Below are 57,671 nucleotides of genomic sequence, written 5' to 3'. Positions count from 1 at the left end.
CGTATCCGGCTCATTCGGGCGAATCTGCAAGCGAAAATTTTGCAAACAGCTTAACATATACCTACTATGCGGCAATATGCAGGATCGCCTCGCAGGCGCTGCATGTTGCCGCATTTTCATGACAGCGATATCCGATCACCGTACAGCTTCCTTGTCTATAGGAACGACCCGGTCCTGGCGCCTCCCCACTTTGAGCGGCATTAAGAAAGCGTGTATGATTCTGTCTGCATCGCAAGTCATTCCAATGCGTGCGAATCCCAGGCGCGTTTCGGCGCTGCGCGGGATCGGCCGAACTCACGCCTCGCTCCCATTCTTCCAGGAGTACGTGCTGCGCATGATCACTTTCTCAGCATTCCCCGGCATGTAGGTGCGAATCACGCTCATTCTTTTCCCGCCTTTATAGTTGTACCGGCTGCCGGCTCATGGCCGCCGCCCTTCAATTCGTCGATTTATGTCGAATAATAGTAGAAAAACCTCATTTCTTTACGCCAAATTCACACGATTCATCATATAATGTAAAGTGACCGCATTTTTTGTCGAATGGACGTGATCAGTGATGTATTACTGCCTCTGTTGCGAAAGGGTGCATAAACCGACCTATCTGAAAAGCGAAGTCATCTTCACTTCGGGCTTCCGCTTCTTCAACGAATCCGTATATAACGTCGGGATATGCCAAAGCAGCGACCGACTCACTCCCATCACCCCTATAAAAAAAACGTAAAGCAAGCTTTCGCTCCGCTTGATCCGCTTCTTTCTTACGCTACGGTGCGAGAGCATATGGAAAAACCCGCCATCGCTTCAGATGACGGGTTCATTCGCATTGCGCTTTGATGATTGCTCATTTCGGCTTCGGCCTGTTGCAAAACGGGAGCTGAGCTCACGTTTGCCGCCCGGCAGCCTTTGTTCCGCCTGCGCCATGAACTACCGTGCCGGACCGCTTCCCGCAGCGCGCTGCCCTGCGGCCTCCATCTCCCGGTCCCACGCCCCGAGCAGCTCCCGAATCCGGCCTCCGGCTGCCGGAATGAAAGCGTCGACCATCGGCTGCGTAATATAGTGCGGCTCCACCTCCGGTTCTTCCCCTAACAGATCGAACCAGTGAACAGTGCGAAGCCGCCAATAATGAATTTCGCGGGCTGTCAGCAGCGGCTCCATGTCAAACGAACGGGCACCGATCAGCCCGCTCCATACGTCCCGAACCCACGGCTTCGTCCGGTAATAATGAAAGTCAATCTGATCCGTATCCCGGTAATATACGGACTTCGCTTCCTCTTTCGCCAACCCGTCAAGCGCGGTCTTGGCTTTGAAGACCGCATACACATCAAGCAGCCACAAGTAATCCGTCAGCAAGTGCGCAAAATATCCTTGCACGAACCATTTCCATTGTTCGTCCCCGCGCTGCACAATGTAATGCTCATAACGGCTGCGCATATACGCCTGCAGGTCCGGTTGGGATTCCGCGGTCAGGTGCGTCTGCCGCTTATGCTCCCTGTTCGTGCCTTTCCGCATATGAATCGCGTCCGGCGCAATACTGCCCAGCAGGAAAGCAGGCGGGACGACCCCATGCTCGAAATATTCCACCGCGACATTCAAATGGACCATAGGCAGCGGCATTGGCAACACCTCCATGCAACCATTGTTCCTTACTTTACCAGCGGATGCAATGAATTAGAACTGACGGGTTACTGATAGACGCCTAGACGCCTAAGTTTTCTTTACTTCACAATCCACTCGTTGACCGCGTACGCGATGCCGTCTTCCATCATCGGCTTCGTAACGAAGCGCGCCTTCTCCTTCAGCTCATCGCCGGCGTTGCCCATCGCGATCCCGTAGCCAACCGACTCGATCATCTCATAATCGTTCAGCCCGTCGCCGAAAGCTGCCACTTCTTCGGAGGAAATGCCCAGATGATCGAGCAGCCGCTGCAAGCCGACCGCTTTATTCATGCCGCCGGGGTTAATGTCGATCGCCCACGGCCGCCAGCGGTGCAAATAATACAAGTCCTTCCCGCCGGCCGTATAAGCCGCTTCCTCATGCTCGCCGCAAAACACAATCGCCTGATAAATATCCGGCACTTCGTCCATCGATTGAAGCAGCACCGGCTCCATGAAGCCGATCTCCTGCTGCGCCTGTGCAAAATAAGGGTTGTCCCTCCGGTTCGTATACATCAGCTCGGCGCCGTACAAGATCAGCCCGTGCCCGGAGCGCTCCGCCTCCCGCAGCCAGCCCCGCACCGTCTCCGCCGGAAACGTGCTGCCGAATACTGTCTCTCCCCGGTAGCCGACATGGCTGCCATTGCACGTGATCGCCCAGTCGATCCCGAGCTCCTCGCGCAGCGACTTCACCTCGAATTCGCTTCGTCCCGTACACAAGGCGAGGGCAACGCCGTTTTCTTTCAATTTTTGCAAAGCCGTGCGCGTGGAATCGGGCAAATAGTCCCGTTCGCGCAGCGTGCCGTCTACATCGAATGCCGCCAGTTTGATCATCTCTACACCCCATTATATGTTCTGCCCTCATTATAACAGAGGACAGCGCATTTGTGGGCACATGGCGGCATCCTTTACCGTTTCTTCCAACAACATCGCAAACCGCTGCCGGGCCGATCCAGTCCGCCGCTATCCTTCGCAGATCATGACCAGATGGCCGTCCGGGTCTTTTACTGTAAAAAACGCAAACTCACCGTGCCGTTCGATCGAACCGAAAACTTCGATCCCGTTCGCCTCCACGAAGGCGTACGCCTCATCGACGCTGCGGCAATCGAACATGAACGGAATGGTGAACGAATCGTTGTGACGATGCCGGTTATGATCGAGCAGCAGCCCAGGCCCCCGTGTAACCGGAATCGGGTAAATGGCCTCTTCCGACGTGTTCTCGTCCAAAGGCAGCGCCAGCAAGTCGGCGTACCAGGCGGCCATCGCCTTCATCTCCTTCACATCGATGAACACGCCTTTGATCCGCGCCGCCACCGGGCTTTCCGTCGCCGGAAGCTGCGGCTCTTCGCCTGCGTTCCCGTCCCAACACGCCATATGCGCATTGCCTTCCGGGTCGCGGAACGTAATGTACGCCATATGCGCGTGCCGCTCCGGCGCATGGAATACTTCGGCCTTCTCGCGCAAATAAGCGTAAGCCGCGTCAATATCGCCGGTCGGGAACATGAAGCGCGGCTTCATCTCCTCCCGCCAGTCCGGGTCCTTGCGATTGTTGACGTTCGAATCGAGGATCAAGCCCGCTCCCGGCAAATCGAACCAATACACCGGCCCGCCGTTCAGCCGGTTCTCCATGAGCGGCAAACCCAGCAGCCGGCTGTACCATTCGGCCGATCTGCGGAGATCGGCGACGTGGACGAAGACGCTGGCGACCCGGTTCTCGATCGGCGCCGGCCGTTTACTCCGGATAGGGAACCACAGCTCCATCACCGATTCGGCGTCATCGTTGCCCCTATACCGCTCGTCGTAATATTCAAACTCGGCGCCGGCGGCACGGTCGTAATCCGACCCTGGAAGCCACTTCTCCCAAAAATAATGGAAAGCCTGGGGCAGCTCGTCGATCGGTCCTTTGCGTGTAACGACGCAGTACAGTCCTCCGGGATACGATTCCGCCACCATTCCTTCCGGGACGGTGCTCGTCGCTGAGACGCCGCAGCCCGCTACATAATCGAACGGATCGCCCGGCTTCATGCCCGGCGGCATCGTCATGAGTCCGTACACGCCTCCCGTTCTGCCCGTAATTTCGCAGTAGCGCGGATTGAAGCGCTGCCACAAGCGCGTTATTTCATTTTCAGAAGGCTTGGCGTTCGAAGGCTGATAACGTATTTTCATACCAATAATGTGAAAACGGTCCTTCCACACCACTTTTGTATCCAGGATCATCTCAATGCACCTCGGTTTCCCTTATATTTCCTACAACGATAAATATACGAATATATATTCGTATTTATTTTAAAAAGTCCTTCTTTATCCGCCGCATTTTTTCTGAGAACGTCACCTCCGCCATCGCGTGATAAAACCATCGCGATCCACCTTTACATCGTAGATGCAGACCGACGGTTGAAGGCTCGGCTCTAGACAGCAGCCGACTCTCCCCCGTTCTACAGATTACAGATGATTCCCACACTCCGCTTAGCTTCGTCTCCCTGTGATATAATGAATCCAGTGACTTAGCGCAAAGGAGGAAGCCGCTTGTACACGATGAACGAATCGTTTTATGCCGATTACTTGCGCATCAAAGTTCGCTGGATTCGTGAAATGCGCAAGCCTCCTTCGTATGCCTTTGAACGGATGAATATCCCGTACACACTGTTTTGGATCGTTATGGACGGTGCGCTGACAGTGCACATTGACGGGCAGCCGTTCCACGCCGTCAAAGGCGATCTGATCATTTTCCCTCCGAACGTCACCTTCTGGCTGCCTCCGCGAGAGGGCGGGAAGGACATCCATTATTTATCGTTATGCACGGAGCTGACCATCGCTGGGCTCGATGTCGTTCATTTGTACAAGCTGCCTGTCATCTCAAGCCATCTTGCGTCGCCGTCGCTTCCGGCGCTGCTGACGGTTTGGGAACGCGCGGTAACGGTCTTCGAGCAGCTGGGCGAGCTTGTCGCCTCAAGGGCCCCTTCGCCGTCGCAACCCGGCGGACCGTCTGCGCCTACGGTGATCAGCGACACCGACGTGTCCGTACAGTTTTTCGGACTGCACGCCGAGCTGTTCCAGTGGCTTCATCGCTTTTTAATGCTGATGAGACCATATTTGCCCGCCGAGCCGCTCCAATTCGACCCCCGCGTCATGAATGCTTGCGACTACATACGGCAGCATCTCGGCCGCCCGATCGGCCTGGAGGAGCTTGCGAGGCATGTTCATTTAAGCCAAAGCCATTTCAGCCATTTATTTTACAAATCGCTAGGGCTCTCCCCCATCGACTATGTTCAAAAATCGCGCATTCAGCTGGCCAAAGAGCTGCTGATGAATTCATCCCATACCATTAAGGAGATTGCCGAGAGGACGGGTTATGCGGAGCAAAGCCAGCTGAGCCGGGCGTTCCGCAAGCAAGAAGGCATCAGTCCGCTCCGTTACCGCGAAGCTTGCCGCTCGATGCCAAAGTAGGCCGCCGGCTGCGAGCAGCACAAAGCCCCCTGCTGCCACGTTCAAACTCGGGATAGCGGGAGGCTTTCGATGCTTGCATTCGGTTTATTGCTTGACTTTCTCGGCGGCGATCGCCTGATTGAGCTGTTCTTCGGCATTTCTCAGCGCCGTGTTCACGTCGACCCCTTTTTTGACCATACTGGAAAATGCAGCGTCGACGTACGGCCCCGCAGCGACGTTCACCAGTCCCGGCGCGCGGGGCGGCGGCGGGGAAGCCAGCGCATTGTAGAAAAATGCGGACACGTTCTTCCCTTTCAGCAAAGGCTGCTCGCTGCCGAACTGCTGCTCGATCTGCTTGTTTTTCAGCGCGGGGATCCGCCCTTGCTTCGCCCATTTCAACTGGACCTCTTCCGACAGCAAATAAGACATGACCTGGAACGCCGCATCCTTATGCTTGCTCGTCTTCGCAATCGTCATATAAAACGGATTCGGCTGCGCGCCGACGCCGGGGCGGTCCGCGAAGACGGGAAACGATACCATGTCCCAATGAAGCGTGTTATTCGTCGAAGGATACTGCGTATACTTTTCGCTCGTGTGCGGGGATAACGCTACGAAGCCTTTGTCGAACGACGCCGGCTCTCCCGTGTCGGCCATCTCATTGCCCGCAATGGCATAAAACCGGCCCAGGCTGCTGAACAGCTTCTTGAAGCCGTCCGTGTTGACCGACGCCTTGTTTTCCTTCAGATCGAGGGGCGACAGAGACAGCTGGTTATTCGTCAGCAGCACGCCCATATAATACGAGCTCAGCCCGCGGTACGCCGTCCCCCCGTCGGTTCGGGTCATTTTTTGCGCGAGATCATACACTTCGTCCCAGGTCATGCCGTTCTTCGGATACGGCATACCGAACTTGTCCAATAGATCCCGATTGTAGAACATGACGAGCACATTCACTTGAAACGGGAGCCCCCATACGCCCTGCTGCGACAAGCTGTTCTTCGCCATATCGATCAGCACCGGGTCGACGGTTTGCAGCGGAAAGGCATGCTTCTTCACCAGGTCCGACAGATCATACTGTAAGTCGTACGGCTCCAGCAAATTGCGCATGGAACCGGAGCCGGTCAAAATCATATCCGGCACGTCCCCGGCGGCGACCAAATCCTGAATTTCTTTGCCCTTCTCGACCTTCAACAGCTCCAGCCGGATATGCGGAAATTTCGCTTTGACGTCGTTCCCGATCTCCGCGTTGAATTTGTTCTCGTCATTGTAGTTGCTGAGCGCAGGATACACTTTTAACGTGACGGGCTCCGGTTCGGCTGCCTGCGGTACTCCCTTAGGCGCAGCGTCGCTGCCCGGAGCGGTGCAGCCCGGAAGAACAGCCGATAAGACGAGCAGCGTAACAGCGGCAAGCGGCATGTGACTTATATTCATACTATAGCTCCTTCACTCGGTAATGGTCATGCGCCGGGGCGAGGCATTCGGTAAATCGCAAATCCGCCCCAACATTAAAGCGCTTTCAATTAGACCGATACGGCCGACCTCCGCGCCGTGCTCTCAACGCGCGCTCACACATGCGCGCGTTGAAGGCGCTGCTCTTCAGCCGTTCTCCCTTCCCATCCACGCCAGCCCCTGCTCCCAATCGGCGCCGCCTGCATTGGACTGGCGGGCTCCCGGCGTACTGCGGCCATCGCGAACATAGGCGGCCAGCAGCGCCAGCAGTTCCTCCACCACATCGGAACGGGCCGCCTGCTGATTGCTCCGCTCTCCGATGTCGTCATCCAGGTCGTAGAGCTGGATCGACGGCGCTCCCGGCGGCTCCTGCCCCGGTCGCGGATCGCTCCAGCCGCCCGAACCGGGACACAGCTCCAGCTTCCAGCTTCCTTTGCGGATCGAGAATGATCCGTTAATCGAGTGATGCACAACCGCTTCCCTCAGCGGACCGTCTAACGGATGGCCGAGCCAGAGCGGCAGATTGCTGACACTGTCCTCTCCTGCGTCATCCGGCAGACGTTCGCCGACAATGTCGGCAGCCGTCGCCAGCAGATCGGACAAGCATACGGTCTCGTGCGATACCGAGCCCGCCTGAATCCGCTCCGGCCATTGAACAAGCAGCGGCACGCGATGTCCGCCCTCATAAATATCCGCTTTCGTTCCGCGAAACCGATAGCTCGGATGATGTCCAAGCGCGGTCAGCTCGGGGAAATTCGCCTTCGGCGAGCAGCCGTTATCGCTGGTGAACATCACAATCGTCCGGTCGCTAATCCCGCATTGCTCCAATTTGGCGACCATTTGCCCCACCACATCGTCGCACATCAATACAAAATCACCGTACCGGTTCGTCCCCGATTGGCCTTCGAATGCGGCGCTCGGCAAAATCGGAGTATGCGGCGCCGGGAGCGGGAAGTAGAGGAAGAACGGCGCATCCTCCGCCGCTTCGATCGTCTCCAGCGCCTTCTGCGTGCAGCGGGGAAGCACTTCCTCGTGGCGAAAATCCGCGCCCGTCGGCCCTTCCCGCCAAAAGGCCATCTCGTCGTCGCCCCGCGTGATCCGGTTCGGCAGCGCGGTGACGCGGTCATTCTCGATGTATACGTAAGGCGGCATGTCGAGCGAAGCGCTGATACCGTAAAAATAGTCAAACCCGACGGCCGTCGGGCCGTTCTTAATCGGCTGGGTGTAATCCACGTCGCTGGCTTCCGGACCGCTGGAATGCCAATCGAAGCCCAGATGCCACTTGCCGATGCAAGCCGTGCGGTAGCCTGCTTCTTTCAGCAGCGAAGCGACCGTCATTCGCCCCGGCTCGATTAAAGGTCCGGCGTACCCGTTAAATACGCCCTTCTTGAGCGAGGAACGCCAATTATAGCGCCCGGTCAAGATGCTGTAGCGGGACGGCGTGCATACCGCGGAGCTGGAATGCGCGTCCGTGCACCGCATGCCCGCTTCCGCCATCCGGTCGAGGTGCGGCGTACGAATCCGTGACTGCGTGTTCAAGCACGACACGTCGCCATACCCCATGTCATCGGCCAAAATATAAATGATATTGGGGCGGGAGCTTGGCTCCGCCTGCATCTGTTTCATGTAAGTTTCCCCTTTCCTGCCGCTGATTTCCTTATGCTACCTGCATCTTATCATGCGGATCAGCCCGATCCTATGGCTGCCGTTTCGGTGTTTTTGACATATCTTACGATTTCGAAAATAAGGAGCCGCTGGCCATCCGTTCAAAAAATGCGAACAAACCCTCAGCAGAAGCAAGCCGCGCAGACGCCGGGGGATCGTCCGAGGATGACTCCCGCTTCGCGTTACGGCGGTATGCCAACATCCAAGCGCTTCCGGGACAGCGGCATGCTCCGTGCCCGCGCCTCTCCGTCGCGCTTGTGATGAGGCGGCATTTGCGTTAAAGTTCTTAGTACAAACGTACATGAGAAGGGGGAGCGGTGCATGTCCCTAGCAAGCGAAGACCGCAAGCGCATCATTCTCGAGCTGCTGGACACGGAAGGAAAGGTGACGACAGCCGAGCTGGTGGCGCGGCTGGACGTATCGAAGGAATCGGTGCGGAGATACTTGGACGAGCTGGAGGGCGAAGGACAGCTTCGGAAGGTGTACGGCGGCGCCGTGAAGCCCCAGAGCAGCCGCGACGAGCCGCCCCATCTGGAACGGATGGCGCTGCACCGCCTTGAGAAGGAGCGCATCGGCCGGCAAGCGGCCGGACTGGTTAAGGACGGCGAGCTGCTGTTTCTGGACGAAGGAACGACGCCGTTGTGCCTCATTCCGTATTTGCGGCAGCGCGGCCTGACGGTGCTGACCCACTCGTTCTCCGCCGCCACGCTGCTGATGGAGAGAATCAATCAGGGACGCTTCGAGGGGCGCGTCATCTTCCTCGGAGGCGAGCTGGAAGCACGGCACGCCCGCAGCTCCGGCACGTTGACGGAGGAATGGCTCGGGCGGTATTACGTCGATAAAGCGATCATCTCCGTGGACGGCCTGCATGCGGAATCCGGCATCACGTCCCTGGACGAGGGCAAGGCGGCCGTATCCCGCAAGGCGATCGCGCATGCGGACACGATTGTCGTCGTGGCCGACGCGTCCAAGCTGGAACGGCGGCACCCGTACAAAATCGGCGATCTGCGCGAGATTACGCATATCGTAAGCAATCAGGCGCCCCCGGCGGAGTGGGGGTCCGCCCTGAAGCGCCATCATGTGCATTGGCATATTGCCGCAAACGAGACGAATTAATTGAACAGCCGCTGCGGCAGCTTCGCTTCCCAGGAAGCCGGCGCGGCGAACCGCAGCGCGTGAGCGACGACGGCTGCCGTGTCCGTAATCGTCAGGCTTGATTCCAGCGTCGCTCCGGGCGCGACACCCGGTCCTGCGCAGCCCCAGAAGATCGTTTTGTCCAGCGGATGATCGCTGCCGTGCTGATCGGCGCGTTCGCCGCCTCCGCCATGATCGGAGACGACGATGATCAGGCTTTCTTCGTACATGCCACATTCCTCAAGCGCCCTCAGCACGATCCCCGTATGGTCATCCGTCTCGCGGATCGCTTCGAGCTGACCGGGCGTGTTGTATCCGAACTGGTGCCCGGCCGCGTCCGGCAAATCGAAATCGATGAACAGCAGCTTCACGTCGGAATGGCTTCGGATATAGGAGGCGACGTCCAGCGCCAGCTGCCGGTCAATCGCGGAAGCGTGCGCCACTTTACGCTGCGGGGTATCCGGCACGCCCCTCTCCTCTTCCACAGGCAGCTCTACCGTCGCTTTATGAACGCCGATCGCCGGTTCGATGATCCCGTAATTGATCGGGTCCCAGGAGCAGAACGAAGCCAGCTTCGCACCGGGATCGGCCTCTCTCGCCGCGCGGAAGATCGAAGGATACGGCGAGTCGCCGGGGAACGTCTCCCGGGCGGCGATATCGTTCGTCAAGCCATGTTTATCCGGGTCCACGCCATGCATCAGCGCCCCCCAGCACTGCGCACTGATCGTGGGCGATACGGTTTGCGCGTCGAACGCAAACGTGCCTTCCCGAATCAAGCGATCCAAGTGGGGTGTCTCGGCGCCCGTTACAAAATTCCCCGCACCATCCCAGCCGAAAATAATAACGCGTGCAATACGACTATGTTCCATACCAGCACACTCCTCTTATTTTTTCATGCAGGCTACGGATTGCCCCACAGACCGATCATGATGACGCCCGTGGTAATGACCGCCGACAGCGCGATCCGCCGCGCGCCTCCCGCTTCCTTCAGCAGCAGCACGCCAAGCATCGCCCCGAACACGGTGCTGATCTCACGAATCGGAGCCAGATGCGATAACGGCGCCATCTGGACGGCGAACAGGAACAGCAAGTACGAGCCCGGAGATAAAAACGTGCCGAGCAGGATGGTGCGCGCATTCGCCCGCCATTCTTCCTTGAGCTTGCTTCCCGCGCGGATCACCGTTGGCGTCAGCACGATGGCATAGGCGATATTGCTGACCTCGATCAGCGAAACGGGCGAAATGTAGTGCAGCACCATTTTGTCAGTCATCACGTAGCCGGTAATGCACAAGCCGACGAGCAGCGCAGGCGTGATGCCGCGCAAGGCCGCAGCCGACCGGCGCTCCTTGCCCAGAAAGCCGCCGAGGGCGAACATCCCCGCTACAATGCACCCTACGCCGACCCATCCGGCCGCCGACATCGATTCGCGGTACACCCACACGCTGAACAGCGGGACGAGCAGTGCGCCGGTGCCCCGCATGATCGGATACACCTGCGACATATCCCCGTGACTGTACACGTAAGGAAGCAGCAAAAAATACGCCATCTGAAACGCCATCGACAGCAGAATCAGCAAATATCCCTGCAGCGGGATCGAGGCTTGAGCGACTTCGATTACAAAATACGGGAGCAGCAGCACGAAGGACACAATGTGAATCGACCATAGAAACACGATTTTATTGTTGCTTGTCTTCGTGAACAAATTCCAGAATGCATGCGCCAGTCCGGAGCATAAAACAAGAATGATCGCAATAACGATGACCCTATCCCCCTGTCGGTTCTTATTCTTCTTCATCATACTCGCGGCAAGAAATTAAAGTCAATTAAAAACAACGAAAAACACGTTTGTAAAAAAAATAATTCCCGGCTCGCTGTCGAACCGGGAATGCGCTGCATTTGTATGAAGAATTCAAGAAGAAAAGACGATATAACGGCTATTCGGACCGTTTCCCCCTCACGACGTTCGGAACGGGCTGCAGCGTGCTGTCGAACTGTTCGATAAGACCGGTCAGGCGGGCGACCACATCGGGGTGGCGGTCGGCCAGATTGTAGCATTCTCCCGGATCGAGCTCCATATCGAACAGCTGCGGCATCTCCTTGCGGATGCGGCGCTGGGGTCCGCCCATGGCGACATGAAGCTTCCACTTGCCCGACCGAACGGCATTCAGGCAATCGACATAATAATAAAACAGCGCTTCGTGAGGCGAGACCCCTTCTCCCGTAAGAAGCGGGGCGATGTTTTTCCCGTCGATGCCCGCCGCCTCGTCCAGACGGCCGCCGGCAAGCTGCACCATGGTCGGCAGCAAATCCATCAGACTGGCGACCTCTCCGCACTCCGTTCCGGGCGGAATGACCCCTTTCCACTGCGCGATGAACGGCATGCGTACTCCGCCCTCGTACACGTCGATTTTGCGGCCCCGCAATCCTCCGGCGCTCCCTTCATACCAAGGCCCGTTGTCGCTGGACACCATCACCAGCGTGTCGTTCTCCAGCCCATGCTCTTGCAGCGTCTGCATGATGCGGCCGATATGGTAATCGATGCATTCGATCGTATCGCCGTAAGTCCCGCCCGCCGATTGGCCCCGAAACGCATCGGGAACGTGAAGCGGAATATGCGGCATCGTATGGGCCAAGTAGCAAAAGAACGGCTTGTCCTTGTGCTCCTCGATAAATCGAATCGCTTCATCCGTATATTTCTCGGTCAAGGCGGACTGGTCCGTATCCGTCTCGATCACCGATTCGTCGCGGTACAAATGCACCGGACTCATGTCATTGCTGTAAAGCAGCCCCAAAAAACGGTCGAAGCCATGTCTTATCGGATTATGCTCGGGCAAGCAGCCCAAATGCCATTTGCCGATGCAGATGCTGGAATAATCATGTTCCTGCAGGTACGCGGCGACCGTCTTGTCCCGCTGCGTCAGTCCCGCGGTATCGTCCGGGAACAAGACGCGGGGAATGCCTACGCGCTGCGGATACTTGCCCGTCAGCAGTCCGCAGCGGGACGGGCTGCACACCGGTGCAGCCGAATACATTTGCGTAAAACGCACGCCGTCGGCCGCAATCCGGTCCATGACAGGCGTCTTCAGCACGCGATTACCATAACAGCCCAAATCCCCGTAGCCCATGTCGTCCATGAAAATGACGATATAGTTCGGCTTCCTTTGCTGCGCCATGCGTCATCCCCTCCCTTATCCCTCACACACTAGCGGCGCTTCGTCGGCGCGGGTCCACTCCCTCCCGGCGGCCTTGTGATCCGCTATGATTTCATCTGCCTCCGCATTCGCCGCACTTGCCGTACGGGCTTCAAACGGAAGGCGCGTTTCTTATATAATCTCCAGCTCATCCCGGTGCGGGATTGGAGGATGCGGTACGTGAGGCTCGGCCTGATACCAGAACGCAACGGAAGCGATATCGTCTTGCAGCGGCAAATACCTGAGTCCCGCTTCCGTACGATTTCGCCAGCCAAGCGCCTGGATCGTCACCTTCAAGTCCTGCTCGAACCGGATCGGGTCCATAATATGCCAGCGGTACATGCCGAACCGCTGCTGGCTGCGGTACAATCCGTTCGGCTTGATCACCTGCGGAAGGCCGGAGAACGGCGCGTTGAACGCGCAGTATTCGCCTTGAGGCTGCTCGAAATTCCAAGCGCCGCCGATGTAATCCTCCGTGCCGGTTCCGCAAATGGTCGGAAATTCAGAGTCGCCGTCCATATAAAACTTAATCTCGCCTTCTCCCCACCAGCCGTTGTTGTTCACGCCCCAGGCCAAATACGTACCGACATAATGGCCATAGCCTTGAATATGATCGACGATCGTATGCACTTCTTTATACGGCAGCGGGTTGCTTCTGCGCCAGTGGGCATGAAAGTAGGCGGCATCGTCCGGCACGGTCGTCAATGCGTAATCGATCTGGTAGTACAGCACCGCCATGTCGTCTCCGACATTTTCCAAGGTGATTCTGGCCGATTTGCGGAACGGCATCTCCCAGTAGCAGTTAAAGCCCCCTGCGGGATTGACGGCAACGGGCAGCGACTGGACGTTGCAGCGCTCGTTCCAGCCGCAGCAGAAGAAGTCTCCGTAAGGCGTCTGCACGGAAGGCTCCTCTTCCCCGTCCCAATAAATGCGCAGAATCAAATTGCGCCAATGCTTCGGGTGGGTTGTCATCCACATATGCTGAATGACGCCGGGGCCTTCGATTTCCGCAAGCGTGGCGGTCGTATGTCCGAGCAGTTGGATCGAAGGGGAGATTTTCCACCCTTGGCCCAGATCGCCGGCGCGATCCTTGCCCGTTCCTTCCGTCGCCATCCCGCCTTTCCCTTTCTCGCCGGTGAAATTTTCCGGGCTGATCGACCGCGTTCTGGCATGGGATAATCGCGATAAATTGCCTAATCCGAGTCCAAGTCCGTTAAACGTGTACATAATCCATGACCTCCGTTAAATGGGTTATGATTTCATCCCTGAAGCGGGCAGCAATGCTGCAATGGGACGGATAGCAAGATCGCGCCGAAGGGCGCGGCGAATTTATTGATGTTGATGTATTGCCGTTCTCCTGACTCTTGTTGCGCCGTGTCCACACTGCCTTAGGCGATCGGCAAAGCTGCTGTCTTACCGCGACTTTATCGTTAAAGTTTACATACTCTCCTATCTCATCCCATAACTAAATGTACGGCTTCTCAGATCATTCGCTACCGTTCGCCTCCTGACTGTAAATTCACTTTATCGTTAAAGTCATCTTACCGTATGCTTTTCCGAAATGCAAGCCATATCGTTGAAAAAGCATGACGTTCCCCGCGCAAACCAACGCGCTGCAAAGGGCGGCTCCATTTGCAATATAAAAAAATAGTTACTATAATACCTTTAACGTTAAACAAAGCACAAGGAGCTATTCATGAAACGAAGGGTCAAACTCGAAGATATCGCCAAAGTGGTCGGCGTATCCAAAATGGCCGTCTCCCTCGCGATGCGCGGCGACCGGTCCATAAGCCGGGAAACGGCGGAAAAGGTGAAGGCGGTAGCCAAGGAAATGGGTTACGTGCCCAACCGTATGGCCCAAAGCCTGGTCAAAGGAAAATCGAATACGATCGCGCTGCTGATCTCCGCCCCTCTCCATGACGATTACCAGAATCAGATCATCCGGGGTGCGGTGTCCTATGGGATGAAGCGGGGCTATACCCTCTTCGTCGCTCCGGTTCGCGCAGAGCTCGAGTCCTCGTATATCGAAAAGTATAAAAACATGATGGTGGACGGCTTTCTCGCCTTCCCTTCCGCGAAGAGCGACAACTACCGCGCCATGAAGCAGGACGGGATTCCGTTCGTCTTCTATACCAAATATATTCAAGATTTGGAATGCGATTACGTCGTCTGCGACGATTTCAAGGGCGGCTACATGATGACCCGCCATTTGATCGAGGCTGGGCATACGAGAATCGGCTTCGTTTACGATGCGAGGCTCAAACAATCCTCGGAGGTGCTGGAACGGATTCGCGGTTACCGCCAGGCGCTGCAGGACAACGGGCTTGCTTATGCGGACGACAGCCTGATTCCGTTCGAGCTGCACTACCACGAAGCGGATATGAGCACGGGAGCCTTGCTGCACAAAAATCCGGAATTCGCAGCCTGTCTGAAATCGGATAACCGGCCAAGCGCGTTATTCGTCTGTAACGACATTACCGCCTCTTCCGTCTATATCGCGATCAAACAGCTCGGACTGAGCATTCCGCAAGACGTTGCGGTCGGCGGCTACGAAGGCGTCTATTTGGGTTCCATCATGGACCCCGAATTGACGACGGTCGCAACACCAATCGCCGAGCTTGGAGCGAAGGCATGCCAGCTTCTAATCGATAAAATCGAAGGCGTCGTTTCTCCAAACGAGACGGTTCACGTGAGAATCGAGCCGAAACTGCTTGTCCGCGGTTCGACATCGGCAAAGCGGAATCGCCCGGATAATGCCTCGCAGGCATAACGCTGACGTCTGGCTTCGCTTCGGAATGCAAAGAAAAAAAAGTCGTGCCGCTATGGCACGACTTTGCTATTTTTACAGGTCGTTTAGACGTTATGGCCGTTACAGCCGGCGCAGCTTCGTGATCCGCCCGTCGGAAATCCACTCCGCTACGTATACATCCCCAACAGAATCTACGCAAACCGCATGTGGCGAACTGAAACGGTTCGCGCGATAGTATGCCTTGGGCAAATTGGGCCAGCCCGGCTGTTTGTACGCCAACAGATCCTCGCCGAGATGCGCGACAAGCGTGTCGTCCTTGGCGTCGAATACGGTCACCCGGCTGTGAAGGTCCGGGAACAGCATCAGCCCGCCGTGAAAATAAAAGGAACATGGCATATCCATGTCGTTATCGATAAATTGCTTATGCTCGCCTGTTAACGTAAATACTTGAATGCGATGATTTCCCCGATCGGCGACGTACAGCTCCGGCTCGCCGTCCGTGAGCTTGACGGAAATGCCGTGCGGACTTTTCAATTGTCCAGGCGCTCTCCCCGTCCCGCCCCAGGATCGGATTCGCTCACCCTCGGCATTATATTGATGAATCCAGTGCTGACCATAGCCGTCTGTCACATAAATATCGCCGTTGGGCGCGACAGCGACATCGGTCGGCTTGTACGGTTTCTCGCCGGAATAGACTTCGGGCAAATCCGGTGGATCCAGACGAAGAACGACTTCGCCGTCCAGCGTTGCTTTCACGACCGTGCCCAGTCCGCAGTCGGTCATATACACATATTCGCCTGTCTGCTCTTTTTGGAGATAGAAGCCGTGGGCATTGTCGCCAATGCCCTCTACGGACCAAGACCGAATCCACTCGCCGGAGCGGGTGAACACCGCCACATTTGGCTTGCCGGTATGAAGAACGTATACGTTGTCTGCGGAATCGGTAACGATGCCGTGCGTATACCCGAACGCCTGACCTTCCGGAAGCTGCCCCCACCCCGCTACTACTTCTGTTCTAAACATGCGATTGCCTGTTTGCATTCGTGATCTCCCTATTGGACCGTTTCGCTCAATTCGCGGGACGCAGGACGATGTGCTGCTTCCCTCTGCCGAGCGGCACAGTCGCTTCTTGATACGATACGATGAACGCTCTTCTTACTTGATCCGTTTCATTGCCCTTTGAGGAGTGCCAAGTCAACGCGTTAAACAGCAGAATCGAGCCGGCCTTCATCGGAACGGGCTTAGCTTGCGACAGATCGACCTGCTCCTCGACCAGCGCCTTGCGGCAAGTGCCGTCGGATTTGGTGGTATATGGCTGCAACCCCTGCCTGTGACTTCCGGAAACGATCCATAGACAGCCGTTCCGCTCGTCGGTGTCCTGCAGCGGAACCCAGATCGACATCCGAGTGTTGCTGTCCACCACTTCCGTATAGTAGGCGTCGTCCTGATGCCAGTGGCAGACGGATGGGCTGTGCGGCTGCTTCGTCAACAGCTTGGAGGAGAAGATCGCGATGCCCGGCTTGACAATATCCTCGAGCAAGTTCAGAATACGATCGTCATGGGCGAATTGCTTCGTCTTGTCCGTCAGCATCGCCAGCTGATACGTAAATCCCTCGTGCTCTCCCGTCGCTTGGGTGGGCTTCTCACAGCGGTCAAGCTCTTGATTGATCTCGCTTAATTCGTCCACCGCAAAAAAATTATCAACCACCACATACCCATGCTCATCGTAATGCCTGTGCTCTTCCGCGGTCAGCTTTCTCACTTGAATCACTCCTTAAGTAATGGCTTAACTGCATTGTAGCACTTGATTTTTCGATACCGCCATGGAGAAACCCGATATGTAATCTGGACAAATCGGATATGACCGTATGCGCGGCGAACGGGCGGTGAGACTACCGGCAACGTCCGGGCCATACGGGCAATGGGAAAAAACGCATCGCACAAAACCGCAGCGCTGCTGGATACGGTCATGCCGATGCGTTTTATTGTCCAGTGCCTGGCGTCTGCTCTCAGCTAGGGTCCTCGCAGACAGGGAGCGCACCCTCGCCTCACTAGATCGGCGTCAGTGTACCTGCGGCTCGCAGGACGCTCTGATCTCTTCGCGAAGCAAATGATCCCTTCGTGTGGGCGCGCTATCCCGCAGATCGTCCATCATGCGGGCATGCAGCATCAGCTCGAACAATGCTCGCCGCGCATCGGCGGCGTCCCGGTCATCGTACAGATTGCGCAGCTCGGCGGGGTCTTCGGCGAGATGGTACAGCTCTCCGTCCTTAAAGTGCGGATGATACCACAGCTTTCGGTCCTCGGTCCGTATTCCCATCGCGCCGCCCAGACCGAACAACGTGACGTATTCCCTGACCGGCTTCCCCTGCGCAATGGAAGGCATCAAGGAATGGCCCGGCAGCGAAAGATCCGGAGACACGCCCAGCACGTCGAACAGCGTCGGTGCAAAATCGAGACTTGATGCTAACGCGTCTACCCGTTCTCCCGCTTTATACCCGTCCGGAAACCGGATCATGAACGGAATCCGGATCTCGGATTCATAAGAAGTCGCCGCTTTATTGAACAGTCCGTGCTCGCCAAGCAGCTCGCCGTGATCGGAGGTGTACACGATCAGCGTACGCTCCAGCAAGTTTTGCTTCCGGAGCGTTTCCATGAGCTGCCCCAGGCAGTCATCCACCATCTTCAGCGCGCAATGATGACCTGCAATTCCTTTTCTGACCATACCGTCCGTAATGTCGCCATGCATCTTTCGAAACAGATCGACGCGTTTACGGTATGCCTCGGACTTCGTTTCATATTCGTCGGCCGACCGGTATGCAGGCAGCGGAACATCCTCCAGCTTGCAGTAATCGAGATAAGCCTCAGGCATCACATAAGGCTCGTGGGGAGCGTGAAACCCGATGAACATCGCGAATGGCTTGCTGTCATTCAGCCGTTCGATTGCCGCACAAGCGCGCCGGGTCATATGTATATCGAAAAAGTACGGCTCCGGCTCGCGCGTCGGGGCCGGTTCGAAATGATTCCAGTCGGCACGGTCGCCGAACGATTCCCCCGGAGGAATCTGGATGTGGAAGCTTCCCGCATGAATCATGTGCGTTTTTCCTACGGAAACGCATCTGTATCCATACTCCCGCAGCGCCTGCATCCAGGTCGCGTCCCCCTCCTTGCTGAACTTACCATTTCCATTCACCCCCAGCTGCCACGGCTGCCTCCCCGTCAGAAAGGTATGCCGGGACGGCACGCACGGAGAAGCCGCTGTAAAAAAACGGTCAAACGAAACCGATTCGCTCCGCAAACGCTCCATATTCGGATAGTCGGCGCAAGGATGCCGGTCCGGTCCGATCGAATCGGCACGCTGCTGGTCGGTCATGATGAAAACTACGTTCAAATGCTGGCTCATACGAATCCCTCCGCTTGTTTCATTCCACTTTATCGGTAAAGTAGATTACAAAATAAAAAAACGCTCTGCTCGGGCTGCGCTGCTGCTGCTCCCATCCTTGCTGTACGCATCCGGCCCTCCTCCTCACTTCTGCAGCTCCTGCTCGATTCGCTGATTCGCACGCTCCTCCGCTTGCCTGAGCGCGGAATTTACGTCCGTCTTGCCTGCGAAGACGTCACGAAACGACTGGTCGATGGCAGCGTTTACAAAAATGTTGTATTTGCTGTACACCGGAAGCTTGGCCGGACGGCTTTTAAAGATGCCTTGAATATTTTTCCCTTTGACATAAGGAATGTCCGCGGCGTACTGCTGCTTGATCTCGGCGTTATGGATCGCCGGGTATTTGCCCTGCTTCGATGCCAGAAGCTGAATTTCGTCGGAGACGGCGAATTGGATGACCTGGAAAGCCTGCTCCTTGTGCGGGCTTGAATCCGAGATGAAAAACTGATGGACATCCAGCTCGAACGACGTATCGGGCGCTTCGTTAAAGCTTGGCGTTTGCACGACGTCCCAATCCAGGCCGCTGCTCTCCGCCTCCGCCAGCTGGGCGATCATGGCATTCGTAAAGCCGGGCGCCATCGCCAGCGTCTGTTCTTTGAAGAACGGGTTCAACACGTTGTTCGGCCCCAAACTCGCCGGCTTGTTCCCAGGGATGTCGTAGATCGACATCGCCAGCTGAAACACACGCTTCCATGCATCGGACACCATGGCCCGGTTCGTCTTCGGATCGATCACATCAATCGAGAGCTGCGTTGCGAAGCTGCGGATCGTATTATTGTTGTAAACCTCAAGCCCCCGGTATGGTGTGGTGCCGTCCGTTTGGGTTAATCGCCGGCCGATCGAGATCGCATCGTCCCATGTCATGCCGTCTTTCGGGTAAGGAACCCCGAACCGGTCGAATATGCCTTTATTGTACCAGAGCGCAAACGAATTTTGTGTAAAAGGAATCGCGTTGATCTGCCCCGGGTTGCTTAAGCCTTTGATCGTCTCCATGATGAGCGGATCGAACCGGGACGCATCCATGTTGAACTTCTTCATCAGCGGCGTCATATCGGCGGTTACTTTCAATTCCTCCGTATAGTTGCTGAGATGGCCAAGATGACCGTATAAAAGATCCGGAATCGTGCCGGCCGTAACGAGATCGACCAAGGTTTGGCCTTGCGTCGGCCGCATCGGCTGCAATGTCATATGCGGGTATTTTTTCTTCAGCGGCTCTTCGATGAATGCTTCGAATTCGGTATCGGTCAGTCCCGGCACCGCAATCAATACGGACAGCGTGACAGGCGCCGTGCTGATCTCCGGCACACGGTCAAGTTCCGTAGTCGTCCTGCCGCTTCCTTCCGATTGGCACCCGGCCGCAAGCCATACGGCGGTGGCGATGCACCATGCCTTAGCCATTCTTGTTTGATGGATCAAGAGCTTTCCCTCCCGTTTGATTCGTTATTCCGTCCTGGAGCACGGAACAGAAGATAAGGTTTTAACGGTAAAGTCGCAGAAGCTGCCTCGCCCGGCCCGATCGGACCGGGTCAAATCCATATTTGATTCATTTCCTGTGCACGCCCCCTCTTTCGTCTTTGGATATGCGTTACTTTAACGTTAAAGTAAGTATAAAATACATAGAGTACATTTGCAACCCTTTGCAGCTGGTTTTACAGCCGGTTGTGAGCCAAGAACCCCAAACACAAATCGCCCGGCGCTGCGATGAAGGCCAGCGTGCGGGCGATGATTTCCATGTTTTAATAGACTTTACAGGCCGTTCGGTTATTTGCGCTTCATTTCGCGCAGCGTGCGCATTACGTCATTGCCGCCCCGCCCGAAATAATCGTGAAGCTTGCGGTACTCCGCATACAAACGGTCGTACGCCGCGACATGAGCCGGAATCGGCTTATACGTCTCTTCCTTGAGGCGCGCCATATGCGAAGCGGCTTCAGGGACGGAATCGTATCCCCCTTCGGCCGCTCCCGCCGCCACCGCGCCGTAGATCGCAGAGCCGAGCGCCGGCGTTTGCGAGGAAGCGGCAATGCGGATTTCGCGGCCCGTGACATCCGCATAAATCTGCATCAGCATCCGGTTGCGCTGCGGCAGCCCGCCGCAGGCCACGAGCTCGGTAACTTGAATTCCGCCATCCTGGAAGGCGTCAATAATACGGCGCGTGCCGAAGGCCGTCGCTTCGATCAAGGCGCGGTATATTTCCTCCGGCTTCGTCTGCAGCGTAAGACCGACGATGAGCCCGCTCAAATCCGAATCGTCGAGTACGGAACGGTTGCCGTTCCACCAGTCGAGCGCCAGCAGGCCGTTCTCGCCCGGCTCGAAACCCGCCGCGCGGCGTTCCAGCCACTCGTGCACGCTGATGCCCTCCGCCGCCGCTTCTTCCCGCACGTAGGCCGGAACGGCTCTATCTACATACCAGGCAAAAATATCGCCGACGGCAGGCTGTCCCGCTTCATAGCCGTAGAAGCCCGGCACGATACCGTCCGCCACGACGCCGCAAATGCCTTCGACGAGCAGCTCCTCGTCGCTAAGCAGCAGATGGCACGTGGAGGTGCCCATCGCCATGACCAGCCGGCCCGGGGTGACGACGCCGCATCCCGGCACGCCCGCATGGGCGTCCACGATGCCGGCGGCGACCGCAATGCCCGGCCGCAGTCCCATGCGCTCCGCCATCTCTGCGGTGAGCCGGCCGACCTTCGTGCCGAGCGGCACGATCGTTCCGCGCAGCTTCGTCTCGAATACATCGGCAAGACCCGGGTCCAGCTCGGCGAAGAACGAACCGGCCGGATAGCCGTCCTCCTTGTGCCACAGCGCCTTGTATCCGGCTGCGCAACTGCTGCGCACGAATTCGCCGGTCATCATGAACGGCACCCAATCGGCCGCTTCCATGAACCGGTCCGCCCGCGCGTAGAGCTCCGGCGCTTCGCGCAGCACTTGCCACAGCTTCGGCAGCATCCACTCGGACGACAGCTTGCCCCCGTAGCGGGCGAGAAACGTCTGCCCCGCGCGCGCCGCATGGGCGTTGATCGCATCTGCCTCCTCCTGGGCGGCATGATGCTTCCACAGCTTCACCCAGCTGTGCGGATCGCCGGCAAGCGCCGGGTCGAAGCACAGCGGCATGCCCTGCGCATCGACCGGCAGTATCGTGCAGGAGGTGAAATCGACGCCGATGCCGACAACATCGGCCGGATCGATGCCCGAGCGGCGGATCACTTCGGGAACCGAGCGGTACAGCACGTCAAGGTAGTCCTGCGGATGCTGCAGCGCCCACTCGTGCCCGAGCTTCGTTCCCGAGCCTGGCAGCTTCTCCGTCATTACCCCGTGCGCGTACGGTGTCACGTGAACCGCTATTTCTTCACCGGTCGATATATCGGCAAGCAGCGCTCTGCCCGACTCCGTTCCGTAATCGATACCGATCGCATATTTCGTAGAACCCATACCGAATAACATCCTTTCTATTTATACAAAGGTCCAAAATTATCGCAAGCCCGGAAATCGGCACCCGTAGCGTCCGACGCGCCGAAGGCGGCCCAAGCGCTCGGCCGGAACAGCCGGTCCTCGGCGACATTGTGCATGCATACCGGAATGCGCAGCATCGACGCCAGGGTGATCAGATCCGCTCCGATGTGCCCGTAGCTGACGGCGCTATGGTTCGAGCCCCAGTTGTTCATCACCGAATATACGTCCTTGAATGCGCCGGTTCCCGTCAAATTCGGAACGAACCAGGTCGTCGGCCAGGTCGGGTTGCTCCGCTGGTCGAGCTTATCATGAACGTCGTCGGGCAGCTCTACGGTATACCCTTCCGCCAGCTGCAGCACCGGACCGAGCCCTTGAATGACATTGATGCGGGCCATCGTCACCGGCATGCCGCCGCGCGTCGTAAAGTCGGTGGAGAAGCCGCCCCCGCGGAAGAAGTCAACGGCCGGACACCACTGCGTCGCTTCGAGGCTCTTCCGGACTTCCTCTTCGGTGATATCCCAGAACGGCTTCATCGCCGGAGCGCCGTCCACCGTCTGCTGTCCCGCTCCGTCGAGCGCGGCCGGACCGGAATTGATCAAATGGATGACGCCCTGCGCCGCGCGTCCTTCCAGCGTGTGGCCGGTCACCCGCTTGACTGCGTCCGGGCTCCAGAACGTGCGCACATCGGCGAATATTTGTGCCGCATCCGTCAGCAAGTGTCCCAGCAGCATCGTCACGGCGTTCAGCGTGTCATTCTCCGTGGAGAGCATGAACGGCTCGCGAATGCCGTTCCAATCGTAGGAGCTGGTCAAGATCGCCTCCATGAAATCGCCGTTCGGGAAAAAGTCCGTCCATGCCCGCTGCCCTTGGAAGCCTGCTGCAATCGCGTTGTGGCCGAGCGCTTCTTCCCCGTAGCCGATCTCGCCGAGCTTCGGATTGCCGATCATGAGATCGCGCGCGATAAGCGCCATCTTGACGACCGTTTCCCAGTCGCCGTCCTTCTGTTCGCGCGTTCTTTGCAAATGAGGCGGATTGACGTCGGCCCCCTCCTTGCAATGCTCCTTCGTCCAGGCGAGTGCGCGCGCGTATTCGTCTTTATCATAGATGCCCAGCTCCATGCGCCGCACGAATTCCGACATATCGACATACTCGTTGCGCATGCCGAGATAACGCTGGAAGAACGATTCGTCGGCGATGCAGCCGGCAATGCCCATCGATACGTTGCCCATCGATAAGTACGACTTGCCGCGCATCGTCGCGACGGCGAGGCCGGCTTTGGCGAATTGCAGCAGCTTCGCCTGCACATCCTCGGGAATCGTCGTATCCCCCATATCCTGCACATCGCGGCCGTAAATACTGAAGGCCGGCAGCCCCTTCTGGTTATGAGCCGCCAGCGCGGCGGCAAGGTAGACGGCTCCCGGCCGCTCCGTGCCGTTGAAGCCCCAGATCGCCTTGGGCATATGCGGATCGGTGTCGATCGTCTCCGTCGGGTAGCACCATGACGGAGTAACCGAGAGACTGACGCCGACCCCTTCGCGGGCGAACTTCTCCGCGGTTTGCGCAGCCTCGGCCACGCCGCCGATGCACGTATCGGCGATCACGCATTCGACCGGCAAACCGTTCGAATGGCGCAGCTTCTCGCTGAGCAGTCTGGCGACGGCCCGGGCCATCTCCATCGTGACCTCCTCCAGCGACTCGCGGATGCCGCCTCTGCGGCCGTCGATAATGGGGCGAATGCCGATTTTCGGCAAGCTTCCTTGCAAGCGGTTAACACCTTGAACGGTTGTCATATGAGATCGACTCCTCACTTTGTGTAATCGTTTACGTAATCGTTTACACATACCGTATCATAAAACACTCCGACTGACAACACCTTTTTCCATTATTGAACCCGAAGCTTTGCCGGCCCGCAGCCTCGCCGCCGCGGGCATCAAAGCGTGCTCAGCTCGGGCATGAACACCATTCGCTGCGCGGGGGCTGTCTCCTGCCCCGTGTGCCGCAGCCGTTCCAGCAAAATCTCCCCGGCGCGAACGCCCATCTCGTAAGGCAACTGCTTGATATAATGCAGCTCCGGCTGCTTCAGCAGCATCGCCGCCTCCACCTCGCCGTACGAAGCGATCATGATGTCCGACGGCAGGCGCAGCCCTCTCCGGTTCAGCTCCAGCAGCAGACCGAACGTCATTTGGTTGTTGAACGAAACGACCGCCGTGGGACGCGCCTCGAGGCCGAGAAAATAACCGGCCGCCTCCGTCCCGCCCTGCACCGTGAACTTCCCGTTCACCACATAAGCCGGATCGACCGCAAAGCCGGCTTCGCCGAGTGCAGTTAAATAGCCTTCATACCGGTCCCGGCCGGTGCTGACATTCAGATTGCCGTTAATGACGCCGATTCGTGTATGTCCGCTGCTCAGCAGCTTGCGGGTAAGCAGGTACGCCCCGTGCCGGTTATCCTCGGCGATCAGGTCCAGCTCCGCCGCCAGTCCGCTCCCGGCTTCGCGGTCAAGCAGCAGAACGGATACGCCGGAAGCGGCGATGCGGGCAATCGTCTCCTCGTTGCCGCCGGAGGTCGCGATCAATATGGCGTCGGCCCGCTTCTCATTCAGCAGCATGAGCAGCTCGCGCTCCTTCTCCGGCTGCTCATCCGAGCTGCAGAACAGCAGCTGGTACCCTTCCTCGCGGACCGTGTCCTCGATCCCCCGGGCGATCGACATGAAGAACGGATTGGAGATATCCGGGACGATAATGCCAAGCGAATGCGTCTTATCCTGCTTCAAGCTTCGGGCTACCGCATTCGGCCGGTAGTTAAGCTTCGCTACTGCCTCCTGCACTTTCGCTTTGACCTCGTCGCTGACGTAGCCGGTGCCGCTGAGCACCCTCGAGACCGTAGCCGTCGATACGCCCGCCTCAAAGGCCACTTGTTTAATGTTCGCTTTCATGTAAGGCCACCTTATGTAATCGTTTTCCTATTTCCTACCATACATTGCTTGCGCCGCGTCTGTCAACCGATCCCAGCCTGCGGGTCGGCGAAGCAAGCTCGCTTCATAAATATACGAAATAAAGACCAGCCCCGCTTAATACGGGCTGGCCCTCTTATTGGTATATCTACGTTTAGCACGAACGACCATCGAAAACATCCGGCGACGGCCATGATCAACACAACTGTTTTACAGCCACGCCTCGCACCGGTCCGCACACTGCTGCAGCTCCTGGAACAAGACGCCGGCGTGATAACCGTCGCACACGGCATGGTGAAGCTGTACCGATAATGGCAGCTGCACCCGGTCATTCTGCAAGACGTATTTACCTATCGTAAAGATCGGCAGCAAATACGTTCCATCCCCGTACACATTCAGATTAAATCCGGTGAAGCTGACCCAAGGGATGCACGAAACCGGGAAGCAGTTCGGCGGTTCGTTCGCTTTCGCGGCAAACTGCATGACCTCACCGTACATCTCCATATCGGCGAGATACCGCCGGTAGAACGCATCAAATTCCTCGCAGAACGGCGTCCAGACGGTGGAAAACGATTGGTTCTCCTGATGGAAAATCGTAAACGAAGGCGTCATCTCATCCCAATAGCCGAGCCTTCCTTCGGCGTCGAAGCAGGTGCGAAACTCGCGGTGACGGTTGACCACGGTCGCAATCATATGGATTACGGCCGGATACAGTTTCACGCCTCCGCTTTTCAGCGAAGCCAACAGCCTCGTGATGTCTACGTTCGCCGTCATGCTGTAAGTGCATCTGACATGGTTTAAGTAATGCTCGAAATAAGGCTTTCTATCCCACTGATTGACGTCGATATAATGAAACTTCATGATGGTCATCCTCCTAAAATGATCGCTTAGTATCGCTTTAGGAGGCTTGATCCACTGCTTTGACCATATCCTCATCCCTTTGTTTCTGTAAGCTGCGATCATCGGCCGCTTTCAAGCTAGATCGGCAAGTCCTCCAGCCGCTCCGTCACGATGCGGACCGTCCGGGCGTCCGGGAACGTAATGTCACCCGCGCGTCCGGCCCACGCGTTCGGATCGACTTCGCGGTAATACCCGGCCTCGAACACGAACGGGGGCCTCAGTCCGGTGAACGGCGGAATGTCGCCGCGGCGCTTCACGGCCACGGCCGCACCTTCGCGAATTCTGCGGCACGCTTCCGCGGAGTCCAGATGAACGGCCGATTCCAGTCCGGTCCCGTGCTTCGTCGCGACCGTCTCGATCTCGGGCACGAACATGGCCGCTTCTGCCGCCGCCTTGTCGTCCCCGGACAAGAAGATCGTTGGCACGCCCTGATAGCCGGCGGCAAGCGCCCGCGCCCCGAATTCCCCGATGAAGCATTCATTCAGCTTGTAATAATTGACGCTTCGCGAATTATACGTATGGCACAGCGGGGCAAATACCGTTCCCGCCATCGCATGCTGCCCGACGAACAACAGCGCGTCGAAGCCCTTTAGCTGGAATGCGCCCTTCGTTCTCGGCGGAAGATACGTGCAGGCTTGCAAGTCTTCCTCGCGGAGACCGCCCGAGCCGTGCCCGTCCCAGACGACGATCTCGGCATCCGGGTCGACCGACCGAATCCCTTCCATACACGCATTCACTTCTTTGGCCAGCTGCGTCATCGCCTCGGCTTTGTCTTCCAGACGGGTCGTGCGCGTCTGGGAGAAGCGTTCCACACCTGCCGGGCCTTCCAAATCGGTCAATATGAAATATTTCAACGTTCCTCACCCTTTGCCCTATATTCGGTCTTCGGGAATATCTCGCTGATGCTTCGATTGTACCACGAAACTTTTATGCGCTGATGAACAAAAAAGCCTCCTCCCACAGAAGGGAAACGGTGCGCTTCGTCGAATTATGTCTATTGGTAACCATCCAGCTTTTGTCGAACGAGTCTTATATATACACCGCTTCCAGCCGAGCTCGCATTTTGCAGACCAGGGTGAGAACATGATCAGCATATTGAAGGACTACTTGCTCAACATCTTTATTATATTTTCACCGCTCGTCGTATTCCCGTATATTTACAGATTCCAGTACACCAGGTATTACCGCGTCATTCTATGCTTTTTGTTCTCGATCTCCATTATCGTGACGATGTCGTTCTCCGTTTCCATCAACGGATTATCTCATGATTTCCGGGCCATCCCTTTAACCGTCGGCTCATTGTATGGGGGACCGCAAGTATCCATCGCGCTCTACGGCACTCTGATCTTGTACCGTCTGCTCCAGGGCAACGTGCACAGCCTGTACTACGTCCTTTCCATGGTACCGACATTCCTTTTATTCGTCTTTCTGTTTCGCCTGTACGCCAGGTTGTCGCTCACGCAAAAAATCGTTTGCGCCATTCTCGTCAGCGCCCTTGTTAAATTTTTCACCTTCTCGACGTATTTGATGATGCTGAACCAAACGTACCGGCTGACGGATAACCCGCTGATGGTGTTGAATTCGTATGTGCTGCAAAGCGTGATCATCGGCATGTATGTTTATCTCGTCGAGTTTTTGCAAAACTATTTCCGCATGCAGGAAGAAATGATCCGCAGCGAGCGGATGAAGCTCGTCAGCGAAATGGCCGCGTCGGTGGCGCATGAGATCCGTAATCCGCTGACAACGGTGCGTGGCTTCATTCAACTGCTGGGCGCAGGCGGCACATCGGCCGAGCGTAAACGCTATTACGAAAAAATATGCCTCGAAGAGCTGGACCGCGCGCAGCATATCATTACGGACTATTTGTCGCTGGCCAAGACCGAAGCCGAATCAATCGAAATGATTAACATAAACCAGGAGACGGACTATTTGGCCAATATTCTGTTAACCTACGCCAACTACAACAATGTCAAAATCGAAGTCAGGACAGCGGAAGAGCCGCTGTTCATCGTCGGAGACAAGCATAAGCTGCGGCAGGCGCTGATCAATATTGGCAAAAATGCGATTGAAGCGATGTCGAGCGACGGCGTGCTTTCGATTGACTTGCAGAAGCGCGGGCAGACGGTCGTATTGAAGATCAGCGATAACGGGGTCGGCATGACGCCCGAGCAGTTGAACCGGCTCGGCAGCCCGTACTTCTCGACGAAGGACAAAGGAACCGGGCTCGGCACGATGGTGTCATTCAGTATCATTAAGAAAATGGACGGCAAAATCGATATTCGAAGCCAGGTCGGCAAAGGGACGATATTCGAAATCAGCTTCCCCGAAGGAAACCAGGGCGTCTAAGGGCTCGCCGTTTTGCGAAATTGAAATTGCCTTCACGCGATCGCGTCTATCCGGAATCGCCCGCATTATAATGGAACGAAATGCTGCGGATCGCCGGATTGCCGGCGCTCTCCGTCACCTCGAGCATAGCCTCGCACCTTCGCGGCGGGCCGACGTATACTCGCCATAGGTCCGAACCATATTCCTTCCTTCATCGATGTTGATGGACAGCGGGATGGGGCGCCTGTCATGCCAAAGACAGTCGAACGCTCTACCCTATAAGCAGGCTGCTTGGCGAACAGCTTGACGCCTGCAACGCTGCCATGCGAACCCCCTTTTCCCACGAATCTCCTAATGAATTCACCGTCCCGTACCTCTACACTTTATCGCACTTTTGCCAATTCATGCCGATTGCCCGCAATCGCCCGATTATCGCCCCAAGTCGGTTTGACTGGACATTCGCGAAGTGCTACAATGCAAACATTCATTTGGTTTCACGCGAACGGAGGGTTCCTTTTGCACAGCGCTTCACATCACCGTCGACACTGGGTCGTTCTCGTATGGATCACCATTATTTTCTTCCTGTTCCCGCTCACTCCCCCCATATCGCAGCATTTCTCGTTCGAGGAGAGTGCACTGGGCCAGGCAGCCGATACCCCGGCGTTCATGCATGCGGAGCCCGTGCCGGCCAAGGTTTCAGTCTATGTGCAGAAGCCCGCGCCCCAGCAGCATGAATATGATATTAAACAATACTACTTATCGATATTCGTCGTTTTTATATATTTCTTGCATTCCAAAGCACGCGAAATGTTAAAAAGGCGAATGCTCGCGCCTCTGAAATTCACCTCGGTCTACGTGGTTTCCTGATCGCCATACTCCAAACCACAAATCCAGACTGAGTTGGAAAGAGGGAACCCCATGAACAGCAATGCCACCTTGCAAAACGAATTGACCCAGCACCAGAAGGTGACCCGGATCAAATTTTTACAGCGTACCTTCATTATGCTTGCCGGATCGCTCCTGTTCTCGGTCGGGCTGGAAATATTTCTTGTTCCCAACCGCATTATTGACGGCGGAATAACAGGGATATCTATTATTTTGTCTCATCTGCTCAACGTGCCGCTCGGCGTCTTTCTTGTCGTCCTGAACTTGCCGTTTTTGCTGATCGGCTACAAGCAGATCGGCAAAACGTTCGCGATCTCGACGTTGTTCTCCGTCGTCATCATGTCGATCGGCACATCAATGATGCATAAGGTGTCTCCCATCACAATCGATCCGCTGCTTGCAGCCGTGTTCGGCGGCATCATTCTCGGCATCGGCGTAGGCCTTGTCATCCGCGCGGGCGGCTCGCTCGACGGAACGGAAATCGTAGCGATCGTCTTCAGCAAGAAGTCGCCGTTCTCCGTAGGCGAAATCGTCATGTTCTTCAACTTCTTCATCCTGAGCAGCGCCGGTTTCGTATTCGGATGGGATCACGCTATGTACTCATTGATTGCCTACTACATTGCTTTTAAAATGATCGATATTACGATCGAAGGACTGGATCAGTCCAAATCGGTATGGATTATTAGCGACGAGCACGAAAAGATCGGCGATGCGATCACGTACCGGCTCGGCCGCGGCGTCACGTATTTGAACGGGGAAGGCGCCTTTACCGGAGACAATAAAAAAGTCATCTTCAGCGTCATTACGCGCCTCGAGGAAGCGAAGCTGAAATCGATCGTGGATGAGCTGGACCCCCGGGCGTTTCTGGCCATCGGCAATATCCATGACGTCAAAGGCGGAAGATTCAAGAAGAAAGACATTCATTAGCGGCCGCATGGCCTGCAGCAAAGCCCCTGATCGCCAGTTTAACGGCTTTCAAGGGGCTTTTTGCTGTGTCTCACTGTCCGGGTAGTCCGTAGCTCCCGAAAGAGCTCGACTGGCTCTTACGGCCGCACAGCGCGTTACGCGCTGCCCGCACCGACCGGTTCGCGGAACGATTCGGTCAGAAACTGCAGCAGCTCGCCTTCCCGGAGCGGATCTCCCGCGTGCCGGAACACACAAGGCCGGCCGTAGCTGTCCATCACTTTTTTGAGCGTATAGCCGTGCAGCGGATGATGGATCACCTGCGAGATCGGCGTATCCGCGGGAATCGGCACCGGCCCGAAGTCGATGTTGTACCAGGTGAACACCGGCGGCGCGTCCGGCGTCACGAAATGGATCGCAGACGCTTCATAGGACAGCTTGCGAATGTCGGGGTCCTCCAGCCGGTCGGGATGATCGATGCCGTAATACAGGCAAATGTTCGGCTGCAGCTTGTCCCCCAAGTAATGCTCCTTATAAAAATATTGATCCTTCGTCACTTGCCCGTCGAACGTAAGGATGGCCGACACGGCCGAGGACACCCGTTCGATCGGATCGTCCGAGGCGGGATTGGACAAATCGCCTTTCATTCCGTTCCACAAGACGATGTGCGCGCCGGCTGAGGAGCCGGATACTGCGATGCGGCCCGGATCGATATTCCACTCTTCGGCCATATGCCGCACGAACTGAATGATTCGCGTGCCGTCCTGCATCGGCGCGGGGAACGGGTCGGTCGTAATGAACCGGTAGTTGCCGGAGATGACGGTAATGCCCGCCTTCATACATACTTGAAATAACCCTCTGGACGTTACCGCACTCTTATCCCCGTTCACATAGCCGCCGCCGTGAAGAAAGATGACCGCCGGCGTCGCCGCCCCGGATGCGCTGTCCGCCAAGTACACGTCCAGCACATGGCGTTCGTGTTTTCCGTACCTGATATCGGTATACACGGTACTCAACGTAAGTCCTCCTTGATCAAATGTATCGTTATTCGCACATGCAAAATATGGAATCCTTACATACATTCACTATAAGAAGAATCATTTCCTGCCAAACGGCAAAAAACAATGTAAAGCCTTGTCCATGAACAAGCCGGACAGACGCTCTGGTTTATCCGTATTCTGCAGCAATCGTTAAAAACCATGAAACAATCGGAATGATTTTATTGACAATCATGAATAATACGGAATAGGATAATAGCAGATTACGGAAGATGATTCCGATTCCGGAGGATTGCTATGCTTGCTGAGGAACGCCGGCAATATATATTGGAGCTGCTGGAGACGGACCGCAGGGTTGTGGCCAAAGATTTGGCCGCGAAGTTCGGGCTGTCGATCGATTCCATTCGCCGTGACTTGACCATCATGGAAGAACAAGGACTGCTGCAAAAAACGTACGGAGGCGCCATCCCGCTTGCCCCGCCGCCGCAAGTACGCAAACTGGCTCAGCCCCCGTCGACCCGTTACGGGAGAGGTGCCCCGCATCAGAACGGCATATCCAAGCTGGCCGCTTCCTGGATTCAGGAGGGCGATACCGTCTTTATAGGCGGGGCCGGCATTCATTACGGCATGCTCAAATATTTGCCGGACGACATCCCGTACACCGTCGTCACGAATTCGCTCGCCATCGCGGAATCGATCCGAAATCGGCCGCGGGTGGAAGCCTATCTTGTCGGCGGCAAGCTGCGGGCTTCGTCCGACAACCTTACCGATACGATCGCCTTCGAAATGATCGGGAAGTTTCATTTTGACATCGGCTTCATTACCGGGGGCGGCATCTCCGCCAGTGGCGTCAGCACGGCGACGCCGGAAGGGGCAGCCTTCACCCGCGCGGTGGCCGAAGCGTCGCGGCGCACGATCTGTCTTGCCCCGCATGAGAAGCTCGGCGTGACCATGTTCGCAACGTCCGTCCCGCTTCAACGGATCGGGCTGATGATTACCGATCAGGGAGCGTCGGAGAAAGCGATACGCGAATTCGAAAGTCTGAACGTGAACGTGATTATTGCGGATGATGCGCATCCGAGCGAAGGAGCTGACCATGAAAGCGATTAAGGTAGAACGATCCTCTCCCCTGAACGGCCGCGTGAGCATCCCCGGCTCCAAGAACAGCTCGCTCGCGCTGCTGGCCGCCGCGTGTTTGGCGGATGAGCCGGTAACGCTGCTCGGCATACCCGATATTGCCGACCTGAGAACCATTAGCGACATCGGCCGCGACATCGGCCTCAAGGCCGAACGCGATGCCGCTGGCGCGGTGCACGTCGATCCGCGTCCGATTCATAGCACGGCGCTGGAGCCTGTGAAATCGTCTTCGTTTCGGACCGCCTATTATTTTATCGGCTCGCTGCTGGCCAAATTCGGTAAAATCTCCGTCGGTTATCCCGGCGGAGACGATTTCGTCCATCGGCCGATGGACCAGCATATTAAAGCGCTGCAAATGATGGGCGCGACGTTCCGCTTTTTCGACCGCCACTACACGGTGGAAGCGGCGCAGCTGCAGGGCGCAGCCATCTACTTCGACACGATCACGTGCGGCGCGACGATCAATGTCATGCTGGCCGCCGTCCGGGCGAAAGGCACGACGGTGCTGCGGAACGCGGCGCGCGATCCCGAAGTGACGGACACCGCCAATCTGCTCAATCAGATGGGCGCCAAAATCGCCGGAGCGGGCACCGATACGGTCCGCATCGAAGGCGTCACGGCGCTTCGCGGCTGCACGTATACCGTCATCCCGGACCGTCTGATCGCCGGCGCGTTTCTGATGGCGGCGGGCGTAGCCGGCGGCTCGGTTACGGTCGACGATGTCATCCCGGAGCATCTCTCCTCCTGCCTTGCCAAGCTGCGCGAGATCGGCCTCGACATTGAGACAGGCGACCATTCCATCACCGCGCATGCCACCGGCAAGCTGCGCGCGACGCGAGTGCGGACAGCGATGTACCCGGGCTTCGCCACCGACCTGCAGCAGCCGCTGACCGCACTGCTGACGCAAGCGCAGGGCAAAAGCATCATCGGCGAGCGCGTGTTCCCGGCCCGGTTCAACCACGCTTACCAGCTTATGCGGATGGGCGCGGATATTAAAGTGCGCTCCGGCGTAGCCTGCATCAAAGGGGGCCAGCCGCTGCGGGGCGCGCTCGTGCACGCCTCGGACATTCGGGCCGGCATTTGCCTCATTCTCGCCGGGCTTTGCGCGGAAGGCACGACGACGATCGCCGGCGTACAGCATATCGAGCGGGGATATGAAGACGTCATCGGTTCGTTCCGTTCGCTAGGCGCGACCCTCAGCCTGCATGACTTCGATGATTTCGGCGCCACCGGCGCTAATCTCAGGCAGAGCCAGTAATGGTAAAAAAACAGGCTTGCGTTAGCTGTATCCCCGGTTGTTGTCCAACCTTCCGCGGGTAGTGCAGCGCGGCGCAAGCCTGCTTCTATTGATGGCTTCCCTTCATCGTTCATTCCAGACCGAACGCGCGCGAAATCCCAAGCGCGTTGGAAATGCGCTTATTCCCCCAAGTCAGGCCGGTCTTCCAGCGTGATCTCCGGACGTTCCGCGCCGTGCAGCTCGAACACGACGATCTCGTTGCCGCCCCGGCGCAGCAGCGGTCCCGGCACATACAGCGTCCGCTGCGGTCCCCGCTCCCAATACCGGCCGAGATTGAAGCCGTTCACCCAAACGACCCCTTTCGTCCAGCCGGTCAGCCGGATGAACGTATCGGCAGGCTCCTGCACGTCCAGTTCCCCTCTGTAAAAGGCGGGTCCCGCCAGGATATGGCCCTTCTCGCACGGCTGGTACTGCAAACCGTCCAGCTTGTCCAGCGGCAGCGGGTGGATCGTCCAGTGGAACAAAAATTGATTGTTCAGCCGGACGCCTTCGGTAATGCCCTTGAAGTCCCGGAGCCGCGGACCGTAATTGATACGGCCCATATTTTCCACGACGATGTCGAGCCGCGCCCCTTGCGCCGGGACATCCAGCTTCAGCGGCTTCGGGTCCCAGCGCTCGACCGTCCCGACGTAAGCGCCGTCGAGGAACACAAGGGCGCGGTCATGCGCATCCTGCAAGTGCAGCGATTCGCTCAGGCGCGGCCCGGACACCGTCGTCGAGTAGACGATGAAGCCGTAGCTTTGCCCGAGCTTCTCCATCGGCTCGGGGCATGTCCGCTCGACGGGCGACGACAGGACCGGCAAGCTGGCGAACAGCTCCGCATGCTCCGTCAGGCGAACCGTGCCGTAGCTCCGCTTCGGCAGCGGCTCCGGCAGCTCGGCACCGCTGGCGTATCCGTATCGCCGGAGCAGCTCGCGGACGGCGATATACTTGTCCGTGACATCGCCGGACTCCGACAGCGGCGCGTCGTAGTCGTAGCTCGTCACGGTCGGCTCGTATACGCCTCCATAATTAGCGCCGTTGTAGAAGCCGAAATTCGTCCCGCCGTGGAACATATAGAAATTCACGGAAGCGCCCGCTTCCAGCATGCGCTCGAACACATCCGCCACTTCTGCGGCTGGCCTTGTATGATGCGGCTTCATCCAGTGGTCGAACCAGCCGTTCCAGAACTCCATGCACATTAGCGGCTCCGCGCTTCGATATTCGCGGAACTTCGCGAACGCCTCCTCCGGACGGGAACCGAAATTGACGGTCGCCAGCACATCCGGCAGCGTGCCGCCCTGCAGCATCGCATCGGTCGGACCGTCCGACGTGAACAGCGGCACATCGATGCCTCGCGTCAGCAAGCCCTGGCGCAAATAGTCGAGGTACGCCCGGTCGTTGCCGTAGCTGCCGTACTCGTTCTCAATCTGCACGGCGATAATCGGCCCGCCGGATGTGCTGAGCAGCGGCTTCAGCAGCGGGATGAGCACGTCGTAATAGGCGTCCACCTTCTCCAGGAACAGCGGGTCCATGCAGCGCAGCCGCAAATCCGGGTAGCCGAGCAGCCACGCCGGCAGTCCGCCGAATTCCCACTCCGCACATATATAAGGGCTCGGCCGGACGATGACATGCAGCCCAAGCTCGCCGGCCGTTTCGACGAAACGGACTACATCCGCCATCCCCTGAAACTGAAACCGGCCCTCCGCCGGCTCGTGCACATTCCAGGCAATATACGTCTCCACCGTGTTCAATCCGCAAGCCTTCAGCTTCAACAGCCGGTCGCGCCAGTATTCGGGAACGATCCGGAAATAATGCATCGCTCCGGACATCAGCCGAATCGGCTGGCCGCCGAAGCGAAATTGCCCTTCCGCCACTTCCAATCTGCCCATCCGATAACCTCCCATGAAGTGAGATGAATGTCACCTCTCCATCATGCGCCATTTACCGCCGCGACTCAAGCTTATAATTCCGCTTCTAATTGGACCAGTAAATCTATAACCCGATCGGATGCGGATTGCAGTTGGTTAAAAGCTTCCTGGGCGCCAGCGATATCGCCGGATTCATATTTTTCTACAGCTATTTTGGCGAAATGGTGGACTTCATGATGTGGTTGTTCAAGCGCTTTATACGCAGACTGATTTTTTACTCGATCCGGCAATTCCCCATAATACCATTTCCCAAGTCTACAGACTTGGTGAGAGGTCACTTGCTCGGAACTAAGCGTCTCCAACCCTAATAACATGTTATATATTTTCCATTTCCAAAGCAGATGGTCGGTCTTGGCCGCTCGAATCGTATCTTTGAAATTCAATTTTACGTTAATGTTGAAAAATGTATTGCGGTAGCCCTCCATTTGTCTACTAAGGTCAAATACCGTTTTGGCTGTTTGTCTGGCCATCGCTTGAGCGTCGGTGCTATGATTAAAGATAATCGAGTTTCGATAAGCAATATCTGTAACAGAAGCCGTCTGCTCCTCGGCCATCGCTGCGATTTGCGTGGTAGCGCCGTTGATCTTCTGAATCGTGGACACGATCTCCTGTAGTGCCGTGTCGGCAAATTGAGCCTCGCTCACACTCTCCTCGACGAGTTTCCCCGTGTCCTGAATACCTTGCGTAACTTGGTTCGATACCTTTTGTAACGATGCCATATTCGTGGCAATCTGAGTAATTTGCTCCTTGGTGTGCTCGGCCAGTTTACGCACCTCTGCAGCGACGATCGAGAAGCCTCTTCCCTCTTCTCCGGCTCTGGCGGCTTCAATGCTTGCATTCAAGGCAAGCAGATTGATCTGATCTGCGATCTCCTTAATAACCTTGACCACGTCTCGCGTATGCTCAATTTCCTGATTCAGCTGTTTGACTTGTCCTAACACTTCATCGTATACGAGCCCCATCTGCTGGATATCGCTCAAAGCCTTGTTAATCACTCGCTTACTTTGCTCGGCAGATAGAACGGCTTCATCCGTTCCTTCGGACACCTTGATTGCATAGTTCGCTACTTCCAGGATGGATGCGCTCATTTCCTCCGTTGCCGCGGATACGCTGTGGGTTTCCTCCATCTGCTTATCCATTTCTCTAATCAATTGCCGCGTCGTATCCAACTGGGTCATGTGATTGAGCATATCGGAAACGCCAAACAAGAAAGACTTAAAGGTATCCTCCATATACACTTCCACGATTAACTGCTGATCGAACGCCGCCAATTTCTGTACAGCGAGAACCGTCTTCATCATGCGATCCGGCGTCTGATGCAATTTTTCCATTAGAATAGACGTCATAATCTGAATGAGCAAATGATGTGCCGTGATAAAATGTTCTGCCGTCAGGTGAATACGACTGTGAACCTGACCGACAATGATCCGTGTCATTACGTACTCCTGATTGACCTCTGCCTGCAGGAACTGTTCCAGGTATGTTTCCATTGTCTTTCTTAGACGCTCTATAGTGGAGTTTTGAACAATCATTTTTTGAAGATGCTCAACAGAAGTGATCGAGGTGTAGAACTGGTCCACGATCTGTGATTTGTATGGATATAGAACGTGCGCTGCCTCTTTCACTTGCATAAGCAGGTCCTGGTTGATCCCCATAAGACCTAGTCGCTCTTTGACCCGATCACCGACTTGCAAAATATCCGTTGACCGGGCATAACCCATATATTCATTCCATGATTTTGTTTTTCTTGAGAAAATATTCATCTTTTCTGTTTCTCCCCCAGATGTACTGATCAAGTATGTTTCAAATGGTTCACTCAATATCGGCTTACGTTTAACAACCGCTGGAGACCGTTGGATGTAAGAAACCGACGCTATACAATGATATAGGTCTGTTGCACTACCATCTCACGGTCATCAAGTACCCCGCAGGAAATGACTATTCTCCGCCAATATATCGTACAGATATACGTTCGAAACACTCAATACACTCGTTGACATTCGACATGATTCGTCATTTTCCCGTGAATCAAAATAGGTCTATTGGACTACTTTAATTTAAATGTACATGATCTTTTTATTTGAAGCAATATCCAACTCGCTAAAGTTTTCTTGATGCATATCGTGGTCGGTGCAAAAAATGTTGGGCTGTGGGACAAGCGGCCGCGCGACTGCGTACAAACACGAACAACCGGACCTCCCGCCTGTACGGGAAATCCGGTTGTCGTGAAACGATATTCGCATGCTGCGCTTGTCTCTAGGCTTTGGCGGCAAAACGCCGGCACGGCAAGCCGTTTACTTCTTTTGCCCTTCGATATACTTGTTGATTTCTTCTTCCGCTTCCCTTAACGCGGTATTGACGTCTTTTTTCCCGTCGGCGTAATCCTGGAACTTGGTCGTCATAATGCCGCTCGCTTTGGAATAATAGGTCGACAGGCGGGGAGCCGGCGCCGGCTTGCTCTTGAAGATGCTCTGAATGTTTTTCCCTTTGAGCAGCGGCATGTCCGCGCCGTATGCCTGCTGGAACTTCGGATCCTTCAATGCGGATACGCGGCCGGTCTTCTTCGTCGCGATCATTTGCACGTCGTCGGAGAACAACACTTCGAGCACCTTCGCCGCTTCTTCTTTGTACTTGCTTGTTTTGCTGACGGCCATAATATGCAGATCAAACATGCCGTATACGTTCGGCTTCTCTTTGTAGCTCGGGTATTGAGCGAGATCCCAGCCCGTGAAATCAGGAACTTGCGCCAGATACGGGAACAAGTTGACCGTTCCGAACATGCCGACAGTTCGTTCTTTCATGAATGCGTCATATGTGCTGTACTTCCATTTGGACGGTTTGTTGCCGGGTACTGAGTACACACTGTTCGTCATTTCGAACAGCCGCTTGTACGGCTCGCTGTTCACCAGCGCCTTGCTCGTTTTGGCGTCAACGATGTTCAAAGATAACGGAAAGCTCATCCGCGCGACGTTCTCGGGATCTAGGCCGCGGAACGCCGTCCCGTCCTGGGTTCGGGACAGCTTCTTCGACAGCTCGATCGTGTCTTCCCACGTCATGCCGTCTTTCGGGTACGCTACCCCGAACTTGTCGAAGATGTCCTTATTGTAGTACAACGCGTTGAACTGTACGTTGTACGGCAGCCCGTACAGCTTGCCGTCATTGGAAATATTTTTGACCGTCTCGATCGCCTGCGGATCAAAACGCCCGATATCGAGCCCTTGCTTCTGGGCCAGCGGCGTAATCTCTTCGAACAAGGCAAGATCCATGTTTTGAGACATGCTTCCGTTCCACTGCGTGATCAGATCAAGCTGTTCCCCCATGGCAATATAGTTGTCCAGCGGATTTTTGCTCCGGTCGATCACTTCGACCGTAATATACGGATATTTCTTCTGGAGCGGCTCGTTAATCATCATGGCCATATCTTCCGGCGTGATCATTTGCCCCGGATACAGCTTCAGAACGACCGGATCATGCGGTTTTTCGCTGACCGGAGAACCTTGCGCGCCGCCGGGAGCGGGCTGGTTGCCGCACGCCGATAAAACGCTTACAGAAACGATAGCCATCGAAATCAAGCCTGTCTTCATCTTCATTTTGCTCTTCTGCCCCTCGCTATATATGATTGAGTATAGGTTGCCTTCTATTTCATCATATATGGACACAATGAATTATTACATGGATAATTGTAGTGCAAATTTTAAAGAGTATGTAAAGATGCAGTATTTTCTCAATTCATTGGATTAATTTGTCATTATTGACGACAAAGAGAAAAATAGCCAACCCCGCTGAACGATTCGATGATCTGTTCGGCGAATTTGGCTACTCGATAAACATGATAGCGTTATCACAATGAATGGCATATTTCCTGTTTGGCCGGTATGTCTGTCTTTCTTATGGATAAATGTAGTTCATTCGAAGCTTTTATGGATTTTTGTAGTGCTGCCGGCCGTTTGGCCCGGATTACAATACGCGTCTTGCCGTAATGTAATGATCGTCCCACCAGCCGGATTTGATGGTGGAGATCGTAACGCCCGGTTTGCCGTACGTGTGGAGAATTTTGCCGTTCCCAATGTAAACGCCTACATGTCCGATTTTACCTTTCCCCGATTTGCGGGTAGAGAAGAAGACGAGATCGCCTTTTTTCAAATTGCTGCGGGATACGTGTTTCCCTTTCTTCGCTTGATCTCTCGATTCGCGGGGAAGCTTAACGCCGTGTTCTTTGAAAATATATTGCATAAACGAGGAGCAATCAAATACTTTGTCCGATCCTGACGGAGCACCGAATTTATAACGAACCCCCATAAAGTCATCGCCGGTATCAATAATTTTATCCACCTGCGACTTGGCCTGGGCTGCTCCGGGATGAATGACCATAGCTCCTGTAAATAGAAGAGACAAACTCAAGCCTACCGTAACCGCTTGTTTCACAAACTTTTGCTTTAACATCATGAAGACCTCCTGGTGTCATTCTTGTTGTCCTTGCTTGATCCCAGTATAGCACCTATTAAAAATAGGTTAATTTACCAATGGGGCCAAATTCCCGGTCGTTTCAACATTGTTTGGCAATTATGAAAATTCGATTAGAATTTCCCCTCCAAGTTATTGTTGTAACCCGCCCATCGGTTTGGTATAATAGCGCATTCATAACCAGAGACACGGCTGCAGCGGCATATTGCGCGGCCTTTTTTGCATTCGAACCGGCTTCGCTCGCCCGTAAGGCGGCAGCAGGATATTTCACGCCATTTTGGAAAACATATGAGAACATCGTATTTTCTGGAGGAATGGCCTTGGACAACAATCGCCTGTCATCAACGGAAATTTCCGCTTTGTGGACAACGTACATGAATGACTGCGCTTCGGTTTGTTTCCTGAAGCATTTTATGAACGTCTTGCAGGATGCCGAGATTCGGCCGATCGTGCAAGACGCGCTGAACATCGGAGAGTCTCATATCCAGACAATCCGGTCTCTGTTTCAGCAGGAGCAGTTTCCATTGCCGAAAGCGTTTTCGGATGAAGATTTGCATTTGTCGGCGCCTCCGCTGTTTACCGACTTGTATGCGTTAGGCCATGTATACGGAATGAGCAGAATTGGGCTCATTTCCTATGGCAGCATGTACTCCACCCTCGCTCGCAAGGATGTCCTGGACTTTTATGCCAAGGCGCTGCAGCAATCGGCGGAGCTGTACCAAAACGCTGTAAACCTTATGCAGAGCAAAGGCGTGTACGACCGGCCTCCCAAAATTCCTTATCCGGAATCCGTCGCATTCGTAGAGAAGGCGTCTTATATGAGCGGGTGGCTCGGGGAGCAGCGCCCTCTGAACGCACTCGAGCTGACCGAAATATTTTTCAATATTGAAAGAAACTATTTTGGTCTGCTGCTGCTGACAGGTTTCCTGCAGGTCACGCAGGACGAGCACATCAAGAAGTATTTGATGAAGGGCAAGCATTTGGCCGAAAAGCAGATCAAGACGTTCAACACGCTGCTGCTCAACGAAGATTTGCTCGGCACCGTACCGGTCGCGATGGAAGTGACCGCGTCTACAACGTCTCCTTTTTCCGACAAGCTCATGCTGTTTACGGTGAATGTCTTGCAATCCACGGCGATCTCGACGCTGGGACACAGCATCGCCGTATGCACCAGAAAAGATTTGTCGGCGCAGCTCGCCAAATTTATGGCCGAAGTGCTTGCCTACGGCGATGACGGGCTCAGCCTGATGATTGAACGCGAATGGCTGGAACAGCCGCCCCAGGCGCCGAACCGAAGAAAATTAATGCAAGTGTAAGCGGACATATAACAACGATCGCCCCTGCCTCTATTGCTCGGAATAGAGAGGCAGGGGCGATTGAATATCTGTGCATCTTTCGTTTGCGGTTTCTCACGCTACTTGCGCGTCTGGTCTCCGGCCTTCAAGGAGTCGATCTCCTTATTGGCCGCCTCTTCGGCGGCTCGCAGCGCGCTGTTGATGTCGGCTTCGCCTTTATTTACTTTTTGCAAGGCGGCGCTGACCGCTTTTTCCGCGATGCTATCATATTTGGTAGGCAGCGGCGACGTACCGTATTTGTTTTTGAAGATGGCCTGCACGTTTTTTCCTTTCAGCGCCGCGACATTCGCACCAAACTCCTTCTTGTATTTGTCATCCTTCAGCGACGAAATGCGGGCCATGCCGGCCACTTGGGTCTGTACCTCATCGCTCGTCGTCAAGAAACGGATCACCTCGAACGCCGTTTCCGGATGTTTCGCCGTAGCGGAGACCGCCAGGACGTGCGACTCGGTTTCCATCCCCTGCACCTTGGTTTCCTGGCGTACGGGGAATGTCGTTAAATCCCAGTTCACGCCTTGCCCGCTTTGCTCCGCTTCTTCCAGCTCTCCGATCCGCGCCCCGTAAGAGGTGTACATCGCCATCGTTTTATCTTTGACGAATCCGTCACGGCCGCCTTTGGCCGAACGGTTATCGGGGATTTTGCTCAAGCTCTCTTGAAATTGCAGCATCCATCGCCAGTCATCCGTAGCCAGTACCGCCCTCTCCGTTTTCGCATCGACCACAGGGAGCAGCAGCGATATATAATCTCTGGTCACGCCCGAAGTGCCTAACGCTTTGATCGTGTTGTCTTTCACGGCCAGCTTCTTTGCGATGCCGAGCGTTTCCTCCCAGGTGATGCCGTCCTGCGGATACGGCTCGCCGACGCGGTCGAACAAATCCTTGTTGTAATATAACGCGCCGAAATTGATCGAGAACGGCAGCGCATACACTTGTCCGCCGCTGCCGTACGCCTTGATCCCGTTAATGGATCGCGGTTCGAACTTGTTCAGATCGACGTTCGCCTTCCGGATCGGCTCCTGCAAATCTTTCATCAGCTCCAGATCGAGAAATCCGCCGATGGAAAGCGAGGACGTGAAGATCAAATCGGGAAACGTACCGCTTGTAATCAACTGATCGCGCTTCGCGTTCGCCGATTCCCGAACGAGTTCGAGCGTAACGTTCGGGTACTTTTTGCGGACAGGGTCTGCAATCAACCGCTTGAATTCGGTGTCGGAAATGCTGCCGCCTGCTTGAAATATTTGAAGCGTAATCGGTTCGCTCCCGATGTCGGCGCGAGCGGACGGTTCGGAAGCGGAAAGCTTCGCTCCGGCCGCCGAGCATCCGGATAAAGACAAGCCAGCCAAAGCAAACAGCAGCAACGTTTTTGTGTTCATGTACATGTTGAGCCCCCCCATAAAGTTAACGGCCTAGTGGCAATGGATTCGCCTTGGGCCGGATCGATAATGAAACAAAAAAGAGGCCAAATAAAACCTGATGACAGGTTCAACATGGCCTCCAGCGGTCTGGTAGGAAATTCCTATATGTTTACTTGGTTTTTAATTATATACAGTCCTTCGAAACGTGTCAACGGCTTTTTCCTTTCACTGCCAAGCATGCGGCTGGACGACGGCATCGCGTTCGAATCTGAAGCTGCATTCAGGCGTCGCTGTATTCAATTTACATGAAATAGGAAAAGATAACATCAAAACGCAAAACGGAGGAACCCCAACGATGGAAAACGCGCATCACATTCGATTGACCGCTACCGAGCTGGGCACACTGTGGGCAACCTATATCAATGATACGATGGCCCGATGTGTCATCAGCTATTTTCTGGCAAAGATTGAGGACACGGAAGCGAAGCCTGTAATTGAACTGGCGTTAAGCATAACCGAGTCGCACATTGAACAATTGTCGAAGCTGTTCCAGTCTGAAAACTTCCCGATCCCCCACGGTTTCTCGGATGAAGATGTTCGATTAAGCGCCAAGCGGCTGTACTCGGACAGCTTTTTCCTGTATTACATCAAAAATATGGCTACCGTCGGATTAGCGACGTATGGAGTGGCGTTTACGTCGGCATCGCGTTCAGACGCAAGGGACTTCTTCCATCGTTGCTTGCTGCAAACGGTAGAGCTGGACCAGGCTGTTACCGCGGTTTTACAGTCCAAGGGCCTCTATATCCGCCCGCCGTATATTACTGCGCCGGACAGTGTTCACTTCGTTGAGAACACGCGGTTTTTGTCGGGCGGGTTTTTCGGCTTTGTGGAGAAGCGGCCGCTGATTTCCATTGAAATCGCACATTTGTTTTCGAATGCGCAAACCAACGGCTTGGGCTGCACGCTGCTGCTCGGATTCAGTCAGGTGGTGCATAATCAGAAGCTTCGCGACTATTTCGCACGGGGAACCGGCATCTCGGCCAAGCATACGGACGTCTTTGCCAAAATCCTCAAGGACGAGCATCTTCCCGTTCCTATGACCTGGGACAGTGATGTTACGACTTCGACAGAAGCGCCTTTCTCGGATAAATTAATGCTGTTCCACGTGTCGCTGCTTGTCGCGGCCGGTACGGGAAATTACGGCGCCGCCGCCGCGGCAAGCCCTCGTAAGGATGTGGCGGCACAATACGTGAGACTTGCCGCCGAGATTGCGTCTTATGCGGAGGACGGAGCCACCTTAATGATCGAACACGGGTGGCTGGAAGAGCCGCCGCACGCGCCCAAACGCAGCTCCTTGATTTCCGCAAGCCAATCCTAATGAAGAGATTTCCGAGCGGCAGCCATCCCTGGTTCCCGCTTGTTCTTCTTACTGCGATAAGCGCTGCGAATGGACGCCGCACTGAACGGCGATCCGGCTTCTTTCTTCGGCAAGTCCTCCCTTCGTCCGGCCCGGGCCTCCCCGGCTCCGGCTCCCGGACGGCCGGCTTCCCCATTCCCATTCGATTGCATCGCAGGCTGCCTGCCTCCCAAGCGGCCGCGAATGAACGATTCCCCTCCTCTTCCCGCTCTCCGCTGACGCGGACCTTTCCTCCATGTCCAAACCGAAACCATGCTCCCGCTTGCCATCGATTCTGAATGCCGAGCTTTATTCGGTTTTTTTACGTCATCGATTCAATAATTGAATAAACAGCCTTAAACGCTTGCCTGTACACGCTTTTTTGCGATACTGGGGGTTTTTATGATATTGATAATCATTATCAATTACACTATGATACGTTATAGACAACAACAACCCCAGCAGGAGCGTGAATTCCATGTCCGTCATTCGCATCAAAGACAATAAAGAAACACTCGAAATCCGCTTTGCCGACATTCGCAAATATCATGGCAGTCTGGCGCTGATGGCCGTCGCCGTAGGCTTCCGCAGCCTGCAGGCCGCATTCGGCGAACTGTTCGGAACCGGCGAAGCGCCGCAGCGAAAGTCGATTTCCGTCCTGTCGGGCCATGCCGGTCCCGGCTTCCGCGACGCCTTCGAATTCGTGACGCGGGCAGTTACGCGCGGAGCTTACACGGTCGATACGGCGTACCCGCAAGGCCAATACGATCCGCACCGGCCGCAGAGCTACGCGTTCGTCATCTCGACCGATGACGGCTCGGCCGTGGAAGTCGTGCTGCAGGAAAATTTCCTTCCGTCCGTGTTTTACGATTATTTGAAAAAAGGCCGTGAGCAAACGTTCACGGAAGCCGATATCGCGGCATTCGACGAGCTGAAGCTGTCCTTGTCCGAACGCGCCTTGGCCTTGCCGGCCGAAGAGCTGCTGTACGTAAGGAGAATTCGATGACGGACGCACCCGCAACCCCAAGCGCGCCGGCAGCCGACTTCCTGCTGCTGGACGGCGGCTGCTATTTCGGGCAGAAGGCCGATCCGGCTGCGAGCGATACGAAGCTGCTCGATCTATACGACTTGCCCGATTATGACTTGTCGCCCCATCTGTGCCTGGTCGTCGATCCGTTCGCCGATCAGGAGCTGCTGTACCGGGAAAGGGACCGGATCGAACAGTTTCTTAACTGCGGCAAGGTGCTGCTGTTCAGCGGACATCTGTTCCGCCCCTGGATTCCCGGCGCATCGATGTTCGTACCGAAAACAATCCGTCATCACGGCGACTACGCGGTATCGGTCTGCGAGCCTGCGCATCCGATCTTCGAAGGCGTGCTACCGGACGACATGACGTTCAACAAGGGCGTCTCCGGCTTCTTCGCGCGGGGCCATCACCCGCTGCCGCCGCGGGCCGAAGCGCTGCTGACGCTGCCCGGCGGCGAGCCGATCACTTATATCGACCGGCACAGCACAAGCGGCACGATCATCGTCCATTCCGGCAACCATTTGCTCGGATACGGCGGCAGCGTCAATACGAGCGGCCGCATCCGCGGACAGCTCATGCGCTGGATTCGCGAAGAAGCGGCGCGACTTGCGGAAAGGACGGCTGCGCTATGAGAAAAATCGCCGCATTGTATGGCGGGAACTCCCACCAGCACCGGACGTACAACGAACCGAAGTACCGCCGCTGGCTGGAGACCCTGATCTACTTGCCGGACCTTCATCGAACGGCGCTGGACCCGTACGACGTGCTGCTGATCCCTTCGCAGCTCCATGAGCGGCTTCTCCTGTCGTCGCAAGAGCAGATCGCAGCCTTCGCCGAACGCGGCGGGATCATCGTCGCCCTCGGCGCGCAGGATCACGGCTTGCTCCACGGGCATCAGTGGGAATTCCGGCCGACCAACTTCTGGTGGTGGCTCGATAAGGAGGCGCGAAGCGGCCTTGTCTTGAACCGCCCCGAGCATGATCTGTTCCGCTACATTACGCTGAACGACGCGACCTGGCATTACCACGGCATCTTCTCGCCGCCGGAAGGCGCGGACGTGCTGATCCGCCTGGAGGACGGCGGAGCGATTCTGTATATCGACCGGGTTACGACGCCCGGCACGCTCATCATGACGACGCTCGACCCGGAATTCCATTACGGCTCGTACTTCATGCCGGCGACCGAGCGGTTCCTTGACGGCTTCCTCCCTTGGCTAGCGGAAGGAAAGCTGAAACCGGCCCATTATTTTATCATCATACATAAGGAGTGTGCTTCATGTTATCCCGCAAGAAATTCGGTTCGTGGCTCTTATTAAGCTGCCTCGCGATGGGCGTCGCCGCCTGCAGCGGCAACGGCGGCAGCAAGCCGGAGAGCGCTTCCCCCGCCTCCCCTCCGGCGCAGGCGGAGAAAGCTTCCGCAGCCGCCCCCGCTCAAGTGCCCATGCTTCGTCTCGTATGGGGGACTGCCGGTTATCCGTCTCCGTTCGCATTCAATAACTCCGGTCCGGGGGGCTTCCTGCGCAATTCCTTCCTGTTCGATACGCTGACGTGGAAAGATGCGAACGGCACCATCCCATGGCTCGCCAAATCGTGGAAGGTGTCCAGCAACGGACTGACTTACACGTTCGAGCTGGAGCAAGGCGTCAAGTGGCATGACGGCAAGCCGTTCACCGCCGACGACGTCGTGTTCAGCTTCACGTATTACAAAAAATATCCGTTCATGTGGACCGGTGACGTCGAGCAGATCAAGGACGTGCGCAAAACCGGCGAGCATACGGTCGAATTTACACTGAACAGTCCGTACGCTCCGTTCCTGACCGATCTGGTCGGCATCGTGCCGATCATTCCGAAGCATGTGTGGGAAAAGGTAGACAAGCCGGCCGAATTCCGCGACCCTTCCGCGCTCGTAGGAACCGGGCCGTACATTTTGAAGCAGTTCGACGAAAAAGCCGGACAATACTTGTTCGGCGCCAATCCGGACTTCTTCAAAGGCAAGGTGTTCGTGCAGGAAGTCGCCTACATTAACGCTGCCAACAAAATTCTTTCGCTTAAGAAAAACGAAGTCGACGGCATCATGACATTCAGTTATCCCGAGGTCGAGCAAATGCAGAAGGAAGGCTTCGACGTCATCAAGAGCACGCCGACCGGCAGCGCCGTGCGCGTCACGTTCAATCTCGACCATCCTCAGCTGAAGGACAAGCGGCTGCGCCAGGCGATCGCTTATGCCCTCGACCGCAAGGAGATGGCCCAGAAGCTGACCGGCGGCGATCCGATTCCCGGCAGCGGCGGCATCATCCCGCCCGACTCGCCATGGTATAACCCGAAGGTCAAGACGTACAACTACAGCACGTCGGAAGCGGAACGGCTGCTCGACGAGCTCGGCTATAAGAAGAATGACAGCGGCGTACGGGATACGCTGAAGCTGAGCGTCATGGTGTCCTCCACGTCCCAGGAAGCGCAAATGATGGTGGAAATGCTGAAGAAGGTCGGCATCGCCCTGAATGTACGCCAGACGGATGCGGCCGCCTTCGCCACCGCCATGGGCGAGAACAAATACGATATGGCCATTACCGGACATATCGGACTGAGCGGCGACCCGGATTACTTGCGGCTCTGGTTCCTCGGTAAGGCGAGCAATGCGCTGGCCGCCCGGGGCAAAACGTTCGACAACGCGGAATTCCAGAAGCTCGCCGTTCAGCAGACCGGAGAGCTGGACCCGGCGAAGCGGAAAGTGATCGTCGACAAGCTGCAAGATATTTTGTCCGATGAGCTGCCGACGCTCGTGCTGTATCACCGTCCGTTCTACTACTTGTTCAAAAAAAGCGTGTTCGGCGGTTATTTCAACACCTACGGCGGCATAGCGGACGGCATTCCGCTGTGGGAAAACAAGGCTGCGTTCATCCATGCGGGTAAATAAGCAGGTCGCCGTATACCTTGCCGTCTTCGTATTTGTGCTTCTGCTCAACTTCTGGCTTCCCCGGCTTCTGCCGGGGGGCCCGGTCGAGTTTATAAGCGGCAGCGACGACAGCGCCGTGTTCATGACCGAAGCGCAGAAGCAGGCCATGCTGGAATATTATCATTTGAACGATTCGCTGTGGCAGCAGTTCGTCACCTATATCCGGGGAGTGTTCACCCTCGACTTCGGCATCTCCTTCAGCTTCAAGGCGCCGGTGCAGGACATCATTATCGCCCGGCTGCCGTGGACGATGCTGATCGTCGGCATCTCCACCGTGCTGTCGATTCTCATCGGCCTGCTCGCCGGGCTGCTGTCGGCGTGGAAGCATCCCGGGCGAGCGGATCGCAGCCTGTTTCTCGGCATGCTCGGCTTAAGCGCCGTGCCGGAATTTCTCATCGGCATGCTGCTGCTGATCGCCTTCGCCGTGCACTGGAGCCTGTTCCCGCTGGGCGGGGCGGAAACGCCCTTCTACCGGCCGGCGTTCTGGGGCGACCGGTTCGCGGACGTGGCGAAGCATGCCGTCCTGCCGGTCATCACCTTGACCGCCGGCAGCCTGGCCAGTCTGTATTTGCTGATGCGCAACGAAGCGATCCGCATTCGGCAGGAGCCGTTCGTCGAGTTCGCCGCCGCCAAAGGGATCGGCGAACGCGCCGTCCTGCTCAAGCATGTCGCCCGCAACGCCGCGCTGCCGCTCGTCACGATCATCGTCATGCGCATCGGCGGCCTTGTGGCCGGCTCCGTGCTGGCGGAGACGGTCTTCGCCTATCCGGGCGTCGGCAAGCTGCTGCAGGAAGCGATTCTCGCTCGCGACTATCCGCTGCTGCACGGCCTGTTCCTTATGATGACGGCAGTCGTGCTGTGTCTGAACGCGGCGGCCGACCTGCTCTATCCGCGGCTCGATCCGCGCATTCGTACACAGATTCGGGGGGAATCGTCATGAAGCGGGCACAAACGGCCGGCGGCCTGATGCTGCTGATCTTCGTCGCAGCGGCCGTCTTCGGTCCGATGCTGGCAGCCTACGCGCCGTTTGCGGTGGACGGCCAGCGGTTCTCCGCACCGTCCGCCGCCCACTGGCTCGGCACCAACGCGCTCGGGCAGGACATCTACAGCGGGCTCGTACACGGCGCGCGCACGACGCTGCTCATCGGGGTAGCCGTCGCGGTGCTCAGCACGGCGCTGAGCGGCGGCCTCGGCCTGCTGGCCGGCTATTCCAGACGGCTCGACGCCGTGCTGAACGCCGTCGCCAACATGCTGCTCACGCTCCCGTCGCTGCTGCTCGTGCTGATCGTCGCCTCATTCACGGGAGGCAGCGCCTGGCAGCTCATATTGACGCTGGGCCTGCTCACCTGGCCCGGCTACATGAGGCTCATCCGGGCTTCGGTGCTGTCGCTCCGGGAGCGGGAGTTCGTCAAGGCGGCCCAGCTGTACCGCGGAGGAACGGTCTACGTGCTGCGCAAGCACCTGCTCCCCTTCCTGAAGCCCTTGCTGCGGACGAAATTCATTATTTCCTTCAAGCAGGCGGTTGCGATGGAAGCGAGCTTGTCCTTCCTAGGCATCGGGAATCCGAGTCAGCCCTCCTGGGGCAAAATGCTGCAGGAAGCATTCGCTCGCAGCGAAACGTGGATGACGGACGTATGGCAATGGACCGTGCTTCCGCCGGCCCTCGCGATTTTGCTCGTCACGGTGGCGCTGGCCCTGCTGGGGGAAAAGCACGAGACCGCCCGCAGTTCCGCATTTCAGTCTGCCAGGCCCCGCCGCCCGGCGAAACCGGCGGCGGCCATCCCGGCTTCGAACGCGCACGCTGCGGTGGCCGCCCAGCGGCTGAGCGTCGCCTACGGCGCGAAGACGATCCTGCATCCCCTCTCGCTCGCTGCGGCGAAAGGCAGCATTACGGCCATCGTCGGCGAATCCGGCTCGGGAAAAACGACGCTGTACGGCCTTGTGCCCCATAAGGCCGTCGCCGGCGAAGCGTTCATCGCCGGCAAGCCCCTGTACGGCCCGGCGCCGTGCGGTGCGATGAAGCGGTGGGCGGACGCCGCGTTCATCTTCCAGGATCCGCGCTCCAGCTTCGATCCGATCATGACGATCGGCGCGCAGATGACGGAAGCGATCCAAGGCGGCGGCGCTGCCCGCGACAAACGGGAAGCGGCGGCGCGCGCCCTGCGGGAGGTGCAGCTCGACGAGCGGCTGCTCGGCAAATATCCGCACGAGCTGAGCGGCGGCATGCTGAGCCGTGCGCTGATCGCGCTGGCGCTCATCAACAAGCCGGCGGTCTTGATCGCCGACGAACCGACAGGCGCGCTGGATCCGATCATCAAGCGCGAGATTATGGATTTGCTTGTCAGCAAGGTGAAGGAATACAAGATGACGCTGCTGCTTGTCACGCATGACCTGCAGGCGGCGCTTCATTACGCGGATCAGATGATCGTCATCGAAGACGGCCATCTGCTGGAAGGAGCCGACAAGGCGCGTTGGCTGGCCGGTCAAGGACAGCCTGTGTCGCGTACGGCAAATGGAGGATAACCAAACGTACGGAAGGAGAGCGATCGACGATGTTATTGGAGTTGCGGCAGGTGACGAAGCGGTTCGTTGATCGGGGCGGCGACTTCACTGCCGTCCGCGACGTGACGCTGTCGCTAGGCGAGGACGAAATATTTGCGCTCATCGGGGAAAGCGGCTCGGGCAAGTCAACACTCGCCGAGATGGTTGTGGGGCTGCAGCAGCCGACCGAAGGCTCGATTCATTGGCAGGGAGAAGCGCCCGGTCAGGCGGCGAGCCGCCCTCACGTGCAGATCGTGTTCCAGAACCCGGACCGTTCCATGAACCCTTATTGGAAGGTGCGCGACATTGTCGCCGAGCCGCTAATCCTGCGGAAGACCGGGCGCGCCGAAGCCTGGAAACGGGCCGGCGACCTGCTCGAGCAGGTCCGGCTGCCGCGCGAGCTGCTGGACCGTCGGCCGGACGAATGCTCGGGAGGCCAGAAACAGCGCATCGCGATTGCGCGGGCGCTTTCCATGACGCCGAAGCTGCTGATCGCCGACGAAATTACGTCGGCGCTCGACCCGGGAACGGAGCGGGAGATGCTCGCCTTGCTGCAAACGCTCAAGCGGAAGCATCGCATGGCGGTCCTGTACATTACGCACCGGCTGGAGACGATTGCCGGCTTCGCCGACCGCATCGCCGTCATGAAGGACGGCGCCGTCGTCGAGACGGGGCATACGGCCAGCGTGCTGTCGCAGCCCCAATCGAGCTACACGCGGGCGCTGCTCGCCGCATGCTCCTACGCCTAGCCGGGCTTTGCCCGCCGGCATTCAGGAAAGAAGCGATAGCGGAGCGCCCGCCTTCCGGCTTCTCAGCCGCTTGCGGAAATACGCCTCCACCTCGCGGCAGAAAGCCTGCTCTTCCGCGCTAAGCTGCTTCTGCTTGCGGATCACATAACCGTTCTTGCGCCGGATGGCAAGCGAGGAGACGCGCACGGTCGCAAGCTCCCCGCGCCCCTTCTCCTCCTTGTATACTTCCGATGGCAGAAACGCGACCCCGAGTCCGGCCTTGACCGATTCCTTGATCATGTTGAAGTTGCTCATCTGCAAATACCGCACCTTCACGTCAAGCCGGCGCAGCTCCGCTTCAATGTACTGACAGATGTACCGGCTTTGCGGCAGCAGCACCGTCACCCCTTGCAAGTCCCGGATATAGAGCGTTTTGCGCTCTGCCCAAGGATGGCCCTCAGGGATGACAAGCTCCAGCTCCTCCTCGAACAGATGGAATACGTCGAACCCGGCAAAAAGCTGCTCGTCTTCCGGGTAGATCGGCATAAACGCCAGGTTCGTTTTGCCTTCCAGCAGCGATTGCCGCAGGTCGTCGTAGCAATACGTATAAATTTCCAGAAGCTGCTCAGGAAAGGTGCGATGATAGTACGATAAAATGTCGCGAAAATAGCAGCCGGAGATGTAATTGCTCACGTATACGGACAAGATCCGCTCCTGCCGGCTGAGCGATTGCTTGACCTTCAGCGAAGCTTCCTGAACGAGCCCGGTCAGCCGCTTCGCGTAGTCGAGCACGATCTCTCCCTGCTCCGTCAAGCGCAGCTGCTTCCCGCTCCGGTAAAATAATGCAGCGTGAAACTGATCCTCCAGCTGCTGAATATGATGGCTGATCGTAGGCTGCGAGCAGTACAGCCGCTTGGCCGCTTCCGTATAGGAACCGCATTCGGCCAATACCAGAAAGGTCTCCAACCGTTCCAGCGTCTTCAAATCACGTCACCTCGTCTTGTGCAATAAACGTAGCCAGTTCAACGTTGTTACGGAAATTATAAATGATAATGATTCTCATTGTCAATTATGTAACGACGCGCTTTGACATGTTTGAGCTGGGCGACAATGATCACGCTAATGATCACGAGAAGGAACCACGAGCTGATTTTGCCGAAGCTAACCAGCTTCCACGCGTGATGCTGGTCAGGATATTGCCAAGCATTAAAGAATGTCGCTATATTTTCGGCCAGCCAAATAAAAAAGCCTACAATAAAAAAAGCAGCCGTCAAAGGCATCCGGTACGTCTCGCTCCGGACACGGAATATAATCCATGTCCTCCAAAACACAAAGAGCACAAGCACGGTCAACCCCCAGCGCAAATCAGGAATGAAATGATGCGTGAAAAAATTCAGGTAGATGGCCCCTCCCAGCAGCCCCGCCGCCGCAAGCCCCGGCCACCCCGTCAACTCCATCCTCAGTCTCCGCCATATTTGGCACATAAAGCTCGCTACGCTTGCATACATAAATCCGCTGTAGAGCGGTACGCCGAGCAGCTTCGTATACCCCGGTTCCGGGTATGACCATGATCCCATCTTTACCTTGTATATCTCCAGCAGCAATCCGATACCATGAAATACGCCGATCACTTTCAGTTCATCGCGCGTCTCTAATCCGCTGCGGTACATGAGGAACTGCACTGCAAGCAGGATGAGAAGAATCGCGTCGTAACGGTAAAAGAAAGGCACCTCCACTACGCTGGACAGCGCCAGCGTCCCAAAGATCGCAACAGGGAATAGGCAGCTCATCGCCTGGTGATAGCCAAAATGAAGCAGTTGCATGATCGGCTTCAATGGTCTTCCCTCCTCGTTATGCCCTAGATGCCTTGACCGCCGCCCTACTTTTGCCTCAGACCGTTAATTCGTTTTCCGATTGCAGCTCGATGGCGTCTCGAACCAGCTTTTGCAGCATGGCCGCAAAGGTCGCGATCACGCTGGAAGCAAACGTGCACATGAGCGACAGCCCAACCACGCCCGCAATGTCATCGTCGATCATCATCATGACGAATGTGATACCCGCTGCAATACCGATACTGATGAGGATGGCGCAGTACCTTATGTACCTCAGAGCTTTCACCGACCGCACCGAGAAAACCTTGTTCCCGTCGATGTAGCATAACAGCTGAAACGTTTGGTACAACGCGGTAAAAAAAGGAATGGATAACAGATAAGCACAGAGCAAGAAGGGATACTGCAAGTAAGCTGTCTCCGGATGCGCCTCCGCATCTCTGCCGGCGACTCCTGGCAGCCAAAGGACACTTAAAGCCAGCGCGGCAATGCCAATGGAAACAACAACGCCCTTAAGGAAACCTGTTGATACCTGTTTCACTTGAACCACCTCACTAACGTTTTCGTAATTTTGATTCTAACATGATATTTATCGATTAACAATAAATAATTATTAATTTTTATTATGTTTTTATTGTTATAACCACATACTCCGCAGGAATGCACTCGCGTGCCCGCGCGATGTCTAGAGCCAGACATCGCGTAAGTCGTTCAGTCTATCATGATGCGATAGACGTCTTGATCGCTCACGAACACATGTCTGGCAAGACAGTTCCGCAGTGCAATGGCATGAAATGCTTCGGGTGACGACGTGTGTTGCTGCTAACTCGAAGTGCGATGCCGGGATGTGTGCATGACGATGATCTCTTCCATGTATGCACGTAATCCGGCGATTTGGTCGTCCATGGTAAACCCGTGCTCCGTTAGAAAGTTTTTGGAGATAGAGACAGACGCTACCTTCTGCAACTGATCTCTAAAGCTTTGCGCATCATTTAAAACCGCACCGACCGGGTAAGAATCAATAAACTGGGTAAACGCCGTGAGATGGCTGCACAAGATCGGAAGTCCAGCCGCCAAATAATCCCACGCCTTATTGGGAAAGGTGCTGTCCAGAAATTGCCGGTTATGCGGAGTGACATTTAAGAGAACCAAGCCCGCATCATAACGGGTCATCTCTCGAATCAGCTCGTTGGGCTCTCTGGTCCCTTCCCAATGCAAATAATCGGATTGGGCCTCAAGACTCCTGTAGTAATCGTTCTGAAAAGGTGTATAAAAATGAACGTGGATATGCTCCTGGGCCATCTGTAAAAACATCGGTTCAATAAACCGATGATGGTCGCTGCGATTGGTTAGCCCTCCCTGGTAAACACAATGGATTTCACCGTCACCATCGCTTAACTTGGAGAAGGCTTCAGATGGCAGCTGCTCCTTGAGCACATAATTGTCGAGAAGGAATACTGTTTTTTTATCGAGACCGAATTTTTGAATTGCGATCTCCTTCACCCGTTCCGTTACATATATATTCCCGGTGGCGTATTTGTTCGCAATGAACTCCAGAATAGCTTGATCATTCGTGATATGCCCCCGAAGCGACATCATGTCGTGGCAATCATGGATCATTGGCTTACTGCAGCCCACAAGTGCAGCGCTGATCGTATCCGGCTCGTTGCAGCTGATGACAATATCGTATGGACTTCGCTCTACAAAATCCACAATCTCTTTTACCGTTCTGATTCTATATATGTTCGTATAGGGGAGCTCGTATCCTCTGTAAACCTCGGCGGGGTGCATGCTTACATAAAGGAGATCGGTTTGGATCTCCTGCTCTCGCAGCGCCTTTGCGATTTTATTCGTGCGAATATCCGGTATCATTTGGATAAAGAGTACCCGGCGGATCCATGGCTTCATTTTATTCTCCCTCTTGCTGCGGTTGTCCTTGAGCGACTGGGATTCCCAGCTTCTCCTCCAGCAGCTTTTTGTTGTGAAGAATGCTATGGTCATTGGGCCGATATATTCTGGCCTCTTCGTTATGGGCGTAAGCCTTCTCATATTGGCCTAGACGGTAGTAACAAACGCACAAGTGCAGGTGAGGATACCAGGTCCAGTAGGCCGGATAACTGAAGCTCCATTGATTCGTATCGGCTGGCAGCTGCGTGGCTAGTTCGTACCAGAATATAGCCGTAGAATAATCCCTCTTACGATAAAAATAATAACCAAGCCGACTTGCCACTTCAGCTCTTGGCTTGCTGTAATCGAAGGATTGGCACAAGGCGGCAAGCTCTTGCTTCATATTCCCAAGAAAACGGTAGCAGTCTGCCATGTTGATACAAGCATAGATTTTATCCTCGACCCATCCTTCGTTGAGCTGCAGATTTTTTTCGTAGCTTTCAATGGCTTTTTCATAATGCCCGTTCTCCCTTAATTCATTTCCGTAGTAAAAATAGTCTCGCGGGCTGAAGGTGTCGCCTCGAGCGATCTTGGTTTCATAGATGCTCAAATTCCGGCCCACTTTATGCCGAGTCTTCTTATGTGTGATGGCAACATCGGAGTTGATGATATAGCCGCTGACATCTAGATAATTGTGTACCTCTCCGCACCATTGGAAATTCCTTGATGTTTTGACCAATCGGTTGCGGCGATAGCGAAGGGTGACATTCCCAAATTCGTCCATGCCTGCATTGTAAAACATGGAAACAGAATCCACCGAAGGATTCATTGTTTTTTTAAGCTCCATAAATTTTTGACGGTCTTCTTCAAGAATCACATCATCAGCGTCCAAATAAAGCGTATATTGTTTCGTCGCATAGGTAAAAGCATGATTCCTCGCTTCCGAGAAGCTGCCGGTCCATGGAAAATGAAAAATCCGGTCCGTATACTGTTGGGCGATTTCGACAGTGCGGTCTGTTGAACCTGTATCGACAATGTTAATCTCATCGACGATGTCTTTGGCACTGTCCAGGCAGCGCGCCAGAACTTCTTCTTCGTTCTTGACAATCATGCAAAGGCTGATGGTGATCATAATATTCATTCCTTTCATTATGAAAATAAAGAAGGGGAGAATGCCTCCCCAAAAGGAAAGCATTCTCTGTAGACTAGGCAGCAATGCCTAAAGTGACTATTCGAACAATATAACGCTTAAATCAGTATTTAATCCCTCGGCAGAAGTTACATTAACCGCACTGTTGATGGTCACTCGTACTTGGACCGTAGCGCTCGTAGTTGCTGCAGGTACTGTATATCCAAACACATCTGTCATTGGCCTGCTAAACGTAAATGCATTAGCGAATGAGGTACTATAGGTTCTTGAATTTTGTAATACATCATTCACATATATACTTGTCGTAAGGCTAATTTCGTTATCGGCGTCTGCAGTCCATTCTATTGAAGTTGCATAAAGGATCTGAAGTACATTCCCCGGTTCAACAGTGATTGTGGTTGTGGCCAATGTAACCTCTGTACCTACTACGGGGGTGATTCCATGCGGCCCTGGATCGTTAACAAACGTAAATGCAGAAGCGGATGGTACGGCTATACCCGTAGGCCCGGTGGTACCGGTTGGCCCCGTGATACCCGTTGGTCCGGTGATGCCGGTTGGCCCCGTGATGCCTGTCGCTCCGGTGATGCCTGTGGCTCCCGTGACGCCTGTTGCTCCGGTTACTCCAGTTGCTCCAGTTGCTCCAGTCACTCCGGTGACTCCAGTTGCTCCGGTTACACCTGTCGCTCCCGTTACACCTGTGGCTCCCGTTACACCTGTTGCTCCGGTTACTCCTGTCGCTCCCGTTACACCTGTCGCTCCCGTGATACCCGTCGCTCCCGTTACGCCAGTCGCTCCCGTTACTCCAGTTGCTCCGGTTACACCTGTCGCTCCCGTCACTCCAGTCGCTCCGGTGACTCCAGTTGCTCCGGTTACACCTGTCGCTCCCGTCACTCCAGTCGCTCCGGTGACTCCAGTTGCTCCGGTTACACCTGTCGCTCCGGTTACACCTGTTGCTCCGGTTACACCTGTTGCTCCGGTTACACCTGTTGCTCCGGTTACACCTGTTGCTCCGGTTACACCTGTCGCTCCCGTCACTCCAGTAGCTCCCGTTACGCCAGTTGCTCCGGTTACGCCTGTTGCTCCAGTTACGCCTGTCGCTCCCGTTACGCCTGTTGCTCCAGTTACGCCTGTCGCTCCCGTTACGCCAGTTGCTCCGGTTACGCCTGTTGCTCCAGTTACGCCTGTCGCTCCCGTTACGCCTGTTGCTCCAGTTACGCCTGTCGCTCCCGTTACGCCTGTTGCTCCGGTGACGCCTGCGGCTCCGGTTACTCCTGTCGCTCCCGTTACGCCTGTTGCTCCCGTTACGCCTGTTGCTCCCGTTACGCCTGTTGCTCCCGTCACTCCAGTCGCTCCCGTTACTCCAGTTGCTCCCGTTACACCTGTTGCTCCGGTTACACCTGTCGCTCCCGTCACTCCAGTTGCTCCCGTTACTCCAGTTGCTCCCGTCACTCCAGTCGCTCCCGTCACTCCAGTTGCTCCGGTTACACCAGTCGCTCCCGTTACACCAGTTGCTCCGGTTACACC

The 57,671-nt window shown here is 55.9% G+C and carries 49 protein-coding genes (1 of these 49 running past the window's edge); 18 read left to right on the top strand and 31 right to left on the bottom strand.

Annotation, left to right across the window (positions count from 1 at the left end):
• A protein-coding gene (locus KXG62_RS09230) for a hypothetical protein (protein WP_218091659.1) crosses the window boundary here: on the top strand, window positions 1-54 show its 3' end. It extends 243 nt beyond the left edge of the window; the window shows 54 of its 297 coding nt (coding positions 244-297); its start codon lies beyond the left edge, outside the window; its stop codon occupies window positions 52-54.
• 867 nt (window positions 55-921) lie between these two features.
• Here the strand turns inward: KXG62_RS09230 and KXG62_RS09220 are convergent.
• From KXG62_RS09220 to KXG62_RS09210, 3 genes are all read right to left on the bottom strand, one after another.
• Entirely contained in the window at window positions 922-1,611 is a 690-nt protein-coding gene (locus tag KXG62_RS09220) for a hypothetical protein (RefSeq protein ID WP_218091657.1), read from the bottom strand.
• 101 nt (window positions 1,612-1,712) lie between these two features.
• Window positions 1,713-2,483: a Cof-type HAD-IIB family hydrolase gene (locus tag KXG62_RS09215; protein WP_218091656.1), complete on the bottom strand. Its 771-nt coding sequence runs from the start codon at window positions 2,481-2,483 to the stop codon at window positions 1,713-1,715.
• A 129-nt stretch (window positions 2,484-2,612) separates the two neighbouring features.
• Window positions 2,613-3,866 (bottom strand): effector binding domain-containing protein, encoded by a 1,254-nt coding sequence (locus KXG62_RS09210; protein ID WP_218091655.1) that lies wholly within the window; start codon window positions 3,864-3,866, stop codon window positions 2,613-2,615.
• Between the two features lie 318 nt (window positions 3,867-4,184).
• On the opposite strand from KXG62_RS09210, the gene KXG62_RS09205 reads away from it, so the two are divergent.
• Window positions 4,185-5,096: an AraC family transcriptional regulator gene (locus KXG62_RS09205; protein WP_246627376.1), complete on the top strand. Its 912-nt coding sequence runs from the start codon at window positions 4,185-4,187 to the stop codon at window positions 5,094-5,096.
• Window positions 5,097-5,180: 84 nt separating this feature from the next.
• On the opposite strand, the gene KXG62_RS09200 is transcribed toward KXG62_RS09205, so the two are convergent.
• Both KXG62_RS09200 and KXG62_RS09195 read right to left on the bottom strand, forming a co-directional pair.
• Complete coding sequence (locus KXG62_RS09200) at window positions 5,181-6,503, bottom strand: ABC transporter substrate-binding protein (protein ID WP_218091653.1); 1,323 nt, start codon at window positions 6,501-6,503, stop codon at window positions 5,181-5,183.
• A gap of 165 nt (window positions 6,504-6,668) precedes the next feature.
• A complete protein-coding gene (locus KXG62_RS09195; RefSeq protein ID WP_218091652.1) occupies window positions 6,669-8,147 on the bottom strand; it encodes a sulfatase family protein in 1,479 nt (492 codons plus the stop codon).
• Between the two features lie 360 nt (window positions 8,148-8,507).
• Between KXG62_RS09195 and KXG62_RS09190 the strand changes: the two genes are divergently transcribed.
• A complete protein-coding gene (locus KXG62_RS09190; RefSeq protein WP_218091651.1) occupies window positions 8,508-9,302 on the top strand; it encodes a DeoR/GlpR family DNA-binding transcription regulator in 795 nt (264 codons plus the stop codon).
• Here KXG62_RS09190 and KXG62_RS09185 read toward each other — a convergent pair.
• The 4 genes from KXG62_RS09185 to KXG62_RS09170 all read right to left on the bottom strand — a co-directional run bounded on the left by KXG62_RS09185 (window position 9,299) and on the right by KXG62_RS09170 (window position 13,738).
• Entirely contained in the window at window positions 9,299-10,189 is an 891-nt protein-coding gene (locus tag KXG62_RS09185) for an alkaline phosphatase family protein (protein WP_218091650.1), read from the bottom strand. The genes KXG62_RS09190 and KXG62_RS09185 overlap by 4 nt on opposite strands.
• A 32-nt stretch (window positions 10,190-10,221) precedes the next feature.
• Window positions 10,222-11,118, bottom strand: coding sequence for an EamA family transporter (locus KXG62_RS09180; protein ID WP_246627368.1), 897 nt, complete (start codon window positions 11,116-11,118; stop codon window positions 10,222-10,224).
• A gap of 136 nt (window positions 11,119-11,254) precedes the next feature.
• On the bottom strand, window positions 11,255-12,493 hold the full coding sequence (locus KXG62_RS09175) for a sulfatase family protein (protein WP_218091649.1): 1,239 nt from the start codon (window positions 12,491-12,493) through the stop codon (window positions 11,255-11,257).
• Window positions 12,494-12,643: 150 nt separating this feature from the next.
• The gene (locus KXG62_RS09170) at window positions 12,644-13,738 is read right to left on the bottom strand and encodes a glycoside hydrolase family 172 protein (RefSeq protein ID WP_218091648.1); all 1,095 of its coding nucleotides are present in this window, start codon (window positions 13,736-13,738) and stop codon (window positions 12,644-12,646) included.
• A gap of 469 nt (window positions 13,739-14,207) precedes the next feature.
• Between KXG62_RS09170 and KXG62_RS09165 the strand changes: the two genes are divergently transcribed.
• A complete protein-coding gene (locus tag KXG62_RS09165) occupies window positions 14,208-15,281 on the top strand; it encodes a LacI family DNA-binding transcriptional regulator (protein WP_218091647.1) in 1,074 nt (357 codons plus the stop codon).
• 99 nt (window positions 15,282-15,380) lie between these two features.
• Here the strand turns inward: KXG62_RS09165 and KXG62_RS09160 are convergent, their stop codons facing one another.
• The 9 genes from KXG62_RS09160 to KXG62_RS09120 form a co-directional block, all read right to left on the bottom strand.
• Window positions 15,381-16,283 (bottom strand): NHL repeat-containing protein, encoded by a 903-nt coding sequence (locus tag KXG62_RS09160; protein ID WP_218091646.1) that lies wholly within the window; start codon window positions 16,281-16,283, stop codon window positions 15,381-15,383.
• A 46-nt stretch (window positions 16,284-16,329) separates the two neighbouring features.
• The gene (locus KXG62_RS09155) at window positions 16,330-17,022 is read right to left on the bottom strand and encodes a phytanoyl-CoA dioxygenase family protein (protein ID WP_218091645.1); all 693 of its coding nucleotides are present in this window, start codon (window positions 17,020-17,022) and stop codon (window positions 16,330-16,332) included.
• Window positions 17,023-17,322: 300 nt separating this feature from the next.
• Window positions 17,323-18,663 carry a sulfatase family protein gene (locus tag KXG62_RS09150; RefSeq protein ID WP_218091644.1) on the bottom strand — a complete coding sequence of 447 codons (1,341 nt, stop codon included), beginning with the start codon at window positions 18,661-18,663 and terminating at the stop codon, window positions 17,323-17,325.
• A 123-nt stretch (window positions 18,664-18,786) separates the two neighbouring features.
• Window positions 18,787-20,118 carry an ABC transporter substrate-binding protein gene (locus tag KXG62_RS09145; RefSeq protein WP_218091643.1) on the bottom strand — a complete coding sequence of 444 codons (1,332 nt, stop codon included), beginning with the start codon at window positions 20,116-20,118 and terminating at the stop codon, window positions 18,787-18,789.
• Window positions 20,119-20,463: 345 nt separating this feature from the next.
• The gene (locus tag KXG62_RS09140) at window positions 20,464-22,131 is read right to left on the bottom strand and encodes a ribulokinase (protein ID WP_218091642.1); all 1,668 of its coding nucleotides are present in this window, start codon (window positions 22,129-22,131) and stop codon (window positions 20,464-20,466) included.
• Window positions 22,132-22,148: 17 nt separating this feature from the next.
• Window positions 22,149-23,942, bottom strand: coding sequence for an L-fucose isomerase (locus tag KXG62_RS09135; RefSeq protein ID WP_218091641.1), 1,794 nt, complete (start codon window positions 23,940-23,942; stop codon window positions 22,149-22,151).
• A gap of 140 nt (window positions 23,943-24,082) precedes the next feature.
• Window positions 24,083-25,087 (bottom strand): LacI family DNA-binding transcriptional regulator, encoded by a 1,005-nt coding sequence (locus KXG62_RS09130; protein ID WP_218091640.1) that lies wholly within the window; start codon window positions 25,085-25,087, stop codon window positions 24,083-24,085.
• Between the two features lie 228 nt (window positions 25,088-25,315).
• A complete protein-coding gene (catA, locus tag KXG62_RS09125; RefSeq protein WP_218091639.1) occupies window positions 25,316-25,966 on the bottom strand; it encodes a type A chloramphenicol O-acetyltransferase in 651 nt (216 codons plus the stop codon).
• 116 nt (window positions 25,967-26,082) lie between these two features.
• The gene (locus KXG62_RS09120; RefSeq protein WP_218091638.1) at window positions 26,083-26,859 is read right to left on the bottom strand and encodes a M55 family metallopeptidase; all 777 of its coding nucleotides are present in this window, start codon (window positions 26,857-26,859) and stop codon (window positions 26,083-26,085) included.
• Window positions 26,860-27,088: 229 nt separating this feature from the next.
• Between KXG62_RS09120 and KXG62_RS09115 the strand changes: the two genes are divergently transcribed.
• The 3 genes from KXG62_RS09115 (at window position 27,089) to KXG62_RS09105 (ending at window position 30,142) form a co-directional block, all read left to right on the top strand.
• Complete coding sequence (locus KXG62_RS09115; RefSeq protein WP_218091637.1) at window positions 27,089-28,351, top strand: ATP-binding protein; 1,263 nt, start codon at window positions 27,089-27,091, stop codon at window positions 28,349-28,351.
• 495 nt (window positions 28,352-28,846) lie between these two features.
• Window positions 28,847-29,197, top strand: a complete 351-nt coding sequence (locus KXG62_RS09110) for a hypothetical protein (RefSeq protein ID WP_218091636.1) — start codon at window positions 28,847-28,849, stop codon at window positions 29,195-29,197.
• 135 nt (window positions 29,198-29,332) lie between these two features.
• Window positions 29,333-30,142 (top strand): YitT family protein, encoded by an 810-nt coding sequence (locus KXG62_RS09105; protein ID WP_425517339.1) that lies wholly within the window; start codon window positions 29,333-29,335, stop codon window positions 30,140-30,142.
• 134 nt (window positions 30,143-30,276) lie between these two features.
• On the opposite strand, the gene KXG62_RS09100 is transcribed toward KXG62_RS09105, so the two are convergent.
• On the bottom strand, window positions 30,277-31,125 hold the full coding sequence (locus tag KXG62_RS09100; protein ID WP_246627375.1) for an alpha/beta hydrolase: 849 nt from the start codon (window positions 31,123-31,125) through the stop codon (window positions 30,277-30,279).
• 288 nt (window positions 31,126-31,413) lie between these two features.
• Here KXG62_RS09100 and KXG62_RS09095 point away from each other — a divergent pair, with 288 nt between their 5' ends.
• Together KXG62_RS09095 and murA are read left to right on the top strand one after the other, a co-directional pair.
• Window positions 31,414-32,226 carry a DeoR/GlpR family DNA-binding transcription regulator gene (locus tag KXG62_RS09095; protein WP_218091633.1) on the top strand — a complete coding sequence of 271 codons (813 nt, stop codon included), beginning with the start codon at window positions 31,414-31,416 and terminating at the stop codon, window positions 32,224-32,226.
• The gene (gene murA / locus KXG62_RS09090; protein ID WP_218091632.1) at window positions 32,213-33,511 is read left to right on the top strand and encodes a UDP-N-acetylglucosamine 1-carboxyvinyltransferase; all 1,299 of its coding nucleotides are present in this window, start codon (window positions 32,213-32,215) and stop codon (window positions 33,509-33,511) included. The genes KXG62_RS09095 and murA overlap by 14 nt, the downstream gene beginning before the upstream one ends.
• Before the next feature lie 158 nt (window positions 33,512-33,669).
• Here the strand turns inward: murA and KXG62_RS09085 are convergent, their stop codons facing one another.
• The 4 genes from KXG62_RS09085 to KXG62_RS09070 form a co-directional block, all read right to left on the bottom strand.
• Window positions 33,670-35,421, bottom strand: coding sequence for a glycoside hydrolase family 35 protein (locus tag KXG62_RS09085; RefSeq protein ID WP_218091631.1), 1,752 nt, complete (start codon window positions 35,419-35,421; stop codon window positions 33,670-33,672).
• A gap of 71 nt (window positions 35,422-35,492) precedes the next feature.
• On the bottom strand, window positions 35,493-37,223 hold the full coding sequence (locus tag KXG62_RS09080) for a methyl-accepting chemotaxis protein (RefSeq protein WP_218091630.1): 1,731 nt from the start codon (window positions 37,221-37,223) through the stop codon (window positions 35,493-35,495).
• 531 nt (window positions 37,224-37,754) lie between these two features.
• A complete protein-coding gene (locus tag KXG62_RS09075) occupies window positions 37,755-39,050 on the bottom strand; it encodes an ABC transporter substrate-binding protein (RefSeq protein WP_218091629.1) in 1,296 nt (431 codons plus the stop codon).
• 367 nt (window positions 39,051-39,417) lie between these two features.
• A complete protein-coding gene (locus KXG62_RS09070) occupies window positions 39,418-39,903 on the bottom strand; it encodes a C40 family peptidase (RefSeq protein ID WP_218091824.1) in 486 nt (161 codons plus the stop codon).
• 335 nt (window positions 39,904-40,238) lie between these two features.
• Between KXG62_RS09070 and KXG62_RS09065 the strand changes: the two genes are divergently transcribed.
• Complete coding sequence (locus KXG62_RS09065; protein ID WP_218091628.1) at window positions 40,239-41,240, top strand: DUF3231 family protein; 1,002 nt, start codon at window positions 40,239-40,241, stop codon at window positions 41,238-41,240.
• A 98-nt stretch (window positions 41,241-41,338) separates the two neighbouring features.
• Here KXG62_RS09065 and KXG62_RS09060 read toward each other — a convergent pair whose 3' ends face one another.
• Window positions 41,339-42,652, bottom strand: a complete 1,314-nt coding sequence (locus tag KXG62_RS09060) for an ABC transporter substrate-binding protein (RefSeq protein WP_218091627.1) — start codon at window positions 42,650-42,652, stop codon at window positions 41,339-41,341.
• 337 nt (window positions 42,653-42,989) lie between these two features.
• Here KXG62_RS09060 and KXG62_RS09055 point away from each other — a divergent pair, with 337 nt between their 5' ends.
• Window positions 42,990-44,012 carry a DUF3231 family protein gene (locus KXG62_RS09055; protein ID WP_218091626.1) on the top strand — a complete coding sequence of 341 codons (1,023 nt, stop codon included), beginning with the start codon at window positions 42,990-42,992 and terminating at the stop codon, window positions 44,010-44,012.
• Here KXG62_RS09055 and KXG62_RS09050 read toward each other — a convergent pair.
• Complete coding sequence (locus KXG62_RS09050) at window positions 44,009-44,203, bottom strand: hypothetical protein (protein ID WP_218091625.1); 195 nt, start codon at window positions 44,201-44,203, stop codon at window positions 44,009-44,011. The two genes, KXG62_RS09055 and KXG62_RS09050, sit on opposite strands and share 4 nt — an antisense overlap.
• Before the next feature lie 305 nt (window positions 44,204-44,508).
• Between KXG62_RS09050 and KXG62_RS09045 the strand changes: the two genes are divergently transcribed.
• The 7 genes from KXG62_RS09045 to KXG62_RS09015 are packed head-to-tail and all read left to right on the top strand — an operon-like array spanning window position 44,509 to window position 51,302.
• Window positions 44,509-45,036, top strand: coding sequence for a hypothetical protein (locus KXG62_RS09045; protein ID WP_218091624.1), 528 nt, complete (start codon window positions 44,509-44,511; stop codon window positions 45,034-45,036).
• Window positions 45,033-45,689 (top strand): phosphate starvation-inducible protein PhoH, encoded by a 657-nt coding sequence (locus KXG62_RS09040; RefSeq protein WP_218091623.1) that lies wholly within the window; start codon window positions 45,033-45,035, stop codon window positions 45,687-45,689. The genes KXG62_RS09045 and KXG62_RS09040 overlap by 4 nt, the downstream gene beginning before the upstream one ends.
• Window positions 45,686-46,372, top strand: a complete 687-nt coding sequence (locus KXG62_RS09035) for a hypothetical protein (protein WP_246627367.1) — start codon at window positions 45,686-45,688, stop codon at window positions 46,370-46,372. The genes KXG62_RS09040 and KXG62_RS09035 overlap by 4 nt, the downstream gene beginning before the upstream one ends.
• Window positions 46,333-47,973: an ABC transporter substrate-binding protein gene (locus KXG62_RS09030; RefSeq protein ID WP_246627366.1), complete on the top strand. Its 1,641-nt coding sequence runs from the start codon at window positions 46,333-46,335 to the stop codon at window positions 47,971-47,973. Before KXG62_RS09035 ends, KXG62_RS09030 begins: the two co-directional genes overlap by 40 nt.
• The gene (locus tag KXG62_RS09025; RefSeq protein WP_218091622.1) at window positions 47,960-48,952 is read left to right on the top strand and encodes an ABC transporter permease; all 993 of its coding nucleotides are present in this window, start codon (window positions 47,960-47,962) and stop codon (window positions 48,950-48,952) included. Before KXG62_RS09030 ends, KXG62_RS09025 begins: the two co-directional genes overlap by 14 nt.
• A complete protein-coding gene (locus tag KXG62_RS09020) occupies window positions 48,949-50,535 on the top strand; it encodes an ABC transporter permease subunit (RefSeq protein ID WP_218091621.1) in 1,587 nt (528 codons plus the stop codon). Before KXG62_RS09025 ends, KXG62_RS09020 begins: the two co-directional genes overlap by 4 nt.
• 29 nt (window positions 50,536-50,564) lie before the next feature.
• A complete protein-coding gene (locus KXG62_RS09015) occupies window positions 50,565-51,302 on the top strand; it encodes an ABC transporter ATP-binding protein (protein ID WP_218091620.1) in 738 nt (245 codons plus the stop codon).
• Between the two features lie 21 nt (window positions 51,303-51,323).
• Here KXG62_RS09015 and KXG62_RS09010 read toward each other — a convergent pair whose 3' ends face one another.
• The 6 genes from KXG62_RS09010 to KXG62_RS08985 all read right to left on the bottom strand — a co-directional run.
• A complete protein-coding gene (locus KXG62_RS09010) occupies window positions 51,324-52,265 on the bottom strand; it encodes a LysR family transcriptional regulator (protein ID WP_218091619.1) in 942 nt (313 codons plus the stop codon).
• Window positions 52,266-52,321: 56 nt separating this feature from the next.
• On the bottom strand, window positions 52,322-53,104 hold the full coding sequence (locus tag KXG62_RS09005) for a DUF817 domain-containing protein (protein WP_425517338.1): 783 nt from the start codon (window positions 53,102-53,104) through the stop codon (window positions 52,322-52,324).
• A gap of 67 nt (window positions 53,105-53,171) precedes the next feature.
• Window positions 53,172-53,651, bottom strand: a complete 480-nt coding sequence (locus KXG62_RS09000) for a DUF2975 domain-containing protein (RefSeq protein WP_218091617.1) — start codon at window positions 53,649-53,651, stop codon at window positions 53,172-53,174.
• A gap of 281 nt (window positions 53,652-53,932) precedes the next feature.
• On the bottom strand, window positions 53,933-54,982 hold the full coding sequence (locus KXG62_RS08995) for a glycosyltransferase (RefSeq protein ID WP_218091616.1): 1,050 nt from the start codon (window positions 54,980-54,982) through the stop codon (window positions 53,933-53,935).
• Between the two features lie 37 nt (window positions 54,983-55,019).
• Window positions 55,020-56,129: a glycosyltransferase gene (locus KXG62_RS08990; RefSeq protein WP_218091615.1), complete on the bottom strand. Its 1,110-nt coding sequence runs from the start codon at window positions 56,127-56,129 to the stop codon at window positions 55,020-55,022.
• A gap of 96 nt (window positions 56,130-56,225) precedes the next feature.
• Window positions 56,226-57,671 (bottom strand): autotransporter outer membrane beta-barrel domain-containing protein (locus tag KXG62_RS08985; RefSeq protein WP_218091614.1); only part of this gene is annotated, 1,446 nt, incomplete at its 5' end.

This window comes from Paenibacillus solanacearum (genome assembly GCF_910593845.1).
Lineage (GTDB): Bacteria > Bacillota > Bacilli > Paenibacillales > NBRC-103111 > Paenibacillus_G > Paenibacillus_G solanacearum.
Note: the sequence above shows the minus strand (reverse complement) of the source record. Positions and strands in the feature narration are given on the sequence as shown.

Excerpts from the sequence above, each read along its gene's own strand:
- KXG62_RS09220 (WP_218091657.1), bottom strand. The coding sequence starts at position 1,611 with ATGCCGCTGCCTATGGTCCATTTGAATGTCGCGGTGGAATATTTCGAG.
- KXG62_RS09215 (WP_218091656.1), bottom strand. The coding sequence starts at position 2,483 with ATGATCAAACTGGCGGCATTCGATGTAGACGGCACGCTGCGCGAACGG.
- KXG62_RS09210 (WP_218091655.1), bottom strand. The coding sequence starts at position 3,866 with ATGATCCTGGATACAAAAGTGGTGTGGAAGGACCGTTTTCACATTATT.
- KXG62_RS09205 (WP_246627376.1), top strand. The coding sequence starts at position 4,185 with ATGAACGAATCGTTTTATGCCGATTACTTGCGCATCAAAGTTCGCTGG.
- KXG62_RS09200 (WP_218091653.1), bottom strand. The coding sequence starts at position 6,503 with ATGAATATAAGTCACATGCCGCTTGCCGCTGTTACGCTGCTCGTCTTA.
- KXG62_RS09195 (WP_218091652.1), bottom strand. The coding sequence starts at position 8,147 with ATGAAACAGATGCAGGCGGAGCCAAGCTCCCGCCCCAATATCATTTAT.
- KXG62_RS09190 (WP_218091651.1), top strand. The coding sequence starts at position 8,508 with ATGTCCCTAGCAAGCGAAGACCGCAAGCGCATCATTCTCGAGCTGCTG.
- KXG62_RS09185 (WP_218091650.1), bottom strand. The coding sequence starts at position 10,189 with ATGGAACATAGTCGTATTGCACGCGTTATTATTTTCGGCTGGGATGGT.
- KXG62_RS09180 (WP_246627368.1), bottom strand. The coding sequence starts at position 11,118 with ATGATGAAGAAGAATAAGAACCGACAGGGGGATAGGGTCATCGTTATT.
- KXG62_RS09175 (WP_218091649.1), bottom strand. The coding sequence starts at position 12,493 with ATGGCGCAGCAAAGGAAGCCGAACTATATCGTCATTTTCATGGACGAC.
- KXG62_RS09170 (WP_218091648.1), bottom strand. The coding sequence starts at position 13,738 with ATGTACACGTTTAACGGACTTGGACTCGGATTAGGCAATTTATCGCGA.
- KXG62_RS09165 (WP_218091647.1), top strand. The coding sequence starts at position 14,208 with ATGAAACGAAGGGTCAAACTCGAAGATATCGCCAAAGTGGTCGGCGTA.
- KXG62_RS09160 (WP_218091646.1), bottom strand. The coding sequence starts at position 16,283 with ATGTTTAGAACAGAAGTAGTAGCGGGGTGGGGGCAGCTTCCGGAAGGT.
- KXG62_RS09150 (WP_218091644.1), bottom strand. The coding sequence starts at position 18,663 with ATGAGCCAGCATTTGAACGTAGTTTTCATCATGACCGACCAGCAGCGT.
- KXG62_RS09140 (WP_218091642.1), bottom strand. The coding sequence starts at position 22,131 with ATGGGTTCTACGAAATATGCGATCGGTATCGATTACGGAACGGAGTCG.
- KXG62_RS09135 (WP_218091641.1), bottom strand. The coding sequence starts at position 23,942 with ATGACAACCGTTCAAGGTGTTAACCGCTTGCAAGGAAGCTTGCCGAAA.
- KXG62_RS09130 (WP_218091640.1), bottom strand. The coding sequence starts at position 25,087 with ATGAAAGCGAACATTAAACAAGTGGCCTTTGAGGCGGGCGTATCGACG.
- catA (WP_218091639.1), bottom strand. The coding sequence starts at position 25,966 with ATGAAGTTTCATTATATCGACGTCAATCAGTGGGATAGAAAGCCTTAT.
- KXG62_RS09115 (WP_218091637.1), top strand. The coding sequence starts at position 27,089 with ATGATCAGCATATTGAAGGACTACTTGCTCAACATCTTTATTATATTT.
- KXG62_RS09105 (WP_425517339.1), top strand. The coding sequence starts at position 29,333 with ATGCTTGCCGGATCGCTCCTGTTCTCGGTCGGGCTGGAAATATTTCTT.
- KXG62_RS09095 (WP_218091633.1), top strand. The coding sequence starts at position 31,414 with ATGCTTGCTGAGGAACGCCGGCAATATATATTGGAGCTGCTGGAGACG.
- murA (WP_218091632.1), top strand. The coding sequence starts at position 32,213 with ATGAAAGCGATTAAGGTAGAACGATCCTCTCCCCTGAACGGCCGCGTG.
- KXG62_RS09085 (WP_218091631.1), bottom strand. The coding sequence starts at position 35,421 with ATGGGCAGATTGGAAGTGGCGGAAGGGCAATTTCGCTTCGGCGGCCAG.
- KXG62_RS09080 (WP_218091630.1), bottom strand. The coding sequence starts at position 37,223 with ATGAATATTTTCTCAAGAAAAACAAAATCATGGAATGAATATATGGGT.
- KXG62_RS09075 (WP_218091629.1), bottom strand. The coding sequence starts at position 39,050 with ATGAAGATGAAGACAGGCTTGATTTCGATGGCTATCGTTTCTGTAAGC.
- KXG62_RS09070 (WP_218091824.1), bottom strand. The coding sequence starts at position 39,903 with ATGTTAAAGCAAAAGTTTGTGAAACAAGCGGTTACGGTAGGCTTGAGT.
- KXG62_RS09065 (WP_218091628.1), top strand. The coding sequence starts at position 40,239 with ATGGCCTTGGACAACAATCGCCTGTCATCAACGGAAATTTCCGCTTTG.
- KXG62_RS09060 (WP_218091627.1), bottom strand. The coding sequence starts at position 42,652 with ATGAACACAAAAACGTTGCTGCTGTTTGCTTTGGCTGGCTTGTCTTTA.
- KXG62_RS09055 (WP_218091626.1), top strand. The coding sequence starts at position 42,990 with ATGGAAAACGCGCATCACATTCGATTGACCGCTACCGAGCTGGGCACA.
- KXG62_RS09050 (WP_218091625.1), bottom strand. The coding sequence starts at position 44,203 with ATGCAATCGAATGGGAATGGGGAAGCCGGCCGTCCGGGAGCCGGAGCC.
- KXG62_RS09045 (WP_218091624.1), top strand. The coding sequence starts at position 44,509 with ATGTCCGTCATTCGCATCAAAGACAATAAAGAAACACTCGAAATCCGC.
- KXG62_RS09040 (WP_218091623.1), top strand. The coding sequence starts at position 45,033 with ATGACGGACGCACCCGCAACCCCAAGCGCGCCGGCAGCCGACTTCCTG.
- KXG62_RS09035 (WP_246627367.1), top strand. The coding sequence starts at position 45,686 with ATGAGAAAAATCGCCGCATTGTATGGCGGGAACTCCCACCAGCACCGG.
- KXG62_RS09030 (WP_246627366.1), top strand. The coding sequence starts at position 46,333 with ATGTTATCCCGCAAGAAATTCGGTTCGTGGCTCTTATTAAGCTGCCTC.
- KXG62_RS09025 (WP_218091622.1), top strand. The coding sequence starts at position 47,960 with ATGCGGGTAAATAAGCAGGTCGCCGTATACCTTGCCGTCTTCGTATTT.
- KXG62_RS09020 (WP_218091621.1), top strand. The coding sequence starts at position 48,949 with ATGAAGCGGGCACAAACGGCCGGCGGCCTGATGCTGCTGATCTTCGTC.
- KXG62_RS09015 (WP_218091620.1), top strand. The coding sequence starts at position 50,565 with ATGTTATTGGAGTTGCGGCAGGTGACGAAGCGGTTCGTTGATCGGGGC.
- KXG62_RS09005 (WP_425517338.1), bottom strand. The coding sequence starts at position 53,104 with ATGCAACTGCTTCATTTTGGCTATCACCAGGCGATGAGCTGCCTATTC.
- KXG62_RS08995 (WP_218091616.1), bottom strand. The coding sequence starts at position 54,982 with ATGATACCGGATATTCGCACGAATAAAATCGCAAAGGCGCTGCGAGAG.
- KXG62_RS08990 (WP_218091615.1), bottom strand. The coding sequence starts at position 56,129 with ATGATCACCATCAGCCTTTGCATGATTGTCAAGAACGAAGAAGAAGTT.